This window comes from Streptosporangium canum, from assembly GCF_900113865.1.
Taxonomy (GTDB): Bacteria; Actinomycetota; Actinomycetes; order Streptosporangiales; family Streptosporangiaceae; genus Streptosporangium; species Streptosporangium canum.
This window is the reverse complement of sequence record NZ_FOQY01000019.1, coordinates 112744-167622: the sequence shown is the minus strand read 5'-3', so window position 1 is coordinate 167622 and position 54879 is coordinate 112744. Positions and strand designations below refer to the sequence as shown.

The 54879-nt window shown below is 72.2% G+C and carries 46 protein-coding genes and 1 rRNA gene (1 of these 47 only partly in view); 18 read left to right on the top strand and 29 right to left on the bottom strand.

All coding sequences use genetic code 11. The features are described from left to right. Window positions 1-64: ribosomal RNA gene (locus tag BM085_RS26075) — 16S ribosomal RNA — on the bottom strand; the annotation flags it as partial. Window positions 65-579: 515 nt separating this feature from the next. Further along, a complete protein-coding gene (locus tag BM085_RS26070) occupies window positions 580-1164 on the bottom strand; it encodes a TetR/AcrR family transcriptional regulator (protein WP_093889534.1) in 585 nt (194 codons plus the stop codon). Between the two features lie 249 nt (window positions 1165-1413). Between BM085_RS26070 and BM085_RS26065 the strand changes: the two genes are divergently transcribed. The 3 genes from BM085_RS26065 (at window position 1414) to gndA (ending at window position 6105) form a co-directional block, all read left to right on the top strand. Then, window positions 1414-2664, top strand: a complete 1251-nt coding sequence (locus BM085_RS26065; RefSeq protein ID WP_093889533.1) for a glycosyltransferase family 4 protein — start codon at window positions 1414-1416, stop codon at window positions 2662-2664. Window positions 2665-2928: 264 nt separating this feature from the next. Next, window positions 2929-4548: a serine/threonine-protein kinase gene (locus tag BM085_RS26060; RefSeq protein WP_218158830.1), complete on the top strand. Its 1620-nt coding sequence runs from the start codon at window positions 2929-2931 to the stop codon at window positions 4546-4548. Between the two features lie 126 nt (window positions 4549-4674). Continuing rightward, the gene (gene gndA / locus BM085_RS26055; RefSeq protein ID WP_093889531.1) at window positions 4675-6105 is read left to right on the top strand and encodes an NADP-dependent phosphogluconate dehydrogenase; all 1431 of its coding nucleotides are present in this window, start codon (window positions 4675-4677) and stop codon (window positions 6103-6105) included. Between the two features lie 55 nt (window positions 6106-6160). On the opposite strand, the gene BM085_RS26050 is transcribed toward gndA, so the two are convergent. From BM085_RS26050 to BM085_RS26040, 3 genes are all read right to left on the bottom strand, one after another. Beyond that, entirely contained in the window at window positions 6161-7060 is a 900-nt protein-coding gene (locus tag BM085_RS26050; RefSeq protein WP_245789702.1) for a carbohydrate ABC transporter permease, read from the bottom strand. Next, on the bottom strand, window positions 7060-8157 hold the full coding sequence (locus BM085_RS26045; RefSeq protein ID WP_093889529.1) for a carbohydrate ABC transporter permease: 1098 nt from the start codon (window positions 8155-8157) through the stop codon (window positions 7060-7062). The genes BM085_RS26050 and BM085_RS26045 overlap by 1 nt, the downstream gene beginning before the upstream one ends. A 64-nt stretch (window positions 8158-8221) precedes the next feature. Further along, window positions 8222-9472 carry a sugar ABC transporter substrate-binding protein gene (locus BM085_RS26040; protein ID WP_093889528.1) on the bottom strand — a complete coding sequence of 417 codons (1251 nt, stop codon included), beginning with the start codon at window positions 9470-9472 and terminating at the stop codon, window positions 8222-8224. 295 nt (window positions 9473-9767) lie between these two features. Here BM085_RS26040 and BM085_RS26035 point away from each other — a divergent pair, with 295 nt between their 5' ends. Then, window positions 9768-11951 carry an amylo-alpha-1,6-glucosidase gene (locus BM085_RS26035; protein WP_093889527.1) on the top strand — a complete coding sequence of 728 codons (2184 nt, stop codon included), beginning with the start codon at window positions 9768-9770 and terminating at the stop codon, window positions 11949-11951. On the opposite strand, the gene BM085_RS26030 is transcribed toward BM085_RS26035, so the two are convergent. Beyond that, the gene (locus tag BM085_RS26030) at window positions 11912-13642 is read right to left on the bottom strand and encodes a serine/threonine protein kinase (protein WP_093889526.1); all 1731 of its coding nucleotides are present in this window, start codon (window positions 13640-13642) and stop codon (window positions 11912-11914) included. The genes BM085_RS26035 and BM085_RS26030 overlap by 40 nt on opposite strands. A 66-nt stretch (window positions 13643-13708) precedes the next feature. Next, window positions 13709-14155 (bottom strand): PIN domain-containing protein, encoded by a 447-nt coding sequence (locus tag BM085_RS26025; protein WP_051865589.1) that lies wholly within the window; start codon window positions 14153-14155, stop codon window positions 13709-13711. A 107-nt stretch (window positions 14156-14262) separates the two neighbouring features. Here BM085_RS26025 and BM085_RS26020 point away from each other — a divergent pair, with 107 nt between their 5' ends. The 4 genes from BM085_RS26020 (at window position 14263) to BM085_RS26005 (ending at window position 19158) form a co-directional block, all read left to right on the top strand. Next, window positions 14263-15042 carry a hypothetical protein gene (locus BM085_RS26020; protein ID WP_093889524.1) on the top strand — a complete coding sequence of 260 codons (780 nt, stop codon included), beginning with the start codon at window positions 14263-14265 and terminating at the stop codon, window positions 15040-15042. A gap of 136 nt (window positions 15043-15178) precedes the next feature. Further along, on the top strand, window positions 15179-16279 hold the full coding sequence (locus BM085_RS26015; RefSeq protein ID WP_093889523.1) for a hypothetical protein: 1101 nt from the start codon (window positions 15179-15181) through the stop codon (window positions 16277-16279). A gap of 108 nt (window positions 16280-16387) precedes the next feature. After that, window positions 16388-17857: a hypothetical protein gene (locus BM085_RS26010; protein ID WP_093889522.1), complete on the top strand. Its 1470-nt coding sequence runs from the start codon at window positions 16388-16390 to the stop codon at window positions 17855-17857. After that, window positions 17848-19158 (top strand): AAA family ATPase, encoded by a 1311-nt coding sequence (locus tag BM085_RS26005; RefSeq protein ID WP_093889521.1) that lies wholly within the window; start codon window positions 17848-17850, stop codon window positions 19156-19158. Before BM085_RS26010 ends, BM085_RS26005 begins: the two co-directional genes overlap by 10 nt. Window positions 19159-19195: 37 nt before the next feature. On the opposite strand, the gene BM085_RS26000 is transcribed toward BM085_RS26005, so the two are convergent. Next, the gene (locus BM085_RS26000; protein ID WP_093889520.1) at window positions 19196-20059 is read right to left on the bottom strand and encodes a helix-turn-helix transcriptional regulator; all 864 of its coding nucleotides are present in this window, start codon (window positions 20057-20059) and stop codon (window positions 19196-19198) included. Between the two features lie 108 nt (window positions 20060-20167). Between BM085_RS26000 and BM085_RS25995 the strand changes: the two genes are divergently transcribed. After that, window positions 20168-21538 carry an MFS transporter gene (locus BM085_RS25995; protein WP_245789701.1) on the top strand — a complete coding sequence of 457 codons (1371 nt, stop codon included), beginning with the start codon at window positions 20168-20170 and terminating at the stop codon, window positions 21536-21538. 157 nt (window positions 21539-21695) lie between these two features. Here the strand turns inward: BM085_RS25995 and BM085_RS25990 are convergent, their stop codons facing one another. Both BM085_RS25990 and BM085_RS25985 read right to left on the bottom strand, forming a co-directional pair. After that, window positions 21696-22646: a GNAT family N-acetyltransferase gene (locus BM085_RS25990; RefSeq protein ID WP_093889518.1), complete on the bottom strand. Its 951-nt coding sequence runs from the start codon at window positions 22644-22646 to the stop codon at window positions 21696-21698. Window positions 22647-22697: 51 nt separating this feature from the next. Further along, entirely contained in the window at window positions 22698-24284 is a 1587-nt protein-coding gene (locus BM085_RS25985) for an MDR family MFS transporter (RefSeq protein ID WP_218158829.1), read from the bottom strand. A gap of 132 nt (window positions 24285-24416) precedes the next feature. On the opposite strand from BM085_RS25985, the gene BM085_RS25980 reads away from it, so the two are divergent. The 3 genes from BM085_RS25980 (at window position 24417) to BM085_RS25970 (ending at window position 25890) form a co-directional block, all read left to right on the top strand. Next, window positions 24417-24968 (top strand): TetR/AcrR family transcriptional regulator, encoded by a 552-nt coding sequence (locus BM085_RS25980; protein ID WP_093889516.1) that lies wholly within the window; start codon window positions 24417-24419, stop codon window positions 24966-24968. Then, window positions 24965-25282, top strand: coding sequence for a DUF4031 domain-containing protein (locus BM085_RS25975; protein WP_093889515.1), 318 nt, complete (start codon window positions 24965-24967; stop codon window positions 25280-25282). The genes BM085_RS25980 and BM085_RS25975 overlap by 4 nt, the downstream gene beginning before the upstream one ends. A 62-nt stretch (window positions 25283-25344) precedes the next feature. After that, window positions 25345-25890, top strand: coding sequence for a type 1 glutamine amidotransferase domain-containing protein (locus BM085_RS25970; protein ID WP_093889514.1), 546 nt, complete (start codon window positions 25345-25347; stop codon window positions 25888-25890). Between the two features lie 29 nt (window positions 25891-25919). On the opposite strand, the gene BM085_RS25965 is transcribed toward BM085_RS25970, so the two are convergent. Further along, a complete protein-coding gene (locus BM085_RS25965; RefSeq protein WP_093889513.1) occupies window positions 25920-27251 on the bottom strand; it encodes an MFS transporter in 1332 nt (443 codons plus the stop codon). 552 nt (window positions 27252-27803) lie between these two features. On the opposite strand from BM085_RS25965, the gene BM085_RS25960 reads away from it, so the two are divergent. Then, window positions 27804-28334, top strand: coding sequence for an ATP-binding protein (locus tag BM085_RS25960; RefSeq protein ID WP_093889512.1), 531 nt, complete (start codon window positions 27804-27806; stop codon window positions 28332-28334). Here the strand turns inward: BM085_RS25960 and BM085_RS25955 are convergent. Genes BM085_RS25955 through BM085_RS25950 form a run of 3 tightly spaced genes read right to left on the bottom strand, consistent with a single transcriptional unit; the run spans window position 28221 to window position 31081 of the window. Continuing rightward, on the bottom strand, window positions 28221-29657 hold the full coding sequence (locus BM085_RS25955) for a WS/DGAT/MGAT family O-acyltransferase (RefSeq protein ID WP_093889511.1): 1437 nt from the start codon (window positions 29655-29657) through the stop codon (window positions 28221-28223). The genes BM085_RS25960 and BM085_RS25955 overlap by 114 nt on opposite strands. A gap of 3 nt (window positions 29658-29660) precedes the next feature. Beyond that, window positions 29661-29822 (bottom strand): hypothetical protein, encoded by a 162-nt coding sequence (locus BM085_RS44630; RefSeq protein ID WP_177245267.1) that lies wholly within the window; start codon window positions 29820-29822, stop codon window positions 29661-29663. A 29-nt stretch (window positions 29823-29851) separates the two neighbouring features. Beyond that, window positions 29852-31081, bottom strand: a complete 1230-nt coding sequence (locus BM085_RS25950; protein ID WP_143121073.1) for a helix-turn-helix domain-containing protein — start codon at window positions 31079-31081, stop codon at window positions 29852-29854. A 107-nt stretch (window positions 31082-31188) separates the two neighbouring features. Here BM085_RS25950 and BM085_RS25945 point away from each other — a divergent pair, with 107 nt between their 5' ends. Continuing rightward, window positions 31189-32499 (top strand): serine hydroxymethyltransferase, encoded by a 1311-nt coding sequence (locus tag BM085_RS25945; protein WP_245789700.1) that lies wholly within the window; start codon window positions 31189-31191, stop codon window positions 32497-32499. Between the two features lie 170 nt (window positions 32500-32669). Here the strand turns inward: BM085_RS25945 and BM085_RS25940 are convergent, their stop codons facing one another. Next, on the bottom strand, window positions 32670-33839 hold the full coding sequence (locus tag BM085_RS25940; RefSeq protein WP_093889509.1) for an alpha/beta hydrolase: 1170 nt from the start codon (window positions 33837-33839) through the stop codon (window positions 32670-32672). 156 nt (window positions 33840-33995) lie between these two features. On the opposite strand from BM085_RS25940, the gene BM085_RS25935 reads away from it, so the two are divergent. After that, the gene (locus BM085_RS25935; protein ID WP_245789699.1) at window positions 33996-34499 is read left to right on the top strand and encodes a LysR family transcriptional regulator; all 504 of its coding nucleotides are present in this window, start codon (window positions 33996-33998) and stop codon (window positions 34497-34499) included. An 83-nt stretch (window positions 34500-34582) separates the two neighbouring features. Here BM085_RS25935 and BM085_RS25930 read toward each other — a convergent pair whose 3' ends face one another. Continuing rightward, window positions 34583-35956 carry an NADP-dependent succinic semialdehyde dehydrogenase gene (locus BM085_RS25930; protein WP_093889508.1) on the bottom strand — a complete coding sequence of 458 codons (1374 nt, stop codon included), beginning with the start codon at window positions 35954-35956 and terminating at the stop codon, window positions 34583-34585. Window positions 35957-36195: 239 nt separating this feature from the next. Between BM085_RS25930 and BM085_RS25925 the strand changes: the two genes are divergently transcribed. After that, window positions 36196-36612 (top strand): DUF2795 domain-containing protein, encoded by a 417-nt coding sequence (locus tag BM085_RS25925; RefSeq protein WP_031168853.1) that lies wholly within the window; start codon window positions 36196-36198, stop codon window positions 36610-36612. 18 nt (window positions 36613-36630) lie between these two features. Here BM085_RS25925 and BM085_RS25920 read toward each other — a convergent pair whose 3' ends face one another. After that, window positions 36631-37848 carry a GNAT family N-acetyltransferase gene (locus tag BM085_RS25920; RefSeq protein WP_093889553.1) on the bottom strand — a complete coding sequence of 406 codons (1218 nt, stop codon included), beginning with the start codon at window positions 37846-37848 and terminating at the stop codon, window positions 36631-36633. Between the two features lie 68 nt (window positions 37849-37916). Then, window positions 37917-39251: an MATE family efflux transporter gene (locus BM085_RS25915; RefSeq protein WP_218158828.1), complete on the bottom strand. Its 1335-nt coding sequence runs from the start codon at window positions 39249-39251 to the stop codon at window positions 37917-37919. A gap of 404 nt (window positions 39252-39655) precedes the next feature. Here BM085_RS25915 and BM085_RS25910 point away from each other — a divergent pair, with 404 nt between their 5' ends. Then, window positions 39656-42226: an MXAN_6230/SCO0854 family RING domain-containing protein gene (locus BM085_RS25910; RefSeq protein ID WP_093889506.1), complete on the top strand. Its 2571-nt coding sequence runs from the start codon at window positions 39656-39658 to the stop codon at window positions 42224-42226. Between the two features lie 4 nt (window positions 42227-42230). On the opposite strand, the gene BM085_RS43395 is transcribed toward BM085_RS25910, so the two are convergent. From BM085_RS43395 to BM085_RS25865, 10 genes are all read right to left on the bottom strand, one after another. Beyond that, window positions 42231-42401: a DUF4175 domain-containing protein gene (locus BM085_RS43395; protein ID WP_143121072.1), complete on the bottom strand. Its 171-nt coding sequence runs from the start codon at window positions 42399-42401 to the stop codon at window positions 42231-42233. A gap of 76 nt (window positions 42402-42477) precedes the next feature. Then, window positions 42478-43032, bottom strand: coding sequence for a hypothetical protein (locus BM085_RS25905; RefSeq protein WP_093889505.1), 555 nt, complete (start codon window positions 43030-43032; stop codon window positions 42478-42480). After that, window positions 43029-44276, bottom strand: coding sequence for a DUF58 domain-containing protein (locus BM085_RS25900; protein ID WP_093889504.1), 1248 nt, complete (start codon window positions 44274-44276; stop codon window positions 43029-43031). Before BM085_RS25900 ends, BM085_RS25905 begins: the two co-directional genes overlap by 4 nt. After that, window positions 44276-45253 carry an AAA family ATPase gene (locus BM085_RS25895; RefSeq protein ID WP_093889503.1) on the bottom strand — a complete coding sequence of 326 codons (978 nt, stop codon included), beginning with the start codon at window positions 45251-45253 and terminating at the stop codon, window positions 44276-44278. Before BM085_RS25895 ends, BM085_RS25900 begins: the two co-directional genes overlap by 1 nt. Next, the gene (locus BM085_RS25890) at window positions 45254-45652 is read right to left on the bottom strand and encodes a hypothetical protein (protein ID WP_093889502.1); all 399 of its coding nucleotides are present in this window, start codon (window positions 45650-45652) and stop codon (window positions 45254-45256) included. After that, a complete protein-coding gene (locus BM085_RS25885; RefSeq protein ID WP_093889501.1) occupies window positions 45649-46326 on the bottom strand; it encodes a DUF4129 domain-containing protein in 678 nt (225 codons plus the stop codon). The genes BM085_RS25890 and BM085_RS25885 overlap by 4 nt, the downstream gene beginning before the upstream one ends. Before the next feature lie 108 nt (window positions 46327-46434). Then, window positions 46435-48429: a Xaa-Pro dipeptidyl-peptidase gene (locus tag BM085_RS25880; protein ID WP_093889500.1), complete on the bottom strand. Its 1995-nt coding sequence runs from the start codon at window positions 48427-48429 to the stop codon at window positions 46435-46437. Window positions 48430-48531: 102 nt separating this feature from the next. Further along, window positions 48532-49503 (bottom strand): glycoside hydrolase family 6 protein, encoded by a 972-nt coding sequence (locus BM085_RS25875; protein ID WP_093889499.1) that lies wholly within the window; start codon window positions 49501-49503, stop codon window positions 48532-48534. After that, window positions 49500-51515, bottom strand: a complete 2016-nt coding sequence (gene glxA / locus BM085_RS25870; protein ID WP_093889498.1) for a radical copper oxidase GlxA — start codon at window positions 51513-51515, stop codon at window positions 49500-49502. Before glxA ends, BM085_RS25875 begins: the two co-directional genes overlap by 4 nt. Beyond that, window positions 51512-53224, bottom strand: a complete 1713-nt coding sequence (locus BM085_RS25865; RefSeq protein WP_093889497.1) for a glycosyltransferase family 2 protein — start codon at window positions 53222-53224, stop codon at window positions 51512-51514. The genes glxA and BM085_RS25865 overlap by 4 nt, the downstream gene beginning before the upstream one ends. A gap of 286 nt (window positions 53225-53510) precedes the next feature. Between BM085_RS25865 and BM085_RS25860 the strand changes: the two genes are divergently transcribed. After that, on the top strand, window positions 53511-54161 hold the full coding sequence (locus BM085_RS25860; RefSeq protein ID WP_093889496.1) for a nucleotidyltransferase domain-containing protein: 651 nt from the start codon (window positions 53511-53513) through the stop codon (window positions 54159-54161). Window positions 54162-54229: 68 nt separating this feature from the next. Here BM085_RS25860 and BM085_RS25855 read toward each other — a convergent pair whose 3' ends face one another. After that, a protein-coding gene (locus BM085_RS25855; protein ID WP_093889495.1) for an MBL fold metallo-hydrolase crosses the window boundary here: on the bottom strand, window positions 54230-54879 show its 3' portion. It continues 466 nt past the right edge of the window; the window shows 650 of its 1116 coding nt (coding positions 467-1116); its start codon lies beyond the right edge, outside the window; the stop codon is at window positions 54230-54232.

Genomic DNA, 54879 nt, shown 5'->3' with positions numbered 1-54879 from the left:
CGACTTGCATGTGTTAAGCACGCCGCCAGCGTTCGTCCTGAGCCAGGATCAAACTCTCCAAACAATGTTTGAAAGGTTTTCCCGACTGAAAGCACCCGGACTCGCATCCGGATGTATCAACCAAAGGAATCCGTCCCCCACCGAGATGGGTTGGACGGGGTTGTGCTTCATGCACTGGCTTTTAACACACTGTTGAGTTCTCAAGAAACGGACGCGTTCTCCATCTTCCCGGCCAACTGGCCCGGCGTCCGGGGCGTTTCGTTCGTTCCGTTGTGTCTTTATTCTTTCAGGCCCGCTTTTTCGTGTCAAACCGGCCCGTTTGGAACCACTTGACTTGATCTAGCTGATCTTACCGGAATTCCGACCGCCCCGTCTCCGGAGCAACCCTTCTAACTTACTCCGCCGTCCGATTCGTGTCGAATCGGACCTCATCGAGACATAATGATCTCAATGAACGGATGTGATCAGAGAGGGTTCCTGAGATCTTGGCGCTGCCGCCGACTCCCTCAGGTCTGGTGAACTTTATGGACGCCGGTCCACCTCGTCAAATCGACCGCGCCGGCCGGGACTGGCGGCCGGTCAGCGGGGCAGTGTGGCGGACATCGTCGCGACGATCACGCTGACCAGTCCCTCGACGACCTCTGCCCGGTCCACCTCGGGGTGCTCCAGCCACCAGTCGCCGGTGGCCTGGACCATGCCGACGAAAGCGTGCCCCAGCACCTGGGCGCGGACCGGGTCGGGGACCGCGGACTCCGCGGCGATCACCGCACCGAGCTCCTCACCGAGGCTGCGCACGATCGCCGTCATCTGGGAGTGGGTCCGGCTGTCCTCGGCGCCGGCCCGGTGAAACAGGAAACGGTAGAGGTTGAGGTTCGCGGCGATCATGTCGAGATAGGCGGCGATGGTCGACCGGGCACGGCTGCGCAGGTCCGTCCTGTCCCGGTCGAACTCCGGGCGCAGCAGGCCGACCACGGTGCGGACGTGCCGGTTGGCGAGAGCCTGGTAGAGCCCGCTCTTGTCGCCGAAGTGCCGGTAGAGGATGGGCTTGGTGATCCCCGCCTCGGCCGCGATCGAGGCCATCGACGCCTCCGGCCCCTCCCGCCGGATCACCCGGTCCGCGGCGTCCAGCAACGCCCGCCGCCTGTCGGGATCCCGTCCGCTCACCGCTCTTCCCCTCTCAGAGGGAAACAGCATAGGCGTGAGAGATCCGAAGGCGGATCACCGCTCCGGCGGAGTTGCGCAAGCAGCGCGGGAACGGAGGCGGGCCACCGGTCCGCGCCCTGTCCTAAAAGTCGCAAAAAGAGGGGCTTATGCATATCCAGCACGCTTCCGGGCAGGGGGAGAGCTCCGCCCGGGAGTGTGCCGCACGGTGGCGGAACCAGTTGAGAAGGGGGCTCTCAATTGTCGGGGAAGATGCGTGGGACGGTCAGGCGTGGGGCGCTGTGGCTGCTGCGGGGGCTCAACCGGAGACGGGCGCGGCGTGCGCCCGCGCCGGACACGGGAACGGTCCGCATCCTGCTGCAGCACGCCTACGGGATGGGCGGGACCATCCGGACCGTGCTCAACCTCGCCGGGTACCTGGCGCGGGAGCGCGATGTGGAGATCGTCAGCATGGTCCGGGCGGCGCAGGAGCCCTTCTTCCCGATGCCGCCCGGCGTGCGGGTGTCGTTCCTGGACGACAGGACCACGCCCCGAGGCCGGCTCGCCCGGCTGCTGTCCCGCTTTCCGAGCCTGCTGATCCCGGAGCAGGAGAACGTCTACCACGCGCTCACCCTCTGGACCGACCTGCGCCTGGTCGCCTTCCTACGGTCCATGCGCACCGGTGTGGTGATCTCCACCAGGCCCGGATTCAACCTGATCACCGCGCTGTTCGCGCCTCCGGGGGTGCTTACCGTCGGCCAGGAGCACGTGGCCCTGGACGTCCACTCCCCAGAGATCCGGCGGCTCATCAGGAGGCGGTACGGCAGGCTGGACGCCTTCGTCACCCTCACCGACGCCGATCTGCGCCAGTACGCCAAGACGCTGCGGGCCGATCCGCCGGGGCGGCTGCTGCGCATCCCCAACGCCCTGCCTCACCTGGCCGGTGACATCTCCCCCTTGGAGGAGAAGGTCGTCATCGCCATCGGCAGGCTGGTGCACGCCAAGGGCTTCGACCGTCTGGTCAGGGCGTGGAAACACGTCGCGGCGGCGCATCCGGACTGGGTGCTGCGCATCTACGGCGGCGGTACGGCGAAGGCCGAGACGAAGCTCCGCGCCAGGATCGAGGACGCGGGTCTGGCGGACCGGGTGTTCCTGATGGGCAGTTCTCCGGAGATCGGGGTCGAGCTGGCCAAGTCGTCGATCTACGTCGTCAGCTCGCGCTACGAGGGATTCGGCATGACGATCCTGGAGGCGATGAGCAAGGGCGTGCCCGTGGTGAGCTTCGACTGCCCGCACGGCCCCAGGGAGATCATCACCGATGAGCACGACGGGCTGCTCGTGCGTACCAAGAAGGCGCAGGATCTGGCCGAGGCCGTCTGCCGCCTGATCGAGGACCGGCGGTTGCGCGGCACGCTGGGCGGCAACGCGGTGCGCACGGCCGCCCGCTACGACCTCGACGCCGTGGGCGCGCAGTGGGACGCCCTGCTGGCCGGCCTCGCCGGTGACGCGTCGCCTCCCGCCTGAAGTCCGCTGATCCAGCCCGCTGTCGACAGCAGGACCGCGAGCACCGCAAGGATCGGCGTCAGCGGAAGAACCTCAGGCGCCGGAAGAACCGCAGGCACCGGAAGGACCGCGGTCATCGGGGGAACCGCGCGGGGCGGCCCGCCGGGCAGGTGCGTGGATCGCCGTACCGGCCGGGTGGATCGCCTCCGCCCGCGGAACGCCCGGAAGCGGCGACCTTCGTCGTCATAAGTCCGGTAATCTGCCGATCTCTCCAGGAGGTGGCGGGTGGCCGAAGCAGGTGCCGTGACGGTGCCGGGCTACGAGGTGTCCGGCGTGCTCGGGCAGGGCGGTTTCGGAATCGTCTACCGGGCCAGGCAGTTGGCGGTGGAGCGCGAGGTCGCGCTCAAGGTCGACAACCGGGTGCTGGTCTCGGAGCGCGACAGGCGCCGCTTCATGCGCGAGGTCACCTCGGCGGGAGCGCTCTCCGGGCACCCGCACGTCGCCCACGTCTATGACGCCGGGGTGCTGCCCGACGGCCGGCCGTACATGGTGCTGGAACTGTGCCCGGGCGGGTCGCTGCTGGACCGGATGCGGGCCGAGGGGCGGCTGGCCCCGGCCGAGGTGGCCGACATCGGCGTCCGGATCGCGGACGCGCTGTCCGCCGCGCACGCCGCAGGGGTGCTGCACCGCGACATCAAGCCCGCCAACATCCTGATCAACCGGTACGGCAACGTCGTGCTCTCCGACTTCGGTCTGGCCACCATGCCGTCCGCGGGCGGCGAGGTCTCGGTGACGCGCGAGTCGCTCACCCCCGCCTACGCCCCGCCCGAGGCGTTCGAGCTGACCGAGCCCACCACCGCCGGGGACGTCTACTCCCTCGCCGCCACGCTCTACGCGCTGCTGTCGGGCCGCCCGCCGCGCTTCCCCGAGAGCGGCGTGGCCAACATCGCCGTCATCATGGCCCTGCACCGCCTGCCCGTCCCCGAGATCCCGGATGTGCCGGCCGAGCTCACCGAGGTGCTCCGGCAGGCCATGGCCACCGACCCGGCTCGGCGCACCCCTTCGGTGGCGGCGCTGCGGGACGCCCTCACCGACCTTCGTCTGGACCGTGCCGCCCAGGCGCCCCGGCCGGCCGCCCCGCGTCCCGCGCCCTCCGCCGCTCCCCCCGCGGCGCCGTTCACCGCTCCGCCCTCCCCGTACGGCGTGCCGCCGGCGGGCGTGGCGGGCAGGGATCCGGCGCGCGCGCACCTGACCTCTCCGGGAGCGCGGGATCTGGCGACCACCGGGTCACGGGCTGCGGACGTCGCGCCCTCGGGCACGTCGAACTCCCGGGTGTTCGTCGCGGTGGCCGTGGCCTTCACCATCCTGCTGCTGGCCGGGGCCGGGGTGATGTACCTGGAGAACCGCGACCGGGAGCCGTCCGCCGATCAGCGACAGGACACGACCGGCCAGATCGGGAAGGCCGGTACGGGCACGGAAGTCGGGAAGGTCGCCACCGTCACGGCCGCCTGCCCTGCCGCCGGGGTGCCGGGTGCTCAGGCCGCCTGCGTGAAGGAGGCCGAGTGCTGGGGCGGTCTCGTCGTGATCTCGGGTGACGCGGCGGCCAAGCGGATCGGCTGCGAGGAGTCGCACTCCTGGGAGACCTTCGCGATCGCCCCGCTGCCGGTGGACTCCCTCACCTACGATTTCGCGGCCCTGGGCAAGCACCCGGTGGTGAAGAAGGTGTGCGCGTCACAGGTCATGCTCGCCTCCCGGTACGGCGACGCCCGCGCGATCGGCGCGGGCAGGTGGCACAGCACGGTCCTGCCGCCGTCGAAGGAGCAGTTCGAGCTGGGCGTGCGGACCTACCGCTGCCTGGGAGGAGTGCTCGACTCGGAGAGACCGGGAACCTTCTTCCGTCCCTGACCCGAACCGCCCTGCCCTGGCCCGCCCCGCCCTGGCCCGCCCCGCCCGGATGTCGTCGGCCGCACCCCGCCGATGACCGGTCCGGAATGCGACCTGACATTCTTGGACACGAGGGGGGATCAGACAATGACTCAGGCACAGATCGGTGTTACCGGCTTGGCGGTCATGGGCGCGAACCTCGCCCGCAACCTGGCACGGCACGGGCACGCGGTAGCCGTACACAACAGGTCGCGGTCCCGGACCAAGGCGCTGATGGAGGAGCACGGAGACGAGGGCGCGTTCGTCGCCTGTGAGACTCCGGAGGAGCTCGTCGCGGCGCTGGAGCGCCCCCGGCGCATCCTCATCATGGTGAAGGCGGGCGCCCCGACCGACGCGGTGATCGAGGAGTTCGCCCCCCTGCTGGAGCCGGGCGACATGCTCGTGGACGGCGGGAACGCGCACTTCCTCGACACCCGCAGGCGGGAGGCGGCGCTGCGCGAGCGGGGCATCCACTTCGTCGGGGCAGGAGTGTCCGGTGGCGAGGAGGGGGCGCTGCTCGGGCCGAGCATCATGCCGGGCGGCTCCCGGGAGTCCTACGAGGCGCTGGGCCCGCTGCTGGAGGACATCGCCGCGAAGGTGGACGGCGTGCCCTGCTGTACCCACATCGGCCCCGACGGCGCCGGGCACTTCGTCAAGATGGTGCACAACGGCATCGAGTACGCCGACATGCAGCTCATCGCCGAGGCCTACGACCTGCTCAGGCAGGGGCTCGGTCTGAGCCCGGCGGAGCTCGCGGACGTCTTCGAGGAGTGGAACAAGGGCGAGCTGTCCTCCTACCTCATCGAGATCACCGCCGAGGTGCTCCGGCAGGTCGACGCCACCACCGGCAGGCCGCTCGTGGACGTCATCGCCGACCGGGCCGAGCAGAAGGGCACCGGCCGGTGGACCGTGCAGATCGCGCTGGATCTGGGCGTCCCGGTGAGCGGCATCGCCGAGGCGGTGTTCGCCCGCTCGGTCTCCGGCCACGCGGACCTGCGGGAGGCCGCACGCGGCCTGCCCGGCCCCGCGGGGGTGCCGGCCGGATCGGTCGGCGAGGGTTTCGCCGAGGACGTGCGGCGGGCGCTGTACGCATCGAAGATCATCGCTTACGCGCAGGGGTTCGACCAGATCAGGGCCGGGAGCGCGGAGTACGGCTGGGACGTGGATCCGGGCTCGCTGGCCACGATCTGGCGCGGCGGCTGCATCATCCGGGCCGTCTTCCTCGACCGCATCCGGGAGGCCTACGAAGAGGAGACCCCGCCGGTGACCCTGCTGACCGCTCCCCTGTTCGCCGAGGCCCTGGGCCTGGCGCAGGAGTCGTGGCGGCGGGTGGTGGCGAAGGCGGCGGAGCTGGGCATCCCGGCGCCCGGCTTCTCGACCGCGCTGGCCTACTACGACTCGCTGCGGGCCGAGCGCCTGCCCGCGGCCCTGATCCAGGGCCAGCGGGACTTCTTCGGCGCGCACACCTACCAGCGGACGGACCGGGAGGGCTCCTTCCACACCCTGTGGTCCGGCGACCGCACGGAGATCGGGGCCTGAGGCTCCGGGCCGGCGGCCGCGAAATCGCCGGCCCGGCGGCACGGGGTCGGCGGCGCTATCCCTTCTCCGCGCCCTCGTTGGCCCCGCGGACGAAGTAGCGCTGGAAGACCGCGAAGACGACCGCGACCGGGATGGTGGCGAGCACCGCCGCACTGAGCTTGAGCGGATACCGGGTGCCCGCCCCGAGGGATCCGCTGACCAGGTCGGCCAGCCCGCGCGGCAGGGTGAACAGGCTCGGGTCCTGCACCGCCACCAGGGTGTGCGGGAACTCGTTCCAGGTGCCCTGGAAGGAGATGATCGTCAGCGTGATCAGGGCGGGCCGCGCCATCGGCAGCACCACCGACCAGAAGGTGCGGAACACCCCGGCCCCGTCGATCCTGGCGGCCTCCTCCACGCTGACCGGGATCGACTCGAAGAACTGCTTCATGATGAAAACCCCGGCCGCGTCCGCGATCACCGGCACGACCAGCGCCGGGTAGCTGTCGTAGACGCCGAGCTGGTTGAGGACGAGGAACTTCGGGATGAAGAGCACCACTCCCGGGACCGCCATCACCGCGACGATCGCCGAGAACAGCGCCCGCCGCCCGCGGAAGCGCAGCCGGGCCAGGGCGTAGCCGGCCAGGGAGTCCAGGAAGACCCGGCCGGCGGTGACGACGAGGGTCACCAGCAGCGAGTTGCCCAGCCAGAGCGGCATGCCGGTGTCGAGGAACACCCGTTCGAACCCGGCCGTCGACACCGGGTCCGGTATCGGGGAGAGCGGGTTGGCCGCGGCGTCGGGCTCGGTCTTGAAGGCGTTGGCGACCTGGATGACGAACGGGTAGAGGAAGACCAGCGCGGAGAAGACGAGTACGGCGTACCCGGCGAAGGCGGCGGCCGGCGCGCGGGCCTCCGCCCCGGTGCCTCGGGAGCGGCCCGCCGTACGGGCGGGGGCGTCGCGGTCCGCGGCCGGGGGCATCATGATCTCCGCGGGCGCGGCCGGCGGAGGTCGCCGACCGCGTCACGGTCGCGCATCACCCACCGCTGGAGCGCCGCCAGCAGCACGATGAGCAGGAACAGGACGAACGAGATCGCCGCCCCCGAGCCGTAGTCGAAGTCGCGGAAGGCGGTCCGGTAGGACAGGTAGGCCGGGGTCAGCGTGGTCTTCGCCGGGCCGCCCTGGCTCATCACGTACACCTGGTCGAAAACCTGCCAGGTGGCGATCAGCCCGAGGGTGAGCACGAGGAACAGCGTCGGTTTGAGCATCGGCAGCGTCACGTACCACAGCCGCTGCCGGCGGCTTGCGCCGTCCAGCATGCTCGCCTCCTCCAGCGCCACCGGAATGTCCTGCAAGGCGGCGAGGAACATCAGCATGAACGTGCCTGAGGTGGTCCAGACGGCCAGCACGATGATCGTGCACATGGCCACGCTGGGGCCCGACAGCCACTCCCACCACGACAGCCCGAACGCGCCGCCGCCGGTCAGCACCGGAGGCGGCGCGTCCACGTCGGCCAGGCCGAGGGCGCTCAGGAGCAGGTGCAGCAGGCCCCGCGAGTCGGAGAACCACTGCGGCCCCTCGACACCGAAGATCGCCAGGAGTTCGGTGACCGCGCCGGAGTCGCTGAAGATGAACAGGAACAGGACGCTGATCGCCACGGAGCTGGTCACCGACGGGAAGTAGAAGGCGGTGCGGAAGAACCCCCTGCCCCTGAGCGTCCGGCGGTGCACCGCCAGTGCCAGGCCGAGCGCCAGCACCGTCTGCGCGGGCACGACGATCACCACGTAGGAGAAGGTGTTACGGATGCTGATCATGAAGTTCCGACGGCTCAGGTCGTCCCTGACGAACAGCCCCGTGTAGTTGTCCAGCCCGACGAAGGGCACCCCGGTCCGGAACGGGCTGCCCTGCCCGTTCCAGTCCGTCAGGCTCACCCAGAGGGCCATCAGGATCGGCAGCAGCAGGAACAGTCCGAGGATCGCCACCACCGGCGCCACGAAGAGCCAGCCGGCGACGTTCTCCCTGCTCGCGCTGGTACGGCGGCGCGAGCGCCGGCCTGTCCTGATCGCGGTCCCGGCCACGTCGGCCTCCTTTCCGCCGGCGTGAGGTCCCGCCCGGCACCGGCGGGACCTCACGCGGTCAGCCTCAGTCGCCGAGCGCGTCCCGGGTGTTCTTCTGCAGGCGCGCCAGGAGCGTCTTCGGGTCGATGGAGGCGAGCTGCTGGAGGCCGTCGTCGAAGTCGGCCAGCACGCTGTCCATCCGCGGGGCGTTCACCGGGCCGTGGGCGTAATCGGCGCCGTTCACGAACGGCGTGTCGTCCGGGAACTCCCGGGTGAAGACGGCCTTGGCGGACCGGCGGGAGGGCATCACGCCGAACGCCCTGGCGAACGCCATCTGCTGGTCGGCCCTGGTCATCGCCTCGACGAAGCTGATCGCCTGCTCCTTGTGCCTGCTCTTGGCGGCTATGCCCCAGCAGGTGGTGAAGGACAGCGTGCCTTCGCCCCGCGGCCCGGCCGGCAGCGCGTGGACGGTGTAGGCGACGTCGGGGTGGTCGGCCTTCATCGCACCCCTGATCCAGTTGCCCTCGACGGTCATCGCGGCCCTGCCCCTGCCGAAGGCCTCACCGCCCCATCCGGCGTCGAGCTGCTTGGGGAACCGGGCGAGCCCGTCCTTGAGCAGGCCTCGCACGTACCGCAGGGCGGTGACGTTCTCGGCGCTGTCGGCGATGGCCCGCCTGCCGTCGTCGCTGGTGATCCAGCCGCCGGCCTGCACCATGAAGGCGCCGATCCGCTCATGGGTGTCGCCGACGACCAGCGGGGTGATCCCCGCGGCCTTGATCTTCTTCGCCACCGAGGTGAGCCGCTCCCAGGTGGTGGGCACGTCCGCGCCGGTCAGCCCGGCCTTCTTCCACAGATCGTCGTCGACGATCAGCGCCAGGGTGGAGAAGTCCTTCGGCGCGCAGTAGAAGACGCCGTCGCGGCTGAAGGCGGTGCGCAGGCTCGGGTAGAAGTCGCCGGAGCCGGAGATCCTGTCACCGTACGGCTCCAGCGCCCCGACGCTCGCGTAGTCGGCGAAGCGCGAGGCGTCCACGTAGAACACGTCCGGGGGGTTGCTCCCGGCGAACGCCTGGCCGAGCTGCTGGGTGAGGTCCTGGGCGGGCGTGATCGTCGCGGTGTTGCCCGACGCCTTGGCCCAGGTGCCGGCCGCCGAGCGCACCGCGGCGGTCTCGGCGTCGCCGGAGGAGCCGATGAGGACCCGCAGGGCCGCCGGGCCGCCGCTCTGCCCGGTGCTCCTGCCCGCGGAGTCGTCGAAGCCGCTGCCGCAGGCCGCCGAGGTCAGCAGGGCCCCGGCGGCGACGGCGGCGAGTGCGGCGGTATGGGCGCCCGGATGTCTCATCGTGATTTCCCGATCTTCGTGTGGGTGAGGGCGAAGGTGGGGGAAGCTTGATGATCATGTCGGCCGCCGGGCGGCCGGGAGAGCCGGAGCGGCACGTTCGGCACTGTCCGGCGTGACACGTCGGCGTCGACGATCGCCGCCTTTCCAGCCATGGACGCCTTTCCAGGATTTGAACATCCGGCGCGTCATGCGACGTGATCGGATCGTTCGGGTAAAGAGAGCGTGTCGCGATTTGCAGGTGCCGTATACGGTCTGTCAAGACTTCACCGGCTCGACATGACTCAGGGAGCCATCCGTGCTCGACGGAGCCACACCTCCATCACCGGCCGCCACGGTGATCGAACCCCCCGCCGCCGCCCACCGCCTCCAGCCGCTGCTGCACGATCTCGTCAGCGCCGTCATGGCGCCGACGACCGCGCTGAGCGGCGGCGACGGGCAGATCCGGGCATCCGGCGTCCAGGGCCTGTTCCACGCCGACTCCCGTGCGCTGTCACAGGCCAGGCTGGAGATCGACGGGCGGGAGCCCGAGGCCGTCGGCTACGCGCCGCGGGGGGCGGGCGGCGCCCGGTTCGTCGCGCTGGCACGATGGCTGGGAGACCCCTCCCCCGACCCCACCGTGCGGATCCACCGCGTCCGGCAGGTCGTGCCGGGTGGCATGAGTGAGCGCATCGAGATCGTCTCCACCGCCTCCAGACCGGTCACCGCTACCATCACCCTAGCTCTGAGCTGCGACTTCGCCCCGATAGAGGTGGTGAAGTCGGGGGGTGAGACCGCACCGGCCGCCGTCGCGGGCGGCGGGCCCGGCGAGCTGACGTGGGGTTCGGACGGCATCCGGGTCACGGTGACCGGCGTGGACGCGCACGCCGAGCCGGCGGAGTCCGGACGGGCGGGACGGCTGAGCTGGCCCGTCGCGCTGGCGCCCCGCGCCCGGACCACGCTCCGCTGGGACGTCGCGGTGCACGACCCGGAGGCCGTGGTGACCGCCCCCGCCCGCCCGGCCGAGTGGGTCGCCGAACGGGGCGGGCCCCGGGTCACCGCCACCGACCACCGGCTGGTCCGGCTCTTCGAGCAGTCCCTGGACGACCTGCGGTCGCTGCGGCTGGCCGAGACGGGCGCCCCCGCCGACGCCTTCCTCGGCGCCGGCGTGCCCTGGTTCCTCACGCTCTTCGGGCGCGACAGCATCTGGGCCGCCCGGATGCTGCTGCCGCTCGGCACCGAGCTGGCCATGGGCACCCTGCGGGTGCTGGCCCGGCGGCAGGGCACCCGGCTCGACCCCGGTTCCGGCGAGGCCCCCGGGAAGATCATGCATGAGCTGCGGCGGCACGAGTTCGCCCTGGAGGGCGACGGCCTGCGCCTGCCTGCCGCCTACTACGGCACGGTCGACGCCACCCCGCTCTGGATCAGCCTGCTGCACGACGCCTGGCGCTGGGGCGCGCCCGAGGCGGAGCTGGCCGCGCTCCTGCCCCATCTGGAGGCCGCCCTCGGCTGGCTCGCCGAGCACGCCGACCCCGACGGCGACGGCTTCGTGGAGTACGTCGACACCAGCGGCCGGGGACTGGCCAACCAGGGCTGGAAGGACTCCGGTGACGCGGTGCGCTTCCACGACGGCCGCCAGGCCCGGCCGCCGATCGCCCTGGTCGAGGTGCAGGGCTACGCCTACCAGGCGGCCAGGCAGGCCGCGGACCTGCTGGAGGCGTTCGGTCGCCCCGGAGCCGGGCGCTGGCGCGAGCACTCCGGGGCGCTGGCCGAGCGCTTCCGCGCCCATTTCTGGGTGGACGGCCCGCGGGGCAGGTTCCCCGCGCTGGCCCTGGACCGCGACAAGCGTCCGGTGGACGCGCTGACCAGCAACATCGGGCACCTTCTGGGCACCGGCCTGCTCACCGGCGCCGAGGAGGCCGAGGTCGCCGCCCTGCTGGTCTCACCGGCGATGGCCGGCGGCTTCGGGCTGCGCACGATGTCGGCGGACGAGGGCGGGTTCAGCCCGCTGTCCTACCACTGCGGGTCGATCTGGGCCCACGACACCGCGATCGTGGTCGCCGGCCTGGCGCGGGCCGGGTTCGGCGCGCAGGCGGCGCGACTCGCCGAAGGACTGCTCACCGCGGGTGAGACGTTCGGTTACCGGCTGCCGGAGCTGTTCGGCGGCGACGACCGCGAGACGCTCGGGCGTCCCGTGCCCTACCCCGCGGCCTGCCGCCCGCAGGCGTGGTCGGCCGCGGCCGCGGTGACGATCGTGCACGCCGCGCTGGGCCTCTACCCCGACGTGCCCGCCGGCCGGGTGCTGCTCCGCCCGCTCGCGGGCGCTCCGCTGGGCGCGCTCTCCGCGCGCGGGCTCCGGATCGGCGGCGCCGAGGTGAGCGCGGCGGTGGACCTGGACGGCTCGGTCAGCCTGACGGGCCTGCCCGCCGGGATCCTCCCGGAGACCGCCGCGGGCGGGTCCGTTCAGCAGGGCTGCTTGCCCAGGCAGGTGAATTTCGTGTAGTCGGGGTACACATGGGCGACCGGCGACAGCTTGCGCTGCGACCAGTCGGCCATGCCGGACGACCCGACGGTGACCTCGGTCTGGTAGGCCAGCGGCTGGGCGGTCCGCTCGGCCGCGCACCGGCCCTCAGGGGTGACCGTCACCCCGCGGGCGGGCACCTTCACGCGCCAGGGGCCGGGGTCGGGCAGGCACCCCTGGTTGCGCCCGTCACTCCACCAGGAGACCCGGACGGCCGCGTCGTACGGCTTCGGGGCGGGGTTGGTCAGTCTGACGCTGAACAGCACCTGTCCCGCGGTGACCCTGATGCACGAGCGGAACTGCAGGCCGGAGGGTCCGTCCTGCGGGTCGCTGCATCTGCTGTCCGGTCCGAGGGGGTTGCTCAGGATCACGTCGGCCTCACGCGGGAACGGCTCCGGCGTCTTTTCCCGCGCGGGGCCGACCTCCGGCTCCGGATCGGCTGTGGGGGTGCGGTCCGGCTGTGCCGGCCGGGAGACCTTCACCGCCGGCGTCGGAGACGGCGGGTGCCCGGTCGTCCGAGAGGCCGGCTCCGTGGCGGGGGCGGGGGGCCGGTGCTTCTTCGGCACGGGCGAGGAGGAGACCTCCTCGGGGGAGTCCTGCCGGGGAGAGGCGGAGGAGCCCGCGGTGACCGCCATGCTCAGGGGAGGGCGCGCCCGGTCCGTCCCGGGATCGGATCCCGCCCACCGCGAAAGGCCCAGCGCGATCCCGCCCGCCGCCAGCGCGAGCGCCGCCACGACGGAGACGGCCCGGCGGCGCCGCGCGGCTCCTCCCCGGCTCGCCGGCGGCATCGTGGCCCCGGAGGCGCCGGGCGGGCTCGCCGTACCGGACGGGCCGGCGGACGGGAGGGGGACGGCCGGGAGCGGGCCGGTCGCCCCGATCAGGGCGTGGAGCAGCTCGATCGCCGCGGGGCGCCGGGAGGGGTCCTTCGCCAGCGCGCGCGCCACGAGCGGGCCGAGCCGGCTGGGAAGCCCGCTGAGGTCGGGTTCGAGGGCCAGGACGCGATGCATGGCCGCGGCGGGTTCGGCCGCCTCGAACGCGGCCCGCCCGGTCGCGGCGTAGACGAGGACCGCGCCCCAGGCGAAGACGTCCGCCGCGGGGCCCGCCCGCTCGCCTTTGAAGATCTCCGGCGCCATGTACATCGGCGTGCCCAGCATCTGGCCGGAGCCGGTCATCGTCATGCCCACCGTACGGGCGACGCCGAAGTCGATGAGGCGCGGACCGTCGGGACCGAGGAGCACGTTGTCCGGTTTGAGATCGCGGTGCACGATCCCCGCGCCGTGGATCGCGGCCAGCGCGGTGGCGGTGTTCGTCGCCAGCCGGTGTACGGCGTCGGCGTCGAGCGGCCCCCGCTCGGCGACCGCCGCGCGCAGGCTGGGGCCGTCGACGTATTCGCTGACGATGTACGGCCTGGGTGCTTCCAGGTCGGCGTCCAGGATCCGGGCCGCGCAGAGCGGGCCGACCCGCTGGACCGCCGCGAGCTCGGCGGCGAAGCGCGCCTGGAGCTCGGGGTCCGCTGTGGCCATCGCGTGCAACACCTTGATCGCCACGGCCGTGCCGGCGGGATCCTCGCCGAGGTAGACCACGCCCTGCCCGCCGGCCCCCAGCCGACCGATCAGCCGGTATCGGTCGATTTGTCGGGGGTCAACGGATGTGAGGGGGTTTGGCGTCCGCATGGAGAAAGATCATAATCCCCCGCCGCCCGGCGCGCCGCTCTCCCGCGGGCCGCGCGGCGCCGGCGATCAGGCCGCCAGGTCCAGCGAGATGACCTGGGCCGCCGTACGGCGGAGCCGGCGGTTGAGCGACTCCGGGCGGGAGACCACCACGACCAGGACGCCCCGCCCGGACAGCCAGCCGGCGAAGTCGGCGAAGACGCCGTCGCCGGAGCCGATGACCACGCGCTCGAACCGGTCGGCGAGGTGGTCCAGGCGGATCACCTCGGCCAGCGCCCCGTCGGCCCCGTCGCGGCCGGAGCGGACCAGGAGCTGGATCCCGGCCAGGGCCAGGCCGACGGGGACCAGGGCGCCGTGGTTGACCGCGGCGACATACTGGTCCATGCCTCCGGTGGGGACGCGTTCACGGTAGCGGGCCATCATGGTCCGGACGTCTCCGGTGGCGGGGCGCGCGTTTCCTACGAGGTTCTCCACGTCCAGCAGGTGGACGGCGCGACCTTCCGATAGGTTCCGCATGAAATGTCCCTTTCGGCCCAGCATTACCTGGTCATGGTCTGCACTTTAATGCTGGAATTCGCTGGAATTCAAGGGAGACTGGTGGAACTCCTGTTACGCTCCGGGCCGTGAGTGAATCACTGGACGCGCTGGAACGGCGGATAGCCGAGCTCCGCGCCGAAGTGCGACGGGCGGTGAAGGCGAAGGAGAACTCGCTGGCCCGGTCGCTGCGCGGAGACCTCCGCCGGGCCGAACAGGCATGGGACGCGGCCATCACCGCCGAGGAGCCCCCGCCGCCGCCCCGCGAGCCCGAGACCTCGCTGCTGCCGATCAGGGAGCAGGTGCACCAGGCACTGGCGCTGCTGGGCGCGCCCACCGCGGCCAAGCTGATCGTGGCGGTGAACAACGCGTTCTTCTCCGGCGCGCTGCGCGGCTCCCAGCTGACCAGCCTGCGCAGGGACGAGGAGCGCTCCTTCCGCAGCGATCCCTACGCCCGCCCCTACTACCTGTGCGCCGCGCTGACCGACCGGCTCTCCCCCGCCCGCGGGCTGCTCGCCGACAGCACCTGGGCGCCCGAGCTGCGGGTGCTGGGGCCGCTGAGCCCGCGCGTCGACTTCCTCACCTCGACCACGCGCATCGCCGAACACCTCGCCCGGCTGGCCGAGCCGCCGGCGAGCGCGCTGCGGCTGCTGTCGCGGATGGCGCAGAACATCCCCGGCGCCGTCGAAGGCTTCGTCCAGGCCGATCCGGCGACCGCGATCCGCGCGGCCCGGGCCGAACTGGAGGTGCACCGGGCCGCCGACACCGCGCAGCGGGCCGAGGTGGCGGTGCGGGCGAGCAGGCAACTACCGGACGTGGAGCGCCTGTTCGGCGTCGCCGCGATGAGCACCTTGAGAGGGGCCTGTTAGTGAGCAGGCAGAGCACGGCGTGGGTGACCCGCCCACTGGAGAGGCCCGCCGTACGGGCCGGAGGCGGCACGCGCCGCCGGGGACGGCCGGCGGACCGGCGGGGCCCGGCACGCGACGGCCGCACCGGGGGTGGCCGGTGAACCGGCTGGACGAGCTGCGCGGGCCGGTGCCGTCCCGCCCGCACGACGCCCGCGCCATCGCGGCGCTGGCCGCCAACCCCGGCTGCGCCCGCCGGGCGCTGATGGACGCCGCCGGGGTGGACAAGGACCGTACGGCCCGGCACCTCGGCTTCCCGGCCCCCTTCGGCCAGTCGCAGTTCGCGATCACCCGTGGCAACGTGTTCGAGGCGCTGGTGAAGGAGAACGGCTGCGCCGAGCTGCTGCGGCTCCTGCGCGAGCTGCTCGGCCTGCCCGTCGCCCAGGTCGGCTACCAGGACGTGGAGAGCGTCGGCTCCCACCTGCGCCACTCCCACACCCGGACGCTGATCGACCGGGCGGCGCGCGAGAACGACGACGCGGCGGTCTTCTACGACCATCCGCTGTTCAGCCTGGAGATCGCCGGGCACACCTCCTACCTTGAGCCCGACGTGGTGGCCTTCCAGCTCGGGGGGCGCTTCCGCATCGTGGAGATCAAGTCGTTCGGCGTGATCGACGGCCAGGCCGAGCCCGAGAAGGTCGCCGCCGCGGCCAGGCAGGCCGCGGTCTACGTCCTGGCGCTGCGCACGCTCCTGGCCGACCTCGGGCACGACCCCGAGCGCGTCTCCCACGACGTGGTGCTCGTCTGCCCGGAGAACTTCGCCAACCGGCCGACCGCGACGCTGGTGGACGTGCGCAAGCAGCTCGCCGTGCTCAAGCGGCAGCTCGCCCGGATGACCCGGGTGGACCGCCTGCTCGAAGGGCTCCCCCAGGGGCTCACCTTCGACCTGGCCCCCGACCCGGACGGCGTGCCCACCCGGTCGGCGGAGGATCTGGCCGGCGCGCTGAGCCAGGTGCCCGCCCGCTACGCGCCCGACTGCCTGTCCACCTGCGACATGTGCATGTTCTGCCGTGACGAGGCCCGTGGCTGCGGCTCCACCGACCTGCTGGGCCGCCAGGTCCGCGACCAGCTCGGCGGCGTCTCCCTGATGACCGAGGCCCTCGGCCTGGCCGAGGGCACCGTCGAGCCCGCCGAGGGCCAGGAGGAGGTCGCCCGCCTGCTCCGCCTGGCGGACCGCCTGCGCGAGGAGTGCCTGAATTGAGCGCGCGGACCGACGGGCACCGCGGCGCGGCGCTCGCGGAGCCGGAGGAGACGACGTGAGCGAGCGAGCCACCGAATACGGCGGCGCGGAGTCGGCGGAGGAGGCGACGTGAGCGCTCTGACGGCCCTGGCGCAGTTGCGCGCCATCCGGGACGGGGCCGCGCAGCGGATCACCACGGTCCGGCACTGCCACCTCGCCCCCCGGCCGATGGTGTTCATCCCGCTCAGGCTGGCCGGTGAGACGGCCGCGCCGCTGGCCGCCATGGTGGGCACCGACCCGGACCACCCCCGGCTGCTGGTGGTCCCCCAGCCGCGCAACCGGGACCTGCGGTTCGCCTTCGCCGCCGGCCTGGCCGAGGTGCTCCTGCCGTACGTCGAGGGGTTCGGCAAGACCACCGAGACGGTCGAGAAGAAGGGCGGGGAGCCGTACGAGCGGTGCCTGGACGCGCCGCAGATCCTCGTCCCCAACCGGTCGGCGGCCGCCTTCGTGGCGCTGCTGGGCCGTTCCACCCGGTTCCGCCGGGCCGACGGGCCCTATCCGGTGCATCCGTCGGTGCCGCTGCTCGGCCGGTGGCTGACCTATTTCGCCGACCGGTCGCAGCAGCCGGGCTCCTCCCTGCTGCTGGTGGCGACCGAGGCGCTGAGCATGCACTGGGCGACCGGGCAGAGCGGGCTGGAGGACGCCAATCTCGCGGCGCAACTCGGGTGGATCGCCCCTCCCCCGGGGATGAGCGGCCGGCGGGCCGCCGAGGAGGCCGAGGACCCGCTGCTCTGGCCGCCGGCCGGCCCCACCACCGACCCCGGCTTCGACAACGAGGTGCTCGGTCCCGCCGTACGGGCCTACGAGGAGGCCCCGACCGACCGCGCAGTGGAGCGCGTCACCCAGGCGCTGCGGACCCAGCTCGAACCGACCTGGCGGCTGATGTGGCGGGCGGCCCGCCTGCTGCGCGAACTGCCCGAGGGCCGGCGGGTGAAGGACCGCTGGGAAACCGACCGCGGCTCGTTCACCAGGTTCGCCGAGCGGATCGCCGAGGGCGGCCCGCCGCAGGCGCGCAGGGACGGCGCGGTCGGCGCCGCCGCGCGGCTGGCCGGGCTGGAGCGGGCCCGGGCGAGCTACGACGTGCAGCGGGCCTACGACGATCCACTGGTCATGGCCGAGTACCGGCTGACCGGCGAGGCGTTCTCCGGGACGGTGACGGGCGCGGACCCGGAGCACACCGAGGGCGAGGGCCGCTCACGCAAACTCCGCCCGCTGATCACGGTCCGGACCGAGGACCCGGTACGGCTGACCGCCGGCACCACGGTCGGCAGCCCCGACCGGCGGGGCCACGCCGCCGAGATCGTCGAGATCGCGGACGGCGAGATCACTCTGAAGATCACCAAGGGGATGGGCCGCGGGAAGACGCCCGCCCCGGGCGCGGTGCCCGAGCCGGGCGAACGGGTCTCCTACACCTCGCTGACCGACGACTTCCAGTCCTCGGCGGCGCTCCCCGATCCCGAGCGGACGCCGTGGACCCACGGCGGTCCGCCGGAGGAGTACGTGCCCAGCGACGACGACGCGCAGGAGGAATGGTCGTGAGCGCTCAGACGCCCCAGCAGGAGGCGGCGGCCGTCGTCGGCGCGGTCCTGGCGGACCTGCCCCGCAACCGGGGCGTGGTGGTGGACTCCCCTCCCGGGGCGGGCAAGTCCACCCTGGTGGTCAAGGCCGCCGGGCACATCGCCGAGACCGGCGAGCCGCTGATGATCGTCGCGCAGACCAACGAGCAGGTCGACGACCTGGTGGAACGGCTCGCGACCGAGCACCCCGACCTGTCGATCGGCCGTCTGTCGGCCGGCGGCTACATCACGCCCGGCCGTATCCTCGCCCACTCCAACGTCTCGGTCGCGGGCAAGCTGCCCGACCTCGGCGACCCGGCGGTGGTGATCGCCACCGCCGACAAGTGGGCCTGGATCGGCGACCGGACCTGGCCCTGGGCGATCGTGGACGAGGCCTACCAGATGCGTTCGGACAAGCTGCTGCGCATCGCCTCACTGTTCGAGCGGTCGCTGTTCGTGGGCGACCCGGGCCAGCTCGACCCGTTCTCGATCGTGGACGGCGACCGCTGGGCGGGCCTGTCGTGGGATCCGGTGCAGAGCGCGGTCTCGGTGCTGCTGCGGCACAACCCCGACCTGCCGGTGCACCGGCTGCCCGTCTCCTGGCGGCTGCCCGCCTCGGCGGCGCCGGTGGTCTCCGAGGCGTTCTACCCGTTCACCGGCTTCCGGGCCGGGACGGCTCACGAGGACCGGTCGCTGGAGCTGACCGTCAACGGCATGCGCACCTCCTACGACCGCGCACTGGAGGAGGCGGCCTCGTCGGGCTGGGCGCTGTATGAGCTGCCGAGCCGCCACACGGTGCGCACGGACGCCGAAGCCGTGCAGGCGGTGGCGGTGCTGGCCGTACGGCTGCTGCAACGGGCACCGGTCGCGCACTCCGAACGCGGCAGCCACCGCGTCACGGCCGACCGGATCGCCATCGGCGCCGCGCACCGCGACCAGGTCGCCGCGATCCGCGCCGCCGGGGTGCCGGAGGAGATCACGGTGGACACCGCCAACCGCCTCCAGGGGCGGGAGTACGACGTGACGATCGTGCTCCACCCGCTGTCCGGCCGCCGCGACGCCACGGCCTTCCACCTGGAGTCGGGGCGGCTGTGCGTGCTCGCCTCCCGCCACCGGCACGCCTGCGTCGTGGTCGCCCGGGCGGGCATCCCCGAGCTGCTGGACGCCCATCCCTCGGCCGAGCCGGTCCAGCTCGGCGTGCCGGTGAAGTTCCCCGACGGGTGGGAGGCCAACCAGGCCGTACTGGCCCATCTCGCCAAGCACCGGGTGGTCTCCGCCCACTGAGGGCTCCCGCCGTATCCCCTGCCGGAGGTCAGGGAGATCAGTGGGTGTGCGGGGGCACGGCCGGGACATGCGGGTGCGCCCGGATCCAGGCGATGCGTTCGCGGCTCTCCTCGTCCATGGGGGTGTAGACCACCATCCGCGTCTCCGGCGGCGACGCCAGCGCCATGCTCGTGGAGATCGTGCGCACCTGCCCGACCGCGGAATGCTGGAAGATCTTCATACGGCTCCCCGGCCGGGCCACGTCGTGGGTGGCCCACATGGCCGCGAACTCCGGGCTGGCGGCCGACAGCCGCCGGACGAAGTCGGTCCAGGAGAGGTCCCGCAGGTGGCGTCCGAACCCCGCCCGGAGGGTGGCCACCATCTGCGGCAGCTCCTCCTGCCGGTTGACCACCGGGTTGCAGCACTCCTTCGTGACGAAGATCTGCCACAGCGCGTTGCGGGCGTCGGAAGGCCGCGACGTCATGCTCGCGAACAGCGCGTTGTAGGTGTCGTTCCAGGCCAGCAGGTCGTAGCGGCTGTTGTAGACGGAGGCGGGCAGCGGGCCGAGCTGGTCGAGGATGCGCTGGATCTCGGGGTCCAGGGCGGCGTGGGCGTCCGAGGCGGGCACCGCGGGCATGTCGGCGAGCCGGTAGAGGTGCTCGCGCTCGGCCTCGTCCAGCTTGAGCGTCCGGGAGATCGCGTCGAGCACCTGCGCGCTGACGTTGATCGGCCGTCCCTGCTCCAGCCAGGTGTACCAGGTGACGCCGACCCCGGCGAGCAGGGCGACCTCCTCGCGCCGCAGGCCGGGGGTGCGGCGGCGCAACCCCGGGGGCAGGCCCACCGCGGCGGGGGTGATGCGGTCGCGGCGGCTGCGCAGGAAGGACGCGAGCTCGACTCGGCGGGCACGCGCGTGGGTCGTCATGGTCACCCCTCCATGCTGGCCGACGGGTGAGGCGTCTGCCAGGTGCTGTCGGTACCAGGATCGGCAGGCACTCGTTACCGGTACCGGCCCGACGCCACAGTCGTCTCCATGACCGCGACATCCACTGTTGAAGCTCCGGCCCTGCGCCGCGTTCCCTGGTTGCTGACGGTGATCCTCACCGGGCAGTTCATGGCGATCCTGGACGTCTCCATCGTCAACGTCGCCTCTCCCGTGATCCGCGCCGACCTTGGCACGTCCGGCTCGGGACTCCAGATGATCATTTCCGGCTACACCATCGCCTATGCCATGTTGCTGATCACCGGTGCCCGGCTGGGCGGCCGGTACGGCGGTCGCCGCCTGTTCCTGTACGGCCTGGCGGGTTTCACCGCCGCCTCCCTGGCCTGCGGCCTGGCCGTCTCCGCAGGGCAGCTCGTCGCCTTCCGGCTGCTCCAGGGCGCGGGGGCCGCGCTGATGGTGCCTCAGGTGCTGAGCATGATCCAGGTGAATTTCGAGGGGGCCGCGCGGGCCCGCGCGCTCAGCCTCTACGCGACGGTGATCTCGGGGGCCGCCGTGGCCGGCCAGGTGCTGGGCGGGGTGCTGGTCTCCGCCGACCTGTACGGCACGGCGTGGCGGCCGGTGTTCCTGGTGAACGTGCCCATCGGGCTCGGGCTGCTCGTCCTGGGCGCGCGGCTGCTGCCGGCCGACGGCCCCGTGCGCCACCGCCCGCTGGACCTGCCCGGCCTGGTCACGCTCTCGCTGACGGTCAGTCTCCTGGTGGTGCCGCTGGTGCTGGGTCACGAGCAGAACTGGCCGCTGTGGGGCTGGGCCGCGATGGCCGCGAGCGTGGCGTTCGCGGGGGTCTTCGTGCTGACGGAGCGGCGGGCCGCCGCGCCTCTGGTGGCCGTGCGAATTCTGCGGGCCCCCGGGGTGGTCGTCTCCGCGCTGGCCGTCTTCGGGCTGATGGCGACCTACGGCGGATTCCTGTTCGCCCTCGCCCTGCACCTGCAGGGCCCCTTGGACGACAGCCCGCTGCGGGCGGGCCTGACGTTCGTTCCCGCCGCGGCCGCCTTCGCGGTGGTCAGCCTCAACTGGCGGCGGATCCCCGGCCGCCTGCACCGCCGTATGATCATCGTTTCCTTCGGCCTGGCCGCACTGGGATACCTGGGGCTGGCACTGGCGTTGAGCGGCGGCGGGCACGGCCTGCCGTTCCTCTGGGTGGCCCTGGCGGTGACCGGGGCCGGCCTGGGCGGGGCGTTCAGCCCGGTGCTCGCGGTCGCGCTCACCCATGTCGCGCCCGAGGACGCCTCCGACGCCAGCGGCCTGTTCGTCATGGTGACCCAGCTCGGCCAGGTCGTGGGCGTGGCCACGTTCGGCACGCTGTATCTGAGCGTGGGGTCGATCACGGGCGCCGCCGTGGCCCTGGCGGTCACGGCGCTGGCCACCGGGACGTGCGCGCTGCCGCTGCTGCGCCGGCGATGAGCTCTCCGGGCACGGCCCGCGCGGAGCCGTACCCGGCCCGCCCGGAGCGCGGCCGTACCGGAGGCTGAGCCGCACCGGGAGGACGGCCGTACCGGCCAAGCGCGGCCGCACCCGGTGCGCGGCCGGGCGGCCGCGGGCCCGGCCGTGTCCGGGAAGGTCAGACCGTCCGCCGCCACACGTCGATGGTCAGCACCTGGCGCATGCCCACCGACAGGTACAGGTCCAGGGCGGGTGTGCTGTTGTTGGCGTCCACGTGCAGGTAGGTGCCCACCCGGCCGCGCCGGGCGTCGTCCGCGAAGGCCCTGCGGAGCATGAACCGGCCCAGACCGCGCCCCCGGAAGGCCGGCAGCACGGCCAGCCGGCGCACGTATCCGCAGTTCTCGTCCCCGGCGAAGGCGTTGGTGCCCAGCAGCATCGCCGCCGGCTCGCCGTCGATCCGGGCGACCGCCAGCTGCGACCAGTCGCCGCTGGCCGAGGAGTCCAGCTCTCCGTACCACTCGTCGTAGTCCATGGGGACGGACCCGAAGTGCTCGGCGAAGCCGGCCTGCTGGACGGCGTGTCCCTGGCGGCGGACCTCCTCGGTGATCCCCCGGTGGAGCGTGAGGCCGGCCGGCGGAGCGGGTTCGGGCACCGAGGTCCCGTGGTCGACGAGGAGCCGGATGAAGCTGGTCGCGGCGCTGAACCCGCGGGCGGCGGCGATGGCGCGCTTGCCGCTGTCCTCCCGGTACAGGCCGATGTCCAGCACGGCCCTGTCGTGACCGAGCCCGGCGGCGATCCGCCCGGCTCGCTCGGTCACGGTGTCCCAGAGCGGGCCGGTGAGCCCGGGGGCGTCGGGGTGCACGACCACGTCGATGTCCACGTTGTCGCTGGTGCCCTTGCGGCAGGCCCAGGCCCAGGCGACCAGGCGGCCGGCCTCGTCGTGGACGAGCCAGCCGTCGGCCTCCCTGTCGAAGGAGGGGTCGTTCAGCTGGTCGGCGACGTCGTCGAGGGTCATGTCCGCCTTGCCGATCACCCGGGTGTCGCACAGGGAGATCAGCTCGTGGACGGCGTGGGCGTCTTCGGCCAGAGGCCGCCGGGTGACGTACCCGGCGGCGGTGGTTGTTTCCATGCGCACAGTCTGTCCGGCGCGACTTGGGACTCGCTGGGACGGGACTTGGCGTCAGTCGAGGACCGGGGCCGGCGCCGGGGTCGGGTTCTCGGCGTCGCCGCTCTGTTCGGGGCCCCCGCGCAGCGGGATCTCCTTGATGAAGGCGGCCAGCAGCGGCACCAGGACGGCGAACAGGATCGCCCACCAGAACACGCCGGAGATGGACGTGGCCAGCGACTCCAGGAAGCCGGTCCGCACGTTGGCGGGCAGCTCGTGCAGGGCGGCCGGGTTGAACTGGCCGCCGCTGGAGGCGAGCTTCTCACCCGCGGGCCCCAGCTTGCTCTCCAGGCTGGAGGCGAGCTGGTTGTTGAAGACCGCGCCGAACAGCGAGACGCCGAACGAGCCGCCGATGGAGCGGAAGAAGGTGGAGGTGCTGCTGGAGACACCCAGGTCCTTCTGCTCCACGCTGTTCTGCGCGATCAGCATGGTGGTCTGCATCAGGAAACCCATGCCGAGGCCGAGCACCGCGATGAACACGCCGGTCTGCCACGAGGGCGTGTTGACGTCCATCAGGGAGAGCAGCCACATGGCGACCGCCATGATCACGCCGCCGAGGACCGGGTAGACCTTGTACTTGCCGGTCTTGGTGATGGCCTGGCCGACGAAGAGCGAGATCACCATGGCCGAGCCCATCATCGGCAGCAGCAGCAGGCCCGAGTTGGTGGCGCTGGCGCCCTGGACCGTCTGCTGGAACAGCGGCAGGAAGTTGATGGCGCCGAACATCGCGAAGCCGAGCAGGAAGCCGACCAGCGAGATCAGCGTGAAGTTGCGGTTGCGGAACAGCTGGAGCGGCATGATCGGCTCGGCGGCCCGGCGCTCCACCGGGATGAACAGCCCCAGCGTGACGACCGCGAGCGCGGCCAGGCCGAGGATCTGCGGCGAGCCCCATCCGTAGTCGTTGCCGCCCCAGGTGGTGATGAGCACCAGCGCGGTGATGCCGATGGAGAGCAGGATCGCGCCGAGCCAGTCGATGCGGTGCTCGGTGCGGTACTTGGGCAGCTTCAGCTTGGCCGCCAGCAGCGCCAGCGCGACGAACCCGATGGGCAGGTTCACGTAGAAGGCCCAGCGCCAGTCGAGGTGGTCGGTGATGAACCCGCCGACGAGCGGACCGGCGATCATCGCCAGCGACATCACACCCGCCATGATGCCCTGGTACTGGCCGCGCTCGCGGGGCGGGACGAGGTCGCCGATGATCGCCATCGCGTTGACCAGCAGGCCGCCGGCGCCGAGGCCCTGGAGCGCCCGGAAGGCGATGAGCTGGGCCATGCCGTCGGTGGGACCGCCCAGCATCTCGGATCCGGCCATGCCGCAGAGCACGGAACCGATCATGAAGATGACGATGGACCCGAGGAAGATGTTCTTCCTGCCGTACAGGTCGCCGACCTTCCCCCAGATGGGGGTGGAGACGGTGGTGCCGAGCACGTAGGCCGTCACCACCCAGGACAGATGGGTCAGCCCGCCCAGCTCCCCGACGATGCGGGGCATCGCGGTACCGACGATCATGTTGTCGAGCATGGCCAGGACCATCGCGAGCATCAGGCCCGGCAGCACCACCATGACCTCACGCCGCCGCGCCGGTGCGGCTGCGGTCTCCTTCACTTCTGTCGCCCCCATCTGCTGTCGCCCCCATAAAAGATCTTGCTTACTTGCCGACCGGCTAGTGTCGGATACGCTGGGAATGTAGGACGATCACTTACCGGCCGTCAAGCCGATTTCGCTGCAAAGGGAGCCATGAGGGAAAACGCCGACACCCGGACACGGATTCAGGAGATCGCCCTGAAGCTCTTCGTCGAGCAGGGGTATGAGGCGACCTCGCTCCGGGAGATAGCGGAGGCCCTCGGCGTGACCAAGGCCGCACTTTACTATCACTTCAAGAGCAAGGACGAGATCGTCACCAGTCTCGTGGAGGACCGGGTGCGCTCGGTCGAGGAGCTGATCGCCTGGGCCAGAGCGCAGCCGCGCACCGACGAGACCCGCCGGGAGCTGGTCCGCCGCTACTCCGAGGACCTGCACCGGGGACAGCACCGCGAGATCATGCGCTTCTTCGAGCGCAACCAGACCGCGCTGAAGCACCACCCGGTGATGGCGAGCAATCGCGACCGGATGTTCGAGGTGCTCGGCTTCATCGTCGACCCGGAGGACCCGCCGACCGTCCGGCTGAGGAACTCGATGGCCATGTTCGCCCTGCACGCGGCCTGGTTCGCCTTCAAGGACGACAAGCTCTCCGAAGAGGAGAGCAGGGCCGTGGCCCTGGAGGTCGCGCTCGAACTCCTCCAGCGGTGAGCGTGCTCATCGACCCGCCGAACTGGCCGGGTCCCCGCGATCTGCTCTGGTCACATCTGGTCAGCGACAGCTCGACCGAGGAGCTGCACGCCTTCGCCGCCCGGCTGGGCGTGCCGCCCCGGGCGTTCGACCGCGACCACTACGACGTCCCCGAGACCGTCTACGACAGGGCGATCACGCTGGGGGCGGAGGCCGTGTCCTCGCGCGAGCTCCTCGCCCGGCTCATCGCCTCAGGTCTGCGCAGGCGCAAGATCCGTCCCCGCCCGGACGTCGCCGGTCTGGATTCCGGCCCCGAATCCCACCGGCCCGCATAGATGACGACATGCCGGGCATGACGCCTCCCTGAAGGGCATCGCCGCACGTCAAAGGGGAAATCATGCTCAACGACAAGACGATCGCGTTCCTCGTGGCCCCGGAGGGCGTCGAGCAGGTCGAGCTCACCGAGCCCTGGCAGGCCGTCAAGCAGGCGGGGGCCACGCCCAGGCTGATCTCCACCAAAGCGGGTGAGATCCAGGCGTTCAACCATCTCGACAAGGCCGACCGGTTCCCGGTGGACGAGACGATCGACGAGGTGCTGGCGGACGACTTCGAGGGGCTGGTGCTGCCCGGCGGCGTCGCCAACCCCGACCTCCTGCGGACCGTGCCCAGCGCCGTCCGGTTCGTCAAGGACTTCTTCGAGGCCGGCAAGCCCGTCGCGGCCATCTGCCACGCGCCCTGGACCCTGATCGAGGCCGGCGTCGTGCGCGGCCGGAAGGTCACCTCCTGGCCCAGCCTCAGGACCGACCTGCGCAACGCCGGGGCGGACTGGGAGGACCGGGAGGTCGTGATCTGCACCTCGGGCCCGAACACCCTCGTCACCAGCCGCAAGCCCGACGACCTCAAAGCCTTCTGCCAGGCCGCGGTGGACGCCTTCTCGGGCTGACACTCCGGTCCGCGCCCTCCGTCGTCACCTCATCGCGGCCCGTCGGTGAGGGCCGCCGGCTGCGCGGGAGCCTCCGGCGGCACTCCGGGGGGCGGCGGGCCGTCGCGCTCGGACGGGACGCGGTAGTCGCGCAGGGGGCGGTTGATCAAGCCGACGGCGACGACGGTGAGCGCGGCTGCCAGGCCGCCCGCGACGAGCGCCACGGGTGCGGACGTGAGGGAGGCGAGAAGTCCTCCGCGGAAGTTGCCGACCTCGGGGCCGGCGATGCCGATGACGTGCTCGACCGAGGAGACCCGCCCGCGGTAATGGTCGGGCGCCTCGAACTGGACCAGTGCGCCGCGGGTGACCACGGCGACGGTGTCGGCCGCACCGGCGATCGCGAGGCAGCAGAGGGCGAGCCAGAGGGGTCCGGCCAGGCCGAAGCCGGCGAGAGCCAGGCCCCAGACCGTGGCCGCGACGAGCTGGACGAGGCCGCTGCGGTGGAGCCGGGTGACGGTCCCGGAGAGCAGGCCCGCGCCGAGCCCGCCGACTGCGATCGCGGACAGGAAGAGCCCCAGGGTCCGGGGATTGCCCTCGAAACGGATCTCGTTGATCAGGGGGAAGAGCGCGATCGGCATGGCCAGGACGGTGGCGGCGAGGTCGGCGGCGAAGGAGCCCCACAGGGTGGGGCGCCGAAGGATGATCCGCCAGCCTCCCCGGGCCGGACCGCGACGTTGACGCGCGCCGGGCGCGGGCCGCCGGTCGTCGGCGGCGCGCGGGACGGCCATCGGAGGCAGCCGGACCACGGCGATCAGCGACGCGACGCCGGCGACGGCTTGGATCGCGTAGGCGGCGGGGTAGTGCCACTGCGCGAGCACGAGGCCGGCGAGGGCGGGACCGACGAGCATGGAGGCCTGGAAGGCGACGTTCTGCAGGGCGAGCCCGGCGGCGACCTGGTCGGCGGGGAGCAACCGGACGGGGAAGGTGCGCCGGGCCGGGGCGCCGAGCGCCGCGCAGCCGGACTGCGCGGCGACCAGGAGGAGCAGCAGCAGGACCGACCGGTTTCCCGCGGCGGCCTGCACCACGAGGCCCACGGCTGTCAGCACCTGACCCGCGGTGGTGGCACGGACGAGGGTCCTGCGGTCGACGGCGTCGGCCAGCGATCCGCCGACCAGCCCGAGGACGAGCAGCGGCACGGCTGTGGCAAGGCCGATGGCCCCGGTCCAGAGGGGGCTGTGAGTGAGCTCCCAGACCTGCAGGAGGACGGCCACGCCGGCGATCTGCTGACCGATCGAGGCGAGGGAGGACCCGATCCACAGGTCGCGGAACGGCCGGCTGGTGCGGAGGGGGCGGACATCGATCAGCCGGTCGCGCCAGGTCATGGGCGCGGCTCCGCCGGCGCGGAAGGGGCCGCGGGTGCGGAAAGGGCCACGGGTGCCGGACCGGCAGGAGGCTCGCCGGGGTGGATCAGGGGGCGGCCTCGCTCGATGTGCACGGGTTCGATCCGGGCGTCCATGGCTGTCGGCGGGACATGAAGCGCCGGCTGCCCGGACGGCGCGGGGGGATCCAAAGATGTCACGGCGCTAATATAACAGTACTTATATAAAAGCACTCACATAAAACGATCGAGCGAGCCCCGGGGTCCACGGAACATCGGAACCGGAGCGCGGACTGCACGTTTGTCCTGTTCAGCATGGGTCTGACATATTCACCCGGTCGGCTGCGGCCGGCACCCGACCTTCGAGCGTCTTCACGGACCCCGAATGATCAGGGGACGGCCGCCTCCCCGCGCCCCGGCTACCGAAGATCGCAGAGCGTCACCGGAGTGCCCGGCGCGCCGCTCGCGCGGACCGGCGCGCAGACGCGCTCCCTCCATTCGATTAGGACGACCGAGGCGGGGCAAGGCTCTAGAGGTCATCTGTGAAGGAGGAGCTGTGGAGGCTACGATTTCGTTGCGTCTGCCGCGCGACGCCGCGAGTGTTCCCGTCATCCGGCAACTGCTGGACGCATCGCTCTGCACCCTGGGGGTGGAGTCACAGATCCGCGAGGACATCCAGCTCATGCTCTCGGAGGCGTGCTCCAACGTGATCCAGCACGCCACTCCCAGCGACGACTACATGGTGAGCACCGAGCTCTACCACGACCGTTGTGTGATCAAGGTGGTGGACGCCGGGGACGGTTTCGACTTCTCCGGGCCGCGCTCGTCTCCCCCGTCGACTTCCGAGCACGGCCGCGGCCTGCTCATCATGAGGGCGCTGGCCGATGACATCCGTTTCGTCAACCGGCACGAGCGGGGCTCTATCGTCTGCCTGGAGAAGAGGCTGCGCTTCGTCAAGGACGCCCCGGGGCTGTCACTCCTGCTCAGCGAGGAGCTTGAGTTCGGAGAGGGCGTCCCGGAGGTAGTCGGTGACGACCCACACATCCGGGACCATCTCCCGGCAGGCGATCACGCCCACGTCAAGTGAGCCGTCGTAGGAGAAGGCCGTGATGTTGAGACCGCCGCTGACATCGGTGATCACCGAGACGGGGTGATAGGAGAGCAGCCGGACCCCGCTCACGTAGAGCGGGAGCTGCGGGCCGGGGACGTTGGAGATCACCACGTTGATCGGGCCGGCGGTCCCGGCGAACAGGTTGAAGGCGGCACGGGCGGCCAGGCCGGTCAGGGCCGAGGGCATCATGTCGCTGACCTCCTGGATCCAGCGGGCCGGGGCCGGCGACGCACGGTCCTTGATCAGGGCCATCGCGTCGTGTACGGCCCGCAGCCGCTCCAGCGGGTCGGCGACCTGGGTGGCCAGTGGGGTGATCATGATGGTGACCTGGTTGCCCTCGCTCGCGTCGCCGGGGGCGCGCAGGGAGAACGGCACGCCCGCGACGAGCGGCTGGTCCGCAAGCGCGTCGTGCTTGAGCAGCCACTGCCGCAGCGCTCCCGCGCACACGGTCATCACCACGTCGTTCACCGTGACGCCGAAGGCGTTCTTGACCTGCTTGACCTCCTCCAGCGGCAGGGCGGTGAAGGCGAAGCGGCGATGGCCGCTGATCCGGCCGCTGAAGGGCGTGCGCGGAGGTGTCATGCGGGGCAGGGCGGGCACCGTGGCCTCGCCGGACAGGCGGTGGGCCAGATCCCGGGTGACCCGCGAGACCGGCCCGGCTCCGGGAAGCTGTGAGAGCACGGGGATCTCGTCCAGGTGGGGAACGGCGTTGGCCAGGAACCTCACCGTGTGCGCCGGGTTGAGGACGACGTTGGCGACGCCTCTGGCCATCATCTCCCACGTGTCGATCCGTTCCTCCGGCTCCGCCTCGGGCGCCATCGCGATCTCGGCGGGCTCGGGAGAGGTGTCCAGCAGGGCGGCGAGAACGCCGGCGCCGGTGACGCCGTCGACCGCGGCGTGGTGGACCTTCATGTAGAGGGCCGTCCTGCCGCCGGACAGGCCGTGGATCAGATACATCTCCCAGAGCGGGCGGCGGCGGTCCAGGCGACGGGCGTGCAGCCGTGCCACCTGCTCGCCGAGCTGCTCGTCGGTCCCCGGCGCGGGCAGCGCGATCTCCCGCACGTGGTAGTCGAGATCGATCCTGCCCTCCTCGGTCCAGTACGGATGGTCCAGGCCGAACGGCACGAGGACGAGCCGCCGCCGGAAGGGCGGGGCCAGGTGGAGCCGTCTGGCCAGCAGGGAGAGCAGGTCGCCTCGGGTCAGCCCGCCGGACAGGATCGCCAGTCCGGCGATGTTGGCGACGTTCGTCGAAGTCTCGAAGTTCAGAAACTGCGTGTCCACCGCGCTGAGCTGCCGCATCCTCTACCTCCTGCTGGGGGTCCTGGCACCATCCTGCTCCCGCGGGGTCGTCAGGGCCAACGCGGCCAGCGCGAGGAGGACGACCACGGAGGCGACGAGCATCGCCAGCCAGACGAGCGCGAGAACGACCATGACGGTGACGACCTCGCTGATCAACTGCAGCACCGGAGAGCTGTGCCCGGATTTATCCGCCTCTACACCGCATTCCAGCGGGCGAGCTTCAGCGCGAGATGGAGTTCTAACCGTTGGGTTCCATCCTTCAGGCTCCGCCCGGTCAGCTCCTCGATCCTGGCCAGACGGTAGTAGAGGCTGGTGCGGTGCAGGTGGAGCAGGCGGGCCGTCTCCTGGGCGTCCCCTCCGTGGTCCAGGTAGGTCTCCAGCGTGACGGCGAGCGCCGGATGCTCGCGCAGCGAGCCGAGCGAGTAGGCCGTGGGGTCGGCGAGCAGCCGGTAGACGCCGAGTTCCGCCCAGCGGGCGGCCGGTCCGAGCGCCGGCTCGGCCGCGGCGGCCCTGGCCGCGGCGACCGCCTCGCCGTACGCCTGCCGGAGCGATCCGAGTCCGGGATGGACCGCGCTGATCCCCACGAGGCCGCCGGCTCTGGCGGCCAGCGACTCCCCCAGCGCGGACGCGTCCTCACCGCCGTTGAGCAGCAGCACGACATGCCTGTCGACGACCGCGAAGGCGGGGGGACGGCGCATCCGGGAGAGTTCGTCGCCGACCACTCCGGCCAGTCCCCCCGGCTCCCCGGGTGCGACGTCACCATGTGAGCCGTCACCCGGCACGGCGGCGTCCCCCGCGCCGTCATCCCGTACGGCGTCGCCGCGGGGGCCGTCGCCCCGCGCGAGGTCGCCCCGCACGGCGTCACCGCGGGGGCCGTCGCCCCGCGCGAGGTCGCCCCGCACGGCGTCACCGCGGCCGGCCGGGGCGCGCACGGCCAGGACCCGTAGCGGCCCCTCGCCGAGGATCCCGGCCGCCCGCCGTACGGTGATCTCCCCGTTGAGCAGGCGGCGCAGGGTGTGGGAGCTGCCGCCGCCGTCGAGCAGGGCGGCGATGGCGGCGGCGTCGCGCACGGCCCTGGCCTCCTCCTCGGAGCTCAGCGGGCCGCCGCCCTCGATGATCCAGAGGGAGCCGACACGCCTGCCCCGGTGGAGCAGCGGCACGCAGAGCCTGGCCGCCATGCCCAGCGCCGGGTTGGCCGGGATCCTGACCGGCTCGCGCGTCGTGGCCACCCCGTGGGCCTCCTGCCAGATCTCGACCTCGGCGGGGACGGATCTGGACAGGATCGCCTGGGCCCGGACCTGATCGACCTCGCCGTGGTGGACGCTGTGCGCGACGACCCTGCCCTCGGGGTCGTCCACGGCCATGCCCCGCCCGACGGCCATGGCCAGGGAATCAAGAAGGTCCTGGACATCATGCGTGATCACCCATAAATCCTACAGATGTAGGAATGATCTCCACTGGCGGGACGATGACGACTTTCCATCCCGAGCCGTACCGTCGCATCATCCCCCCCTTTCCGGAAGGAACCGCCGTGGAAGAGCGCAGCCGAGTCGCCCCCTGGGCCTCGTCCCGGGCACAGCGACGCCTGGTGGAGCTGGAGTCGGAGCTGGGCGGGCTGGACCTTCACGAGGTCACCCGCCTGGTCGACGCGGTGCTCGCCGAGCACCGGGGCCGTCTCGACGAGGATGGGATCGTCCTGTACGCGGGCACCAACACGATGAGCGAGCGGGCCCGCGCCGCCCACGAGCTCTCCCTGGGCAGCCGTCCCTCCATGGGCTGGCCGGGAGAGAAGTTCCAGACCGGGCTGGACGAGCTGGACGTGCTGGAGGTGCTCGCCCCGCTCCAGGTCGCGGCACTGATGGGCGGCGAGTTCGCCGAGGTCAGACTGCAGAGCGCGACGATGGCCAACCTCGCCTGCTACACCGCGTTCGCCCGGCCGGGCGACACGATCGCGGTGCTGCCGGAGGCCGCCGGCGGCCACGCCAGCCACCACGCCCAGGGCGCGGCCGGGGTCCGGGGCCTGCGGGTGGTCGACCTGCCCTACGACGCCGGCCGGTTCGACATCGACTACGACGCGCTGCCGGCGTTCCTGCGGGAGCAGCGGCCGGCGCTGGTGGTGGTCGGCGCGAGCCTGATGCTCTTCCCGCACGACGTCGCGCGGGTCCGGGCGGCGTGCGACGAGGTGGGCGCGGTCCTGGTCTACGACGCCTCGCACATGGCCGGTCTGATCGCGGGCGGCCGGTTCCAGCGGCCGCTGGACGAGGGGGCGCACCTGGTGACCATGTCGACCTACAAATCCTTCGGCGGCCCGCCCGGCGCGGCCGTCGTGAGCCGCGACGAGGACCTCGCGCACCGGGTGTCCACGGCCGCCTACCCCGGCCTGACCGCGAACTACGACGCCTCCCGGCTGGCCCCGCTGGCCGTCGCCGCCGCCGAGCACGCCGCGGCCGGTCCCGCCTACGCCGACCGCTGCATCGCCAACGCCAGGGCGCTGGCCGCGGCGCTGGAGGGCGAGGGCTTCACCGTCGCGGCCTCCCACCTGGGCTGGACCGTCTCCCACCATGTGGCGGTGGACGCCGCCGCGTTCGGCGGCGGGGACGGCGCGGCCCGGCTGCTGGCCGAGGGCGGCGTCTACCTCAGCGGCATCGGCCTGCCCGACCAGGCCCCAGGCGAGCCCATGCGGGGCCTGCGGATCGGCACCCAGGAGGTGACCCGCCGCGGCCTCGGCCCGGAGACCATGCGCGAGGTGGCGACGCTGATGCGCCGCCTGCTGATCGACGGCCAGGACCCCGTGAAGGTCCTCCAGGACGCGGTCGCCCTGCGCCGCTCCGCCACCCCATGATCACGGACCGGCCCGCTCGACCCCCTGGGGCGCGCCCCCTGGCGGGCCGGTCCGTATGACTTCCCAGGCCGGCCCTCCGCTCCCGAACGTACCCCCACCCGCCAGGTGATGGAAGCTCCGTCCGGGGCTCATCGTGTGTTCCCGAGCGCCGGGCCGAGAGGTCGGGGTTCCTAGGGTTGGGGTGTCCTCTTCTGTGATCTCACCAGGGCGGTGAAGGCCTCAATGGCGTCGATGACCGCCTCGAAGCGGACCGAGTGGTACAGGTCGAAGGCGTGGTTGCCGCCGCGCAGTTCGGCGTAGACGACGGGGGCGGCCGAGGTCGCGCGCAGCCGGTCGGCGAATTCCCTGGCCTCGGCCACGGGCACCAGCGGGTCCAGATCGCCGTGTGCCACGAGGAACGGCGGCGCGTCCGGTGTGATGTGGGACAGCGGCGAGGACTCGGGGCCCTGGCCGAAATAGGTGCCGTACCAGCCGTTCAGGTAGATGGCGCCGGTCACGGAGGTGTCGGCGTCCTCGAAGCCCGGCTGGAAGGCGGGGTCGTTGGGGGTGAGCGCGGCCAGCGCCGCCATGTGCCCGCCCGCCGAGCTGCCCGCGACGAACAGCGTCGACGGGTCGGCGCCGTACTCGTGGGCGTGCTCGCGCACCCAGGCGATGATCTTCTTGAGGTCGATCAGGTGATCCGGGTGCTGGGCCTGCGGCCGGAGTCGGTAGTTGGCGCTGACGCACACCCAGCCCTGGCCGGCGAGGTGGTAGAGCAGGGGAAGCGACTGGCTGTTCTTGTGGCCGCCCGAATAGGTGCCGCCGTGCAGGTGGATCATGACCGGCGCGCCCTGCGGACGGGAGCGGTGGTGGTAGACGTCGAGCAGGTTGCGCCGGCCCGCTTCGCCGTACGAGAGATCGGCCACGCGCCGGACGTCCGGGCGGCGCTTGAGGATGGGCAGGAACAGGATGCGGGCCCACGGCGGACGGCGGCGCAGTCCGGCGCTGAGATCGGTGTCGATGGCGGCGCGCCACCCCGCGCCCAGGCCCGCGTCCATCGCGCGCTCGATCCTGGCCCGCTCGCCCAGGCCGCGGGAGGCGATGACCGCGAGCCCGATCGTGGACACGGCGGCCAGGGCGACGATCGCCCAGCCGCCCGCCGAGTGGATGTCCCCCTCGGCGAACGCCAGCGCCGTCGGGGCCAGCAGCAGCCAGAAGAAGGCCGCGAACGGCAGTTCGTTGGCGGCCAGCCCGAAGAAGTAGCTCACCCGGCCGAGCGGGGTCCACCCCGGCACCGGCCGCAGCGCGAACAGCGTCCCGATCGCGACGAGCGCCACAGGGATCAGATAACCGACGGGCACCGAACCTCCAGAGTCGGCAGTTTCCTGAACTGCCTTCGAGCACGCCGCATTTGGGACGTTCTGCGCGCCCCAGTCTCCCCGATTCACCTGCGTCGCATCAACGACGGATCCGATAACGTCTTTTAACCCTGAGCTAAAGAATCCGGAGGCCCGCCCATGGAGATGCGAGAGATCGAGATCTTTCTGACGGCGGCCGAGGAGCTGCACTTCAGCCGTACGGCCGAGCGGCTGGGCATCAGCCCGGCCCGCGTCAGCCAAACGATCAAAAAGCAGGAGCGGCGCATCGGCGCGCCCCTGTTCGACCGCACCACCCGAGCCGTGCGTCTCTCCCCACTCGGTGAGCAGCTGCACCAAGCGCTCAAAAGCGGCCACCGGCAGATCATGCAAGGGATCGCGACCGCTCAGGCCACCGCCGACGGCACCGCGGGAACACTGACCCTCGGCACCCTCGGCCCGTACTCCCTACAGATCAAGAACGTTCTCGACCTGTTCCTGGCCCGCCACCCGAACGCCCGCCTCCAGCATCGCGAGATCCAGCCGGCCTCCCCTCTGGACCTGCTCAAGTCGGGCGAGCTGGACGTGGCCTACCTATGGCTGCCGATCCGCGAGCCCGAACTGACCGTCAGAGCGGCCGCCGATGCCCAGCGACCGGCGGGGTAGCGCCACAAGGACTCTACTGACGGGCACGTGATGCCTGTCTCCGGACCGGCCCCGGCCGGAGCGGGCTCGGTCCCGCCGGCGGCTCAGCCGATCCAGACGGCCTTGATGTTGCAGAACTCGCGGATGCCGTGCGCGGACAGCTCCCGGCCGTACCCGGAGTTCTTGACCCCGCCGAACGGCAGCTCGGGATAGGAGACGACCATGCCGTTGATGCAGACGATGCCGGCCTCCAGGTCGGTGATGAAGCGCTCCTGCTCGACCACGTCGGCGGTCCAGGCGTTGGAGCCGAGTCCGAAGGAGGTGATGTTGGCCAGGGCGAGCGCCTCGTCGATGTCGCCGACCCGGTACAGCGAGGCGACCGGGCCGAACACCTCCTCGCCGAACAGCCTCATCTCCGGGGTGACGCCGGCGACCACGGTCGGCTGGTAGAACCAGCCGGGCCGGTCGGGGCTCCATCCTCCGCACAGCACCCGCGCGCCGCGCCCGGCCGCGTCGGCCACGATCTTCTCGACGTCGTCGCGTCCCTGCCGGGTGGCGAGCGGCCCCACATCGGTCGACTCGTCCTCCGGATCCCCCACCCGCAGCGCCTCCATCCGCGCCACGAACCGGTCGGCGAAGTCGTCGTACACCTCGGCGTGCACGATGAACCGCTTGGCCGCGATGCAGGACTGGCCGTTGTTCTGCACCCGCGCGGTGACCGCGGTGGCCACGGCGCCGTCGAGGTCGGCGGACGGCATCACGATGTAGGGGTCCGAACCGCCCAGCTCCAGGACGGTCTTCTTGACCTCGCTGCCCGCGATCGCGGCGACCGACCGGCCGGCCGGCTCGGACCCGGTCAGCGTGGCCGCCACCACCCGCCGGTCCCGCAGGACCGCCTCGACCTGCCCGGAGCCGATCAGCAGGGTCTGGAAGCAACCGCGCGGGAACCCCGCCCGGGCGAACAGCTCGCCCAGGTAGAGCGCGGTCTGCGGCACGTTCGAGGCGTGCTTGAGCAGCCCCACGTTGCCGGCCATCAGCGCCGGGGCGGCGAACCGGACCGCCTGCCACAGGGGGAAGTTCCACGGCATCACCGCGAGCACCGGCCCGAGCGGCTGGTAGCGCGCGTACGCCTTGCGCGCTCCCACCGCGGGGGCGTCCGCCGGCTCGTCGGCCAGGAACTCCTCGGCGTGCTCGGCGTAGTAGCGCATCCCCTTCACGCACTTGGCCACCTCCGCCCGGGCCGAGACCAGCGTCTTGCCCATCTCGGTGGTCATCAGCCGGGCCACCTGCTCCTGCTCGGACTCCAGCAGGCCGGCGGCGCTCTGCATCCAGGCCGCCCGCTGCTTGAAATCGGTGGCGCGGTAGATCTCGAACTCCGCGGCGGCGAGTGCGAGCCGCTCGTCCACCTCGTGTTCGCTCAGCGGTTCGAAGGTCTTCAGCGTCTCCCCCGTGGCGGGGTTGATCGTCGCGATCGCCATCGCTACCTCCTCGGCAACCGTCGCCCTCGGACGACTCGGCGTCCTGTCCCCCTGTCATCGGGATCCGCTCCGCTCCGTGGGGAGCGGACGAGACGGATCCAGCACCGGCCACTTGCCCCTTTTCTCGGGATTTACACAATTACTCAATGAAAGGGGATATTCAGGAGGTAAGCGGGAGATGTGGGCACTCCGCTAGTGGGTACGGGATACCTCACGATCCTGTTTCGGGAGGTCAGGCCATGAATGCTGAACGCGGCAGCGCCAAGCACAGCCCGCGCGTCGATGATGAGCAGAAGCACGAGACCCAAGGTGTCGTCCACGGCAGCGGCCCCGCCCACACCGAGGAATGGGCGGACCCCCAGGGGATCGTGGACCCCGAGGAGGAGACGGCCCCCAGGAGGTACCCGCCGGGACACGAGCCCGGCACCCCCGAGGGCATCACCGCCGTGGAGGTCGAGCGCCGCAGCGCCATCGCGAAGTGGCTGAGCGACGCCCACTGGCCGTCGGACCGCGACGAGCTCATGGCGCACGCCGAGGCGAAGATGGCCCCCGACGCCATCGTCGAGAGCCTGCGCGACCTGCCCGACGGGGAGTTCCACAACGTCGGCGAGGTGGCCCGGGCACTCGGGCTCGGGGCGGAACGCCGCCGCTGGTAGTGCCCCTCCGGGCGCGCCTCAGAACTGGTCGGCCGCGAAAGGCGCGGCGGGGGTGGCCAGCGCGGCGTCGAGGCGCCCAGCCGCACCCGGGGTGTGCTCGACGGCGAGCCCCGCGGCGACGAGCCTGCGCACCGGGACATCACCGAGATAGGCGGAGGCGAGGTCGCGCACGGCGAGCGTCAGGTCGGGCGCGGAATCGGTACGGGTGCAGGACGCGCCGCCGGGGCCGGCCCGCAGGCTCCAGCGGCCGTGGTTGGCGGGGATGTGCTCGTCCCGGATCTCCAGGACGACCTCCACCTCCCGCGCCCAGCCTCGCCGGGTGAGCGCGGCCTCCAGATCGACCAGCCGCAGCCAGAGCGCGGGCCAGGTCCGCGTCACGATCACCTGGTCCGGGTCGGCGGCCAGCAGGGGCAGCAGGTCGTCGACCGGCCGCGCCCAGCAGCGGATCCGGCCGGTCAGGTCGACCGAGGCCAGGTAGCGCCAGAGCGCCGCCTCCGCCTCGGCCGTGTCGGCCTCCAACTCGACGAGCTGCACCACGCCGGGCACGCCGATGCTGTCGTCCCCCTGCTTGGCGCGGTAGACGGCGTACCCGCGGGGCTCCTCGCCGAGCACGACGACGCGCGGGGCGGTCAGGTCGTCGTCCTCCTCATCGGCCTCGGGGAGCACGGACTTGGCCCACCATCGCCCGTCCCGCAGGAACTGGCCCGCGCGGCGGGTGGCGGCCCTGCCGTACAGCGGGCCGACGACCTCGGCCGCCTCGGCGGGGGCGATCAGCCGGAGCGGTCCGGGGTCGGGCTCCACGCGCAGGCCGAGGGGCCGGTCCGTGGCCACCTCCATGCTGATCGCCCGGGTGGCGGCGCCGAAACCGAACCTCCCGTAGATCGCGGCCTCCGACACGTACAGCGCGGCCAGGGGTTCGCCGCGCTCGGCCAGGTCGCTCCAGAGCCGGTCCAGCATCGCGGTCAGCACGCCTCGCCTGCGGTGCGTGGGCAGCACCGCGACGAAGGTGACGCCGGAGCATCCCAGGGTGCCGCCCGGCACCGTCATGCCCAGCGGCAGGCAGGCCATGAACCCCACCAGGCGGTCGCCGTCGTAGGCCCCGATGCGGTGGGCCAGCAGGAAGCGCCATCGGCGTGCCCCGCGTTCCGCGTCGTCGGTCCGTCCGTGGAAGACGATGTCGCTGAGCTCGAAGATCTGCTCGAAGTCGGACTCGGGGACGTGGCGGATCTCAATCATGGACACCCGCGCGACCATACCCATCCGTGCGAGCCCGGCCAAGCGGATATCGCCGCACCGGGCACGGGTCAGCGGGCCGCGCCGCGCACGGCCTCGCCGCCGCGCTCGCCGAGGGTCCGGCGGAAACGGGCCAGCAGCAGGAAGGCGGTGACGGCCAGCCCGGCGAGCAGGCCCACCCAGGCGCCGACCGGCCCCGCTCCGGCGACGTGGCCGAGCAGCCAGGCGGCCGGCAGGCCGACGGCCCAGTAGCCGATCAAGGTCATCCGGAAGCCGGACCTGGTGTCGTCGAGACCTCGGAGCAGGCCGACGCCGATGTTCTGGGCGCTGTCGAAGTACTGCAGCACGGCGGCCACCACGAGCAGGTCCGCGGCCACCGCGAGCGCGGCGGGGTCGGCGTCGAGGAAGGGACGCAGCACCGCCTCGGGCAGGAGCAGGTAGACGGCGGCGATCACGGTCGCGACCAGGGCGCCGTGGACGAGCGCGGTCCGGCCGACCCGCGCGGCGGAGCCGTACCCGTCGACCGCGACCTCGCCGCTGACGCTGATCGAGGCGGCGTGGGACAGGCCGACGCTCATCTGGAAGACGATGTAGACGAGCTGGTTCACCGCCGTGTGCGCGGCGAGCGCGGCGGCGCCGAAGCTGCCCATGAGCAGCGCGACCACCGAGAAGAAGCCCGCCTCGGAACCGTAGGTCGCCGCGATCGGCACGCCGAGGCGGGCCAGCCCCCGCAGGCGGTCCGGACGGACCCGCCAGGCGTCCAGCGCGAGCATCGGGGCGAGCACGGGATCGCGCCGGGTGATCGCGTAGAGCGCCAGGAAGGACAGCAGGTAGACCAGCGCGGTGGCCAGGCCCACCCCGGCGAGGCCGAACGGGTGGATGAGCACCCAGTTCAGGCCGGCGTTCACGGCGATGGACACCACAGTGATCCACACCAGCGCCTTGGGCCGCCGCATGCCGACGGTGAACTGGCGGATCACCTGGAACCACAGGCAGGGCACCAGGCCGGGTGCGAGGGCCAGCAGCATCGGCCGGGCCAGCTCGATCACCCGGGGGTCCTGGCCGAGCCAGGCGAGCAGGTGCCCCAGGCCCACCATGAGCAGGGCGCCCGCCACACCGGCGAGCGTGGCCAGCGTCATGCCCGCCCGCACCAGGTCACGGAGCTCCGACCGCTCGCCGCCGCGCGCGGACGCCGCCGCCACCTGGTTGCCCAGGCCCGTCACCAGGCCGACCCCCATGGTCCTGAGCTGGTTGAACAGCACGATCGCCAGGCCGCCCGCGGCGAGTGCCTCGGTGCCGAGCAGGCCCATCATCACCGTGTCGGTGGTCGTCAGCGCGACCTGGGCGAGCTGGGTGAGGGCCAGGGGCAGGGCGAGCGCCGCGAGCTTCCGACTCTCCTGGAACACCTTTTCCTCCCCATGCCCCACGGCCATAGTTTTAGGACAGGCATACCTTTCCTTGAACTACGGACATGAAACCGGGATGGTCGTGGGTCCGATGACGCGGCAGCCGATCGGAGCCGGCGCGGTCACCGACGACCTCCCGGGCACCGGCGACCCGGACCACGCCAGGGCCATCCGGCAGCGCACCCGCGACCCGGACCACGCCAAACCTGGTGAACGCCGGCGGTCACCCCACTGGACATCACGGGCTTATGCAATGGAAGCGACAAAAGCCATGCCGCACCGCTACGGTTTCCCCCGAGGGGCGGCTCTTGGACGTGCTTCCTTCTATCACTCTTATTTTTAAAGACACTAGCGCGTCCGCTCTCCGCCCCTCTTCGCGTTCCCGAGACGGGCAGGAGACCGTGATGGACCCGCTGGCCGAGATCCTGCTGCGGCGGCGGCGGCTCGTGGCGCTCCGCCCGCTGGCCGCCGGGGAGACCCCCGTCCCGACCCGGCGGCCGTCCTCTCGGCGGCGCAAGTCCCGCGTGATCGCCTCCCCCACGCTCCAGCAGGGCGTCCAGGCGCTGGAGGCCCAGCTCCTGGAGTACGGCTTCCTGCTGTCCCCCGGCCTCAGGGACGCGCTGGGCCGGCTGGACGCGGGCGAGCTGACCCGGGCCGGGCGCCGGCTCGCGCAGGCCGTACTGGCCGAGCTGGGCGGTCACGTGGAGCACGTGCCGATGTTCCGTGGGTTTCCCGAGAGCGTGCCCGCCGACACGGCGGAGTTCTTCGTCCGCCGGATGTTCGCCGTCCTGCTCCAGCACCCCGAGCAGCCGTGCGTGCTCTGCGGGAAGGCGGGCTCCGTGCACGCGGTCTCCCCCTGCGCGCACCTGGTCTGCCACGCGTGCTGGGACGGCTCCGACTTCGCGGGCTGCCCGATCTGCCACCGCCGGATCGACCCGGCCGACCCGTTCCTGCGCCCTTCCGCGGCCCCGGCCGACACGACCGTCCCGCTCCCCTGCCACCGCCTCGCCCTGCTCTCCCTCTGCGAGGATCCCCCGGCGGTCTCCGGGGAGATCCTGGACACCCTGCTCGCCCGCCGCACCCCGCTCTCCCCGCAGGACCGCGCGGACGTGGTCACGCTGGTCCGCGCGGGCGGGCCGGAGACCGCCGGGCGGCTGCCCGAGCGCATCCCGGTCCGCGAGACGCGCGCCGCCGTGCTCGCCGCGCTGCTGCCCGTGCTCGACGCGGCGGCCGTGCGGGATCTGCTCGACCGGCACGTGGACACCGCCACCGACGTGCTGCGCCTGCTGTACGCGCTCATGGGCGGCGACCCCGGCCTGCGCACCCGGCTCGCGCGCCGCGCCTCGCTCCCCCGTCCGGTACGGCGGGCGCTGCTGGCCCGCCTGGACGCCCTGGCCCTGCCCTCCGTCGTGGAGGACCTGCACCGGCACGCCGAGGCGTGGAAGCGCATGGCCGAGGTGCTGCATCCGCACGAGTTCCACCGCCGCCACCCCACGGTGGCGCTGGCCTTCGCGGTGCTGCGCGGCACCCCGCTGACCGGCGAGCTCGGGGAGGCGATGCTGGAGCGGGCGGCCGGGCATCCCGAGGTGCTGCGGGTGGAGGGCGCGCGGCTGCGCCTGCACACCTTCGCCGGCCGGGTCGAGGCGGCGCTGCGCGCGGGCGAGCCGGCGCTGCCCCTGCTCGCCGCCCGGCCGGGCGAGCTGGTCCGGCGGCTCGGCCAGGTCCTGGGCGCCGGCGAGAAGGGCGCCGCCGAGGCGGTCGCCGCCGCCGCGCCGCACGTCGCCCCCGGGGTGCTGATCGCCGCCCTCGGCGGCCTGCGGACGCCGCCCGGCGGGACGCGGCTGTTCTTCCCGCGCGGCGACACCGCACGCGCCTGGGCGCAGCCGGACGAGCGGCCGGAACTGCCCGCCGGCGAGGTCGCGCCGGTCCTCGCGGCGCTGACCGCCGAGCTGCTGCGCCGGGCCGCCGCGCTGCCCCCGCTCGGGCGGGTGCTGCTGGACGAGGGGCTGGACGACCTGATCGCACCCACGGCGGAGCGCTCGGACTCCGCCGCCCTGGTCCGGATGCCGCGCGGCAGCGTGCAGCCGCTGCCCCGCGACGAGCGGATCCGGCTGTTCCTGCACTGGGCCGAGCCCGGGGACGAGCGCGTCGACCTCGACCTGTCGGTGGCGATCTACGACGCGCGCTGGAAATTCGTGGGCCTGTGCGACTACACGGACCTGCGTCTGGGCCGGACCGCCGCCGTGCACTCGGGCGACCTGACCTCGGCCCCGGAGCCGCTCGGCGCCTCGGAGTTCGTGGACCTCGACGTCACCCGGCTGCTGGTCCTGGGCGGGCGCTACGCGGTGCCGGTCGTGTTCAGCTTCGACGACGTGCCCTTCGACAGGCTCGTGCGCGGCTTCGCCGGGTTCATGAGCCGGCCCGCCGGCCTGTTCGACCCGCGGGCCGTCGAGCAGCGGTTCGATCTGACCGGCTCCTCCAGGATCCACGTCCCGCTGGTGGCCGACCTGTGGTCACGCACGATGCGCTGGGTGGACCTCAACCAGAGCAGCACCGGGTACGGGCACAACGTGGCCGGCAACCACCGGCGGCTCGCCCTCCTCGGGTCCGCGATGGAGGACGCCTACGGGCTGGCCGAACGGGTCACGCTGTGGGAGGTGGCGTGCTGGCACGCCGCCGCACGGGCCGGGGAGGTGCTGACGCGCCGCCCCGACGGCTCCGTCTCCCGCTACGCGCGCCGGGCCGGCGAGGACGTCGCCGGCTTCGCCGACCGGCTGCTGCGGCGTGAGGACGACGGGCCCTGGCGGGGCCCGGTGGACGGCGCGGATCTCGCCGTGCTCGTCCACGCGGATGTGGAGCCGCCCGCGGGCTCCCAGCTCTACGCGCTGTATCCGTGGAGCGTGGACACCGACCGGGTGGACCTGCTGGACGCGGCCGACCTGGTCGGTCTCCTGGCTCCGGAGCCCGCGGGCTGACAGATCAGTCCCGGACGCGGGAGGAGCGGAACAGCTTGGCCGCGAACATGACCACCACGGCGACCAGGCCGATGATCAGAGCCCACTTGAGCAGTCCGAAGACGAAGCCCAGGAGCGAGCCGAGCAGGAAGAAGGCGAGCACCACGGCCGCCACGATCAGCAGAATTCGTCCCATGCCCCAACGCTATGCCCCGGTACGGCCCGGCGGCAGGGCCGGGGGCCGAAGTCAGGGACAAGCCAGGGTCACCCCCTCAGGGATCTCCCCCGTCACGGCCGGCGAGGCGGTCCCGCCGTACCGGCACCGTGCCCCGCGTCAGGGCGTAGGCGACGCCGAGCGCTCCCCCGGCCCCGAGGACGACGGCCAGGGCCGGGGGGATCGCGGAGGCGCCGCCGGTCAGCACGGTGACGGGCAGGCACACGGCGACGGACATGGCGATCACACCCCCGGCCCGGCCCAGCCAACCGGCCTGCAGCGCCACGGGAACGCGCGCCCGCACCGGTATGTGAGCGGCGATGGCGGCCATGCCGTGGTGGATGTAGAGGAGCGCCCCGATGGCCAGCGCCACGGTCCAGGACGGGGCGTGGCCGTACACGACGGTGGTCAGCAGCCAGGCCACCACGGTCACGACCTCCAGGCAGAGCACCCAGGCGTTCTCCGGTTCGGCGGCGGCGAGCAGCCCGATCAGGGCGGCCAGCAGCGGCATGACGATCCCGGCGCGGTAGTCCGGCGGCATCGCCACGAGCAGGGCCGTCGTCCCGACGGCCCACATCAGCATCCGCCAGCTCAGCGAGTGCGGCGTGGTCACCGCGGCACCGCGGCGATCCGGGCGGCGTCCCGCAGGATGGCGTCCAGGCTGCCCGAGCCGCGCCACGCCTCGACCGGCACCCCGGCCTCGCGCAGGCGGCCGATGGTGTTGTCGCGTTCCAGCCGCCAGAGCCGCTCCGCCAGGTCCGACCATTCGGTGTCGGCCCGGCGGCGGAGCCCGGCGGGCAGGGTGTCGACCGCGACCAGCGGACGGCGTCCGCGGGCCAGGGTGGCCAGGACGGTGGCGCTGCGCGGGTCCAGGAGCGGGGTGAGCATGATGACCAGGGCGTTGGAGGCCGGCGGTCCGGTGATCGGCGGCCGGTCGCCGAGCGCGTCCCAGCCCTCGGGCATGGGTCTGATCTCGGCCAGCCAGGCGAGCTGGGCCAGATGGTGCCGCCGGCCCGTGCCGGGGCGCAGCCTCCGCAGCCGGGGCCCGAACTCCGCCAGGGAGACCCTGTCGCCCTGGCGGGTGTAGTGCTCGGCGATCGCGGCGGCGGCACGGACGGTGACGTCCAGCACGCTCGCCGTGCCGTCGTCTCCGTCCGCCTCGTGCAGGACGTCCAGCAGCAGCACGATCTCGGCGTCGCGTTCGGGCTGGGTGGCGTTGACGTACGGCTCGCGGGTGCGCAGGGTGGTCCGCCAGTCGATGCGGCGCAGCCGGTCACCCGGTCGGTAGGGCCGTACCCCGGCGAGCTCCCCGCCCTCCCCGAGCCGGCGGGACCGGTGGATCCCGGACATCCCGTCGGCCCGGGGCACGGAGACGTGCGAGGCGAACGGCTCGGCGACGGGCAGGGCCCGCACGTTCCCGGCGGGCAGCACCAGTTCGGGGAACTCCATCAGCCCGTCACAGGCGATCACCCGGACCCGTACCGGCCCCAGCGGGTGGACGCCCCAGCGCCGGGCCGTGCCGGTGAGCGCCACCTCGGCGGGCGGCGCCACGACGTGGTGCCTGACGTCTTGGTGCAGGCCGGGCGAGACGGCGGGGCTGACCACGCACAGCGTCGAACGGTCGGCGTCCACGGTTACCGAGGCTCTGACGGCGCCCCCCTCGGTGACGGCGGCGTCGGCGAGGTGGAGGGCTGCCCTGGGGGATCCGGCCGGCCGGGAGCGCAGGCTGACCGCCGTGCCCAGCACGAACGGCACGGCCATGACCAGCAGGTCCACCCGGCCCAGCGTCACCGCGAGCAGGCACAGCCCGACGCTGAGCACGACGGCGCGGCGCAGCGCCGCGGTGGAGGTCCACATCACGTGCCGCCGGTGTAGGCGGGGAGCTGCCCGGAGGGGGGAACGGGGGTGCGGGCGCAGACCTCCTCGACGATCGAGACCGGGTCGACGCGGCGCAGCCACATCTCCGGGCGGAGGCTGATCCGGTGGGACAGCGCGGCCGGCGCGACCCGCTTGACGTCTTCGGGGATGACGTAGTCGCGGCCGTCGAGCACCGCGCGGGCGCGGGCTGTCAGCAGGAGGGCCAGCGAGCCGCGGGGGGAGGCCCCGACCTGGAGCTGGGGGTGCTCCCGGGTGGCGGACACGATGTCGACGATGTAGCGGCCGACCGAGTCCTCCACGGCCACCTCCTCCAGCGCCCGCTGCATCTCCCGCAGGGTGACGGCGTCCACGACGGGTTCGAGCACGCTCTCCTCGGTACGGCGGGCCATCCGGCGTCCCAGCATCGTCCACTCCTCCTCCGGGGACGGGTAGCCGAAGGACACCCGGAGCAGGAACCGGTCGAGCTGGGCCTCGGGCAGCGGGTAGGTGCCCTCGTACTCGATCGGGTTGGCGGTGGCGAGCACATGGAACGGGGCCCGCAGCGGGTGCGTGACGCCTTCGACGCTGACCTGGCGTTCCTGCATGGCTTCCAGCAGGGCCGCCTGGGTCTTGGGCGGAGTGCGGTTGATCTCGTCGGCGAGCAGCAGGTTGGTGAAGACCGGGCCCTTGCGGAAGACGAAGTCGCCGTCGCGCTGGTTGTAGAGGAACGAGCCGGTCACGTCGGCCGGCAGCAGGTCGGGGGTGAACTGCAGGCGGGTGAAGTCCAGGCCGAGGACCTGCCCGAAGCAGCGGGCGGTGAGGGTCTTGGCCAGGCCGGGAAAGTCCTCCAGGAGCACATGCCCGCCGGCCAGGATTGCGGCCAGCACCAGTTCCAGCGCGTCACGCTTGCCGACCACGACGGTGTTGAGCCGGTCGAGCACCTCGCGTGCGTGCCTGCCCACCTCGGCGGGTTTCATCTATATCTCCTCGATGCGCGCGATCAGGCGGGCCAGCTCGGCGCGGGTCGGGACCGCCGTCACGGGGACGGTGATCAGCTCGTACAGTTCGCCGCCGAGGATCTCCGCGGCCCGGCCGGGGCCGATCGCGCCGTGCCGTCGGCGGAGCCGTTCCACGGCCAGTTCGGCCAGGCGGCGCTGGACGAGCGAGCGGAACCTGGGCAGGTCGTCCCGGGTGGAGACGAGCCGATGCTCCCACCACCGGGCCTGGGCGAACGCCCGGTCCGCCGGCTCCGCGGCGGCGGCCGCGCGGGGCGGACCGGACGGCTTCGGCGGGATGACCGGGATCCGGCGGACGATCACGACGGCCAGCGCGACGGCGGCCGCCAGGATCCCGAGGTGCCACAGGAGGGCCGTCAAGGCGACAGCTCCGCGTCCACCTCGGCCAGCGCCCGCCGGGCCGTGCCGCGCAGTGATTCGGCCACCTCGTGGGGGGCGTAGCGCGCCTGGCGGTAGGCGGCGGCGAGGCGGCCGAGCGCCGGGCCGCTCACCCTGTGCGCGGCGAGCAGCCGGGTGACCAGGTCGCCGGGGGTGTCGGCGGCCATGCGCGGGGTCCCGGCCCTGGCGGCGGCGTGTTCCAGCCGGAGCCAGCAGGCGATCACGGCGCGGCGCGGGTCGTCCCCGGCGTCGAGGTCGGTCAGGGCCGCCCGGAGCGCGGCCCGCATCTCGTCGGCGGCGGCCGGCGGTCTCTCCTGCGCCGGGCGGGCCGCGGGCGGCCGGTCGCCGGAGCGCATGAGCATCCTGACCAGCATGACGATCACGGGTGCGGCGAGCACCGCGCCGACCACGATCACGGCCCAGAAGGCGAACCGCCCCGTCGGGTCCTCGCCCACGGGCAGAACGTCGGCGCTCCGGCTCCGGACCGGGACGGGACTGCGCACGGGAGGCTCCGGGAGGAGAACGTCGAGATCGAACGCGCCGTCGAGCCGGATCCCGTCGGCGGCGAGCGCGACGGCCGTCAGCCCCGCGACGGCCAGGGCGAACGGTGTCCACCGGCGCCACCGGCCCGTCGGGGAACTCCCTGAACGGCGCATATCGGGGATCACTCCATCAGTGGTCCGGCTCCCCGTCAATAGCCGGGTCCGTACGGGCCGCCGCCGGGCGTCGATCCCCGGCGGCGGCCCGCCCACCGGAAGGAGCGGCTAGCCGAGAGCCGATCGGCCGCCGACCAGGGGGAGCTCGACCGAGCTGTCACCGGGCTCGACCGAGACGCCGGTCCCGGCGGGCAGGCGGAGCGTGAAGTCGCGGTCGGTGGAGATGAGCACGACCCCGATCCGGTGGCCGGCCTTGACGACGTAGTCGGTCGGCTGGAGGTCGAAGTCGAAGTCGTAGAAGCGGCCCTCGCGGAGCAGGTCGGTCCGGGAGGCGGAGTGGCGGTTGCGGACGTCGATCCAGCCCCTGGTGATGATCTTGTAGGGGGCGGTCACCGTGACGTGCTCGGCGAGGCGGGCGCAGCCGGTGTCCCCCGGCACGCCCTGGCCGTAGCAGACCGGGGTGGGGCCGTAGCTGACGCCGCCGTAGGCGCGGGCGTCGGTGCCGTAGTCGACCAGCAGGGCCGTCAGATAGGGCGAGCGCCCGCCTCCGAACGCCGCCCTGACCGAGACGGCCGGGGTGCCGGAGAGCCGGGCGTCCTTCGCCAGCACCGGCGACAGGTAGGCCAGCCGGTTGGGGTCGGTGGCCGTGATGTTCTCGGCCAGCTGCTCGGCCGTGCGGACGTTCTGGTCGGTGAAGGACTCCACGGCGTGGCCGCCGGAGCGCTCCCGGCTCAGGGTGCCGTTCTGGCCGCCCGTCCCGGCCGCCAGGCGCAGCCGTACGTCACGGGTGCCGGGCAGCGGCCACGAGGCGTGCTGGGCCCACTGGCCCGGCCCCGACTCCACGTCCGCCTGCGGCTCGTCCATGATGCCGTTGCGCAGGCCGTACAGGTAGAAGTCGAACCAGTGGTGGAGCTGGCGCAGCCACTCGGTGTTGCGCTGGGCGAAGGAGAAGGGGTTGAAGTGGGCGCCCTGATGGAGCCAGATCTTGCGCGGCACGCCCCGCCGCTCGAGCGCGTCCCACCACTGGACGGCCTGCTTGGTCTTGACGTTCCAGTCGTTGAGGCCGTGGACCACGAAGACGCTGGCGCGGACCTTGCCCACGTCCTTGAGGTAGTTGCGCCCGTCCCAGAAGGCGGAGTAGTCGCCGGTGACCCGGTCCTGGTCGCGTTCGATCTCGTCCATCAGCGCGCCGCAGGCCTGCTCGGCGTTCTCCCTGGTGAGGACGTAGCGGGCCAGCACGTCGGCGTCCTCGCCCTGGTAGCCGCCGGCGGCGATCACGCCGCCGTTGGCCCGGTAGTAGTCGTACCAGGAGGAGATGGCCGCGATCGGCACGATCGTCTTGAGCCCCTTGACTCCGGTCGCGGCGACGGCGTAGGAGAGCGTGCCGTTGTAGGAGACGCCGGTCATGCCGACGTTGCCGGTCGACCAGTCGGCCCGGATCTCGTTCCCGGACGCGTCGAAGCCCCGGGCCCGGCCGTTGAGCCAGTCGATGGCGGCCTTGGGCCCGGCGGTCTCGTTGGCCAGGCCGGTCGTCGGGCAGCCGGTCGCGCGGCCCGAGCCGAGGTTCTCCACCAGCGCGACCGCGTAGCCGCGCGGCACGAAGTAGTTGTCGTAGTAGCCGCGGAAGGGAGGCGCGGCCGCGCGGGAGGCGGCCAGGTCCTCGTCGAGGCCGAACATCTCATCGCGCAGGTCGTTGAACTTGTTGCGCCGGTACTCCATGCCCGCGGGGTCGGACCCGTCGAGGTCCACCACGTGGTTGGGCACGTCGTTGCCGCCCGCGTAGTAGGGGCTGGCCTCCATGATGACGGGGACCTTCAGCCCGGAGGCGGTCTCCTTGGGCCGCATGATGTCGACGGCGACCCGGTCCGGACGGCCGTCACGGTCGCTGTCGACCCCTGCGACCTCGACGAACACGGTCTCGGCCAGGGCGTCGGCGCGTGAGTAGACGGGCTGGGTCTCGTTGTCCGCGATCGGGGCGGACGCGGATCGCGCGACGGCGGCGCTCTCCGTCGGGGCGGTCGCGGATCGCGCGGCCGCGGCGGGCAGGACGCCGGAGGGGAGGGCGACCGCCAGGGTGATGAGGACTGTCTTCCATCTGTTCATCGAGGGGGACTCCGAGAGGGTCGATGAAAATCTGACGACTCCGGCCAATGTCCTGCGAAACAATCTTCACCTGCAAGATCCATGGTGTAAAGGATCGAGCGGTCATCCCGCGTTTCGCGCGAGTTCCAGGGCGTAGGAGGAGAACCACTCACCCGGCCGGGGCTCTCCCCGGTGGCAGTCGCCGTCGGACTCCCCCGGCCGTTTGATCCACAGGAAGGCGTCCACCCGGTCGTGCCCGGTCCGGGTCGTCGGCTCCTCGCCCAGCGCCCGCCCCCTGGGGTTGCACCAGGTGTCGGCGCCCTCGCGCAGCGGGCCGTTGCCGTTGCGCGAGGTGTCGATCACGTAGTGCGCCCCGCCGAGCCCGTCCGACAGGCGCCGGGCGGCGGCGACGCTCTCCTCGGTGGTGAAGAAGTTGCTGACGTTGAAGGCGAAGCCGTCGGCCTCGGTCACCCCGGCCTGCCGCATCGGCTCGGCCCAGTCGTCGGCGTTCTTGATCCAGCCGGCGTTCCCGGCGTCCAGGTAGACCTTGGCGTTGGGCTGCTTCTTCAGCGTCCGCACCGCCTCACGGAGCAGGCCGAGGCGTTCGGCCGCCCTGCCGCCCTGGGTGCAGCTGTCGAGGATGTGCGCCAGCGCGTCGGGTTCGACGATGACCCAGGCGGGGCGGTCGCCGAGGGCCTCGGCGAAGCGGCCGATCCACGAGCGGTACTCGTCGGCGCTCGCGGCGCCGCCCGCCGAGAACTGGCCGCAGTCGCGGTCGGGGATGTGGTAGGCCACCAGGACCGGCACCTGGCCGGCCTCCCGCGCCTTGGCGGTGATGTCGGAGACCCTGGCGTGCGGGTCCTGGTCACCGATCCAGATCGCGTTCGGCTGCTCGGCGATCCTGCGGATCAGCGCCGCGTCCTCGGTCTTCCCCTCCCCCTCCAGCCTGCGGAGCTCGCCGACGGCGGTGCCTTCGGGGTCGACGTAGAAGCGCGTCGCGCCGGAGCCGTCCGTGGTCGAGGGGGGACCTTCACCGCAGGCCGTCGCCACGAGGGCGAAGGCCAGCGCGGTGGCCGCGCGGCCGTACCTGTTCATCGATCTCCTCCGATGTGGACCCAGCGGGCCGGGGACGGTGTCCCCTTCGCGGTGACGCCGAACAGCATGTACCAGCCGGGCGGAGCCAGGGCGGGGTTGGTCGGGACCGTGACGACGATACCGGTGGGCACCCGGGTGAATTCGAGCTTGATGGAGCGCTGTTCCACGTCCGTGACATGGGTGACCGCGCTCGGCCGCATCAGCCGGACCTCCTGGATGCGCTCGGCGTCGGGGGTCTTGAACCCCGCCCGGGAGCCCATGCCGAGCATCCGCCGCCCATCGGTGATCATCGGCCGTTTCTCGCCGTTGTACAGGTAGGTCGGGGTGTAGATCTCGATCCGCTGGTCGAACGAGCCGGGGATCGTGCCCGCCTCGTCGGCGAAGAGCGGGTCGGAGCCCATGCTGAGCACCCGGCCGTCGGGCAGCAGAAGTCCCTCGGCGTGGTAGTTGCGGCCCACCGCGGGCGCCGCGGCCTCGTGGAAGCTGTTGCTCTTCGGGCGGTAGACCTCGGCCCGCAGGACGTCGCTGTCGCCCCGGCCGCGGTAGTCGCTGGAGCCGTTGAAGGAGAACACGGTGTCGTCGGGGAGCAGCACCGCCGACGGGTAGCGCACCGGGTCGGAGAGGTCCGGACCGCGGACGTAGCGGGGCGCGGGCTGCTTGAGGTCGATGATGGCGGTCCGGTCGGTGGCGTTGGGCAGGCCCGGCTGGCGCTCCCCGACCGGTCCGCCGCCCATCACCATGATCCGCTGGTCCTGCGCGGGGGGCAGCAGCACCGAGGCGCCGGTCTCGTTGAGCTCCGGCTCGGGCAGCCCGGGGACCGGGGTGAAGGCCTCCATCTCGTCGGGCGCCACGCCGCCGACGCCGCCGGCGGACTTGATCAGGCGGTCGGTGTCGCGGCGGTAGTCCCAGATGCCGGGGGGACGGAGCGCGAGCTGGCCCGGACCGTATCCGGCGCTCATGCCGGAGAAGAACAGGGTGTCGTCGTCCAGCAGGAACAGCGCCGGGTAGCTGGGGAAGAACCGCTTGGGCCCCGGGATCCAGGTTCTGGTCTGCGGGTCGTAGAACTCGTTGTCCCTGGTGATCTGCCCCACGGTGTCCAGGCCGGAGACCGTCATCACCTTGCCGTCGGGCAGGGCGGTCATCGTCGGGTACCAGCGCCCCTCGGCCATGTCCTGGACCTTGATGTAGCGCTCGGCGATCGGATCGAACTCGTAGGCGTCCTTGATGCCCTGGAAGTCCTGCTTCTCCAGCGTCATGTCGGCGCCCATGGCGTACAGGTTCCGCTTCTCCCTGCCGGTCAGCCCCTGGATCTCGTACTTGACGTAGCCGCCGGGCGAGGTGAAGACGCCGGGGGCGCCCTCGACCACGGACTCGGCGAACACCTTGGTCTCGCTGGGCTTGATCCGGGCCTTGCCCGGCACGCCGCTCTCGATCTTCTCGGCGGGCGGCACCGTGATGTGCGCGGTGGTGCGGTAGAGCCTCCCGTTGGGGGCCGCGATCAGGGTGCCGGGGTGGAGCTGCCGGCGGATGTGCGGGCTCTCGTTCTTCACCACCAGGGCCCCTCCGGCCCTCTTCACCTTGCTCTTGAGCACCTCGAAGCGGAGCGTGCCGCCGGCGATGAGGAGGTTGCCGTTCGGCAGCAGCACGTGGCCGGCGCAGAAGAAGTCGACGGGCGTGTCGATCATCTTGAACTCGCCCGCCTGGCCCGGCTTGGTCGGGTCCCAGAGCACGGTCTTGAAGGTGCCCTTGTCGAAGTTGGCGGCGTTGTTGCCGGAGCCGGCGACGATGAGCACCTTGCCGGTGCGCAGCAGCGCCGCGTGGATGGCGTTGACCTTGAACTCGTCGGGGACGTCCAGGAAGCTCCAGTGGCCGTAGCGCGCCTTGTAGTCGTCCCGGTTGATCCGGTAGTCGTGCCACTGGCGGGAGGCGAAACCGGCGACGGCCGGCAGGTTGACCCCGACGATCACGGCGATCACGGCGGCGGCGATCAGGTTCTTACGCAGACGGCTCAACGGTTACCTCGGCTGGTCCACGCCCAGGTCGCCAGGGGCCCCAGGCAGATCACGAGGGCGAGAAACACCCACAGGGTCATGACCAGGTGCACGTGCCCGGTCCAGAAGACGGTGAGCAGCAGCCCACCACCGAAGATCACGGCCCACCACAGATGGATGCGGAAAGTCGCGATCTGATCGGGACTGGCGGAGTCGCCCTTGGGGGTGACGACGAACTTGCTCGGCCGCCGCAGCGCGGCCCCGATCAGCGAGGCCACGTAGATGGGCGCCGACAGCGCCGACATGACCATCCCCGCGACCCCGGAGGAGCCCTCCGGCTCGTGCGGGCTGACGTTGTGCCGGCGGTTCCAGGTGTAGAGCATGACCTGCAGCAGCGCGGCGTCGCCGTACAGCATCAGCCACACGTCCATGGGCACGGTCACGCCCGAGCCGCCCACCGCCATGAAGAGGGTGGCGCTCAGCCCGGCCAGCAGCCAGTTGAGCGCGGACATCGGATAGAACGTCACCATCAGGCTGTAGTTGAACAGCCGTCCGGGCGACAGCCGGAACGCCGCCCGCCAGAACTGGGTGAGCAGCGTCTCGTAGGTGCCCCTGCTCCAGCGGAGCTGCTGGGTGAAGAAGTCGGTCCACGACGACGGCCCCTCGCCCACGGCGAGCACGTCCGGGGTGTAGACCGACATCCAGCGCTCCCCGGTCTCCGGGTCGCGGGAGCGGTGGAACTCGATGCCGGTGGCCATGTCCTCGGTGATCGAGTCGTACAGGCCGCCGATCTGCTTGAGCGCCCGGATCCGCACCGCGTTGTTGGTGCCGACGAACATCGGCGCCCCGTACAGGTTGCCGGCACGCTGGATCAGGGAGTGGAAGAGGAACTGCTGGCTCTCGGCGGCCTTGGTGACCCCGGCGGTGTAGTTGCCGTAGACCTGGGGGCCGACCACGAAGGCCACGCGCGGGTCGCGGAAGTATCCGAGCATGCGCTCGCAGAACTCCGGCAGCGGCACGTGGTCGGTGTCGACCGAGACGAAGAAGTCGTAGTCGTCGCCGTGGGCGTCCAGCCAGCTGTTGTAGTTGCCGTGCTTGGTCTTCGCCCGGAAGGAGCCCTTGGCCTGGTTCCACTCGGGCACGCCCTTGCGGCTGAAGTGGCGGGCGCCCAGCCAGTCGCAGAGCTCGCGGATCTCGGGGTCGTCGCCCTCGTCCAGCAGCCACACGTCGAGCACCCCGTCATGGCGGATCTGCAGGGCGGCGGACAGGGTCTCCCGGACCATCTCCAGCGGCTCCTTGCCGGGCACGCAGGTGGTGATGAAGGCCACCCTGCTGCCCGGCTCGGGCGGGACCGGGAGCGGGTCCCTGGCCGCCAGCATGGCGTGCACGTTGGAGACCACACTGACCAGGCGGAATATCTCGATCAGGGCGATCGCCACGAGCATGACCTTGTCGGCGACCGGGATGTACCACGGGAGCATGCCGTAGGGGTCGACGCGCACCGTCCAGTGGCTGGGCAGCAGCAGCCAGGCCATCATGGTGAACTCCACCACGAGCGCGGCGACCATCAGCAGCACCGCCCGCACCCGGTGCGGCTCGCTGGCGAGCATGGAGCGGTACTGGACGCGGTACGGCCGTCCGGGCTCCGGTTCGGTCACGGGGCCGGCGAGCTGGCTGAACCGCTCGTAGTCGTAGAGGATGATCTTCGCTCTGTCGGCCGGGGAACTCATCGGTTCGGCGACCTCACAACACGCACGACGAAGACCAGCACTGTCCCCCCAGATGGATCGCACCGGCCGCCCACGTAAAGACGCGGTCACGTCCGGCCCGCGGATCGGTAAACCGCCAACATCATATTGGGGCGGTAAGGCGAATCTCACCCGATTCGGCGGTCGTGAGACGGTTTAAACCTCCTAGGGCCATGAAAGATCACGCGAGCCGCCGCGGCCCGGCTGAGGGGCCCTCGCGGCGGAAAACCCGTGTCGAGGACCGGCGCCGGACTGGCAGGCTTGGCGGATGGAAGTACGGTACGTCCCCGATCACCTGGTGCTGTCGGTCGTGGTCGGCTCCCGCGCCTACGGGCTGGAGACCGAGGACTCCGACGTGGACCGGCGCGGGGTCTTCGTGGCGCCGACCCCGCTGTTCTGGCGGCTGACCAAGCCGCCCACGCACGTCGAGGGACCGCTGCCCGAGCAGTTCTCCTGGGAGGTCGAACGCTTCTGCGGCCTCGCCCTGGAGGCCAACCCGACGGTCCTGGAGTGCCTGTGGTCGCCGATCGTCGAGCAGGTCGCCCCCGCGGGCGAGGACCTGCTCGCGATCCGGCGCGCCTTCCTGTCCAGGCGCGCCCACCGCAGCTTCACCGGATACGCCGACGCCCAGTTCCGCCGCCTGGACCCCGAGCGCCCCCGGTGGAAGCAGGCGATGCACATGATCCGGCTGCTGATCAGCGGCCTGCACCTGGCCCGCCACGGCGAACCGCTGGTCCGCATGGACGACCACCGCGACCGGCTGCTCGCCGTACGGCGGGGCGAGGTCTCCTGGGCCGAGGTCCAGCGGTGGCGCGCGGAGCTGACGGCGGCCTTCCCGGGCACCGGCGCGCTTCCCGGCGAGCCGGACCGGCGGCGCGTCGAGGACTACCTGGCGGTCACGAGAAAGGCCGCGCTGTGACCGTCACCCTGCCCGCGCGGCCGTCCGGGGTCCCCGCCGGACAGGCCGTCTGACGCCCCGTCCGCGCGTCAGGCGCCGAGCAGCTCCCACCAGGCGTCCACCAGGGGGACGTCGTCGGCGTCGACGCGATCACCCGGCCGGGGCACCGCGAGCCGCACGCCGCGGGCCTTGGCCTCGTGCCGGAGCCGGTCGACGGGCTCGGCCCACGGATGGACGGCCAGGGTGAAGGTCGCCCAGTGCACCGGCAGGAGCAGCCTGCCGCCTAGGTCGAGGTGTGCGTCGACCGCCTCCTCGGGATCCATGTGGATGTCGGGCCAGGCGGGGCTGTAGGCGCCGATCGGCATCAGCGTGAGGTCGAACGGGCCGTGCGCGGCGCCGATGCCGGTGTAGCCGTCGAAGTAGCCGGAGTCTCCCGCGTAGAAGACCCGTCTGGCCCGTCCCGCGACGACCCATGAGCCCCAGAGGGTGGTGTTGCGGGTGAGGGCGCGCCCGGAGAAGTGCCGGGCGGCGGTGGCGACGAACCGCAGGCCGGCGACGGTCGCCTCCTCCTCCCAGTCGAGCTCGACGATCCGCGAGGCGGGCACGCCCCAGCGCTCCAGATGGGCGCCGATGCCCAGCGGGACCAGGAAGGGGGCGCTCTGGAGGGCGGTCAGCGCGCGGACCGTGGCCCTGTCGAGGTGGTCGTAGTGGTCGTGGGAGATCACGATCGCGTCGAGGA

What these genes read in the sequence shown, in the direction of transcription:
- BM085_RS26065 (WP_093889533.1), top strand. Translation starts at nt 1,414, where the DNA reads ATGCGTGGGACGGTCAGGCGTGGGGCGCTGTGGCTGCTGCGGGGGCTC.
- gndA (WP_093889531.1), top strand. Translation starts at nt 4,675, where the DNA reads ATGACTCAGGCACAGATCGGTGTTACCGGCTTGGCGGTCATGGGCGCG.
- BM085_RS26050 (WP_245789702.1), bottom strand. Translation starts at nt 7,060, where the DNA reads ATGCCCCCGGCCGCGGACCGCGACGCCCCCGCCCGTACGGCGGGCCGC.
- BM085_RS26040 (WP_093889528.1), bottom strand. Translation starts at nt 9,472, where the DNA reads ATGAGACATCCGGGCGCCCATACCGCCGCACTCGCCGCCGTCGCCGCC.
- BM085_RS26030 (WP_093889526.1), bottom strand. Translation starts at nt 13,642, where the DNA reads ATGCGGACGCCAAACCCCCTCACATCCGTTGACCCCCGACAAATCGAC.
- BM085_RS26025 (WP_051865589.1), bottom strand. Translation starts at nt 14,155, where the DNA reads ATGCGGAACCTATCGGAAGGTCGCGCCGTCCACCTGCTGGACGTGGAG.
- BM085_RS26005 (WP_093889521.1), top strand. Translation starts at nt 17,848, where the DNA reads ATGGTCGTGAGCGCTCAGACGCCCCAGCAGGAGGCGGCGGCCGTCGTC.
- BM085_RS26000 (WP_093889520.1), bottom strand. Translation starts at nt 20,059, where the DNA reads ATGACGACCCACGCGCGTGCCCGCCGAGTCGAGCTCGCGTCCTTCCTG.
- BM085_RS25995 (WP_245789701.1), top strand. Translation starts at nt 20,168, where the DNA reads ATGACCGCGACATCCACTGTTGAAGCTCCGGCCCTGCGCCGCGTTCCC.
- BM085_RS25990 (WP_093889518.1), bottom strand. Translation starts at nt 22,646, where the DNA reads ATGGAAACAACCACCGCCGCCGGGTACGTCACCCGGCGGCCTCTGGCC.
- BM085_RS25980 (WP_093889516.1), top strand. Translation starts at nt 24,417, where the DNA reads ATGAGGGAAAACGCCGACACCCGGACACGGATTCAGGAGATCGCCCTG.
- BM085_RS25970 (WP_093889514.1), top strand. Translation starts at nt 25,345, where the DNA reads ATGCTCAACGACAAGACGATCGCGTTCCTCGTGGCCCCGGAGGGCGTC.
- BM085_RS25965 (WP_093889513.1), bottom strand. Translation starts at nt 27,251, where the DNA reads ATGACCTGGCGCGACCGGCTGATCGATGTCCGCCCCCTCCGCACCAGC.
- BM085_RS25955 (WP_093889511.1), bottom strand. Translation starts at nt 29,657, where the DNA reads ATGCGGCAGCTCAGCGCGGTGGACACGCAGTTTCTGAACTTCGAGACT.
- BM085_RS25935 (WP_245789699.1), top strand. Translation starts at nt 33,996, where the DNA reads ATGGAGATGCGAGAGATCGAGATCTTTCTGACGGCGGCCGAGGAGCTG.
- BM085_RS25930 (WP_093889508.1), bottom strand. Translation starts at nt 35,956, where the DNA reads ATGGCGATCGCGACGATCAACCCCGCCACGGGGGAGACGCTGAAGACC.
- BM085_RS25925 (WP_031168853.1), top strand. Translation starts at nt 36,196, where the DNA reads ATGAATGCTGAACGCGGCAGCGCCAAGCACAGCCCGCGCGTCGATGAT.
- BM085_RS25920 (WP_093889553.1), bottom strand. Translation starts at nt 37,848, where the DNA reads ATGATTGAGATCCGCCACGTCCCCGAGTCCGACTTCGAGCAGATCTTC.
- BM085_RS25910 (WP_093889506.1), top strand. Translation starts at nt 39,656, where the DNA reads ATGGACCCGCTGGCCGAGATCCTGCTGCGGCGGCGGCGGCTCGTGGCG.
- BM085_RS43395 (WP_143121072.1), bottom strand. Translation starts at nt 42,401, where the DNA reads ATGGGACGAATTCTGCTGATCGTGGCGGCCGTGGTGCTCGCCTTCTTC.
- BM085_RS25900 (WP_093889504.1), bottom strand. Translation starts at nt 44,276, where the DNA reads ATGTGGACCTCCACCGCGGCGCTGCGCCGCGCCGTCGTGCTCAGCGTC.
- BM085_RS25895 (WP_093889503.1), bottom strand. Translation starts at nt 45,253, where the DNA reads ATGAAACCCGCCGAGGTGGGCAGGCACGCACGCGAGGTGCTCGACCGG.
- BM085_RS25885 (WP_093889501.1), bottom strand. Translation starts at nt 46,326, where the DNA reads ATGCGCCGTTCAGGGAGTTCCCCGACGGGCCGGTGGCGCCGGTGGACA.
- BM085_RS25880 (WP_093889500.1), bottom strand. Translation starts at nt 48,429, where the DNA reads ATGAACAGATGGAAGACAGTCCTCATCACCCTGGCGGTCGCCCTCCCC.
- BM085_RS25875 (WP_093889499.1), bottom strand. Translation starts at nt 49,503, where the DNA reads ATGAACAGGTACGGCCGCGCGGCCACCGCGCTGGCCTTCGCCCTCGTG.
- BM085_RS25865 (WP_093889497.1), bottom strand. Translation starts at nt 53,224, where the DNA reads ATGAGTTCCCCGGCCGACAGAGCGAAGATCATCCTCTACGACTACGAG.
- BM085_RS25860 (WP_093889496.1), top strand. Translation starts at nt 53,511, where the DNA reads ATGGAAGTACGGTACGTCCCCGATCACCTGGTGCTGTCGGTCGTGGTC.